We start from the raw sequence: 57,671 nt of genomic DNA on the forward strand, positions 1-57,671 counted from the left end.
TCTAGAGCAATATGGTGTAATGGTAGACCAAGGCGCCACTTCCGTATGGGAAGTGTATGCGACCGGTAATATTACGATTAACTCCAAGATGCTTACGCGCAGCCATTGTCACGCTTGGTCCGCAGGTCCGGTCTACTTCCTCGGCGCCGAAGTGCTTGGAGTACGCGGGCTGACACCGGGTTGGACGAAGGTTGAAGTCGCACCGAAGCCGGTTGGCTTGACTTGGGCACGCGGCTCGGTTCCGCTCCCGGGCAGCGGCAGCATCGCCGTATCTTGGAAGCTCGATGAGCAAACGAAAGTGATGCAGCTTCGCGTTGTTGCACCGTCTCATATCGAGCTTCAACTAGTGAAGCCGGAAGGGTATGAGCTTGAAGTGGAACAAGTCATTATTGGGTAGAATCGAAAGAGCCTGGCGGATAATCGCCAGGCTCTTCTTTATTTGCGACCGCTTTAGCAACGTTCGCTTCAAGGAATCAACGGTTCCTGTAGGAGCGGTGAGGATAACACGATCAGTGTCGTTGAATCGCCGAACGCGCCGAGTTTGTTTAATGCTTCCTCCAATGTTTGAAGCGATTCGGTGACCAGTTTAACGAGAAAGTTATACTGGTGTCCGCTGATGCGGTGCAGCTCAACAACATCGCTCATTTCCCGGCAGTATTCCACGAATCGGTCACATCCTTTGGTATAGAACAGAACGAACGCAGAAATTGGCTTGTTGATTTTCTCCGGGAGAACTACAGCGCGATAATGGTCGATGATCCCCTTCTCTTCCATGCGACGCACCCGCTCCGTGACGGCAGGCTGCGATAGGGAGACGGTTTTACCCAGATCCGTCATCGAAATGCGCCCTTGCTCCTGCAAGATAAGCAAAATTTGTTTGTCTAAGTCGTCCATGGGAAACGCCTCCTTTAATTTTAAGGTGAAGTCTATAGAATAAATGGATTTTATAAGCAAATGCTTGATAAGGTCTTGAAACTGCCATGTGATCAATCGGGATTATTATATAGAATTCATACATAGAAAACAATGAAGCTAAGGGAGTGCAACATACATGGAGAATCAAGAATTATTGCAAGGTGCGGACATCGGTCCTTGGAAACTTCGGACACGGATCACGATGGCGCCGATGACGCGCGGATTCGCGAACGACCTCACGGGGACGGTCGGAGAGGATGTCATCACTTATTATCGGCGCCGAGCGCAGGACGGGGTCGGTCTCATTATTACGGAAGGCATTACACCGTCGCCGCGAGGAAAGGGTACCTTTGGCGTGCCTGGATTATATACGAAGGAGCAGGCAAACGCTTGGCGTGAAGTAACGGAGGCCGTACATGAGGAGGGCGGTACGATTATCGCGCAGCTATGGCATGTCGGCAGGCTAACCCATCCCGACTTGACCGGCGGTCTAGCGCCTCAAGCACCGTCAGCCGTGCAGGCGGAAGGGCTCGTGCATAAGCTTCGCAAGCCTTTCGCGATGCCGGAGGCCATGACGATCGACGAGATCCGGGAGCTTGTCCGCCAGTACGAGCAGGCAGCGAAGCACGCGATGGAAGCAGGGTTCGACGGCGTTGAAATCCATGGCGCGCATGGCTATATCATCGACCAGTTCGCATCGCCGGTTACGAATATCCGAAGTGACAGTTATGGCAATGATAGAGAGGGCCGCCTTCGGTTAATGAAAGAGGTACTCGCGGCCGTAGGAGAGGTTGTCGGTATGGATCGCGTAATCGTCCGTTTCTCCGAGCTGAAGGACGATCAATCCGGCTACCGGTGGCAGGAACCCGAAGCTGAACTAGATGCCTATCTCAACATTTTTCGTGAGGCAGGCTTAGGCGCGATCCATCCGTCGACGAATTCGTTCTCCTTGCCTGTGGCAGGCGGTTTAACGCTGCACGAGCTCGTCCGTAATCGTTGGAACGGCGCTTTAATCGGTGTAGGAGGTCTGACTCCGAGTTCTGCTGAAGATGCGATTAGAGCAGGCATCATCGACCTAGCTGCGTTTGGCAAACCGTTGCTGGCCAATCCCGATTTCGTGCAGCGGCTTCGGAGCGGCCAACCGTTGACCCCTTACGAGCCGGCACTTCATTTGAAACAACTGTTGTGACGGAAGGAAATGACTGATTCCATAAAAACGGCAGCCAAGGACGCTATTTCTCGTCCAAGGCTGCCGCTTTTTATTTGTTTAATTCACCGAACATGTAAAGCTGCTTTAAGATCGACCTCGCGCTATTCCCCGCTTCGTCCTTCCACGTATTCAGCATCCGGAAATCCGTATTGTCCGTGATGAGATCCAAATTACCGATCAACCGATTACGGGACAACCACCGTAGCTTGGCATCTTCAATCCGGTTCTCAAGGAGTCCGCCAATTTCTCCGCCGTTCATGATGAGGAAAGGACGTGTAAAGAAGCTGCTCACCTCATCCGTTACTGCACCTGTGATGCCAAGCTCGTTATGCATGAGAGCCAGATGCTTGTAAATGCGGTTCAGTCCTTGCTCCCGCTCTTTCCAAACTGTCGCCGTTTGAACCTTCCATAGGTCGCTCAGCATCTTTTCTGCGCATTGCAGCTTCTGAAAGGCTGTACCGAACCACTTGGGATAAGGGGCATACTGGCGTTCCATAAGGAAGCATAGATTCATCACATCTCGAACAAGCCTTGATGCTATAAGGGCCGATCCCAGTTCGTCACCGGCATAACCTGCTCGAAGCATCAGATGCTCTTCTTGACCAATACGCTGCCACACGGAAGCCATCAGAAAGAACCAAACATCATCCGGGTAGAACTCCAATTGTTCGCGAAGTGCGGCCAACTGCCCGTGATCATCATGGAACACTTCGCCCTTCGTCAGTTCAAGCAGCGATTGCGAAGAGAAGGTAAGCCAGTCAATCGGATCCAGCGGCTCACTAAAGTCACAAGACAGACATTGCCAAGTATAGTGCTCGATTGTCGTCACTACGGTCTTCTCCGCTTCAACCGGAAAACCGTAGAACGTCTCCGGCAATTTATCGACGATAAAGGTGCGAAGACGCTCAGTCAATTCCACGTCTGCATCGTGAAGAAAGATGATCGTTCGCGGACCCCAATCATGATCCTGCGACATCTCCGTATCGAAACCAAGAACTTCACTGCCGGGACCGATGAGGGCCGCCGAATAGTCTATGGATGAGAATGCAGCTAGCTGTGGTTGGACGATTTCCTCATAGAAACGTCGGCATAATTCAATCCCTTGCATCCGAAGCCCACCATTTCTTTATTTCTTCTGAATGAGACCAATTCCCAAACCGACTGGATCAACCAGATAAGCGAGATAGAAATCGTCGAATTCCATTTTATCACGAACAATGACTGCACCGTTATCTCTCGCTTTCGCAATGGATTCGTCAATTGCATCTACTTCAATCTGAATACGCGTACCGTGCGGGTGATCAGCCGGGCCCTTGCCAATACCGCCATCAATTCCCGGTTTCTCTGAGGCGCCGGTAGTAACGTTCCAATAATCCCATTGAGGTTCAGCTACCTGCCACCCAAAAACATTTGCATAAAATGCTGCTGCTTTCTCCGGCTCTTGGCTGCTTAGTTCGAATCCAATGACTCTTCCCATCTCAATCCCTCACTTTTTCTTGGAAATTATACCCACATTCACATAATAGCAAACATACGTTCGCTTGTGAAGAGTGAGAATAAATTATTAGTGAGGCGTCAGGAGAATGACTGCTCCATCATTGGCAGCGAGATTTACGGTCATGTGCTCACCTGCATCTTCTACCTGGCCGCGCCAGCAATCTGCGAGCTGCCACCCCTCTGCAACTCTCACTCGGATCGACTTTTCCTCAGGTGTGTGGTTCACGAAGACAGCGACGAGGTTGCCGTCATCAGCGGGATGCTCCGTCATGCCAACTAGCGGATCCTCCTTGCTTAGTACTCGGCTTCCCACAGCCTCTCGGGAAATCGTATGGTACACCTTCCAATAAGGGTTCTCTTCCGGCTTGCTGCATGTTTCCTTCCCTTGCGTCATGGCCAGCTCTATTGGCAGAGACATAAAGTAGACGATTCCTTTGCCATACGCTGCTCGCGTGAGTACCGGGTTGCCATCCTCCTCCGTCGCCAACACTTCCGCCCGATCGCTGCGGAAGGTCCAACGAAACGAAGAAGGAAGCGAAATCCGATCCTCTTTCGAACCTAGGATCTTCACTTGCGCTGCCTGTGCCCGCCGCTGCCGGTTCTGGACGGTTAGTCCGGTCACTTCTGAGAACTGGAGCATATAGCCGTCATCGACAGACACATACAGAATTGCCCCCTCTTGAACACGCCGAAGCAGCTGCTCCCATCTTCGCTTCGGCATTCCCCGAACGCCGGTTACGGAAGGCAGCAAATAAAGCTTAGCATCTGGCAGAGGCTGATCCTCGAATCGGAATGTCAAATCGAAACCGGCCTGCTTGGACAGCATGAAGCTTCCGTAAGCTACCGGCCAATGGTCTTGATCCGAATTCAAGATGCATACCGCTTCGATTCGCCTCAGAGGAAGATCCTTAATCGGAAAATCCGCGATATCCCGTTTCAATGCAGCCATTTCCGTCAGTACAGGTTTTACCCGACCATCCTCCGTTAACAGACCTAATTCACCCTCGCAGGCGACTTCGTCATAAGGCGCATGCATCAATTTCGTCTGATCGTTCGCGCACCACCACTGCAAGCCATGCAAGCCATGTGCCCACTGGGTCAGCATGCTCGTCCGAGCAAATGCGACTGCCACTTCATCCGAGCAAACCATAGGTCCCATCGTTCCCATCTCTTCCGCAAAACAAGGCTTGCCCCCGATACCCGCATAAAACAAGCTTTCGGCCGTTGCATGAAGAGTCGGTCGCATCGTGTCCATCGGGTCATAGTCCATATAAGGCGTCCAGTATGGATACGGGTGCGTCGTCAAAATATCGGTCAGTTCCCCTTGGTCCTGCATCGTCCAATTCCCCTTAGGGAACAGACAATGCATGCCGGAGATGAGCGGACGACTGGCATCGGCACGTTTGATGGCGCCTGACAACGAAGCCGTCCACACATAAGCCTGCTCCCGGCTTTCAACTTTCCCCATACTATTGCACTCATTGCCAAGGTCCCAAGCGATAATGGCAGCATCCGACTTCATTCGCGAGACAAAATAAGATACGAATTTGACCTGCCAGCGAATGGAATCCGCATCGGTTATTATCGACTTGCCGTGAAGCGCAGGCGGAACGAACAGCCTTCCACTCATCCAACCCGTAATCAGTCCGACAATCAGCTTGATGCCGTACTTTTCCGAAAGCGCCGCGAACGCTTCAAATCGCTGCATCATCACTTCGGATACGCCTGCTTGGCCTGCATCGGTATCAGGGAAATGTTCCTCGCCGAAACGATAGGAAGAATGGCCCCCAAACTCACGATAGGTGCTCGCAATCGGTTGAAAGTCAGGCCACAGCGGAAAAACGCGCAGCACTTCAATGCCTTCGCTTGCAAGCTTCTTCAAATCCGATTCGACGATGTCCGCTCTCCAGTCCGACCACATAGCCGTCCCCGCATGCGATGCCCAATAATTACATCCAATAAAAAAAGGACTATCCAATTGATTCAATAAACGATTCGCGCTCATTATGCAGCTCCATTTCGGGTTTTCTACTACCATAACGGATTTAAAGGGCTCAATTAATGGACGAATCAACGAAAAATGGACCGATTTCGATCATGCAAAACAAACCACTTCAATGAGAAGTGGTTTGTGGCCATGCGCTATTAGAGAGAAGCCGCTAATACACGTCCCGCCGTGTAAACGAAACGAAAGACACGATCAGAGCGCCGATGCCCCAGATGAGCAGCACGAGCATCGAGAAACCAAGCGACATGCCCGCTATAGGAGGGTCCGCGTCCTCCAAATAATCGATCAGCTCGAGGTTGACCATGAATAAATATTTGGCCGTTTCCCACGAGGCAACCATCGACCGTAAAATCGTACCTGCTATAAGACAAGCCAGCATGATTCCCATAACCGCCGCAGTCGTTCGAACAAGGACGGACAACATGAACGTAATCGTTGCCACAACCAATGAAACGAACCATGCGAGTCCCAGCTCCATTAAGATGAACTGCCACTGAGGCACGATGCGGACAGCGGAAGTATCCAGTTCACCACCGCCGGTCACCGCGAAGCCAGTCAGCACCGGAGCATCCCAGCCTTGGAAGCTAAACACCATCCCCGAGATGAGCGCCGACAGCAGTCCGAACAACGTAATAATGATCGAAACGGATAATACTAATGCTATATATTTGCTGAGTAGAATGCGCCATCGCCTCACCGACCGCGTGAGCAGCACCTTAATCGTGCCCGAGCTGTATTCGGATGAGACCAGGTCCGCCGCGACAATCATTATCATAAGCGGCAGCAACAGCGAAATACCGTTATCGACAACACCGCGAACGAAGGTCGGCGCGCCTGGCTCGGATGGGTTAACGTTCTGCTCCAAGTAGTATCGCTGCTGCTCAATGCGCAGCGCCAGCTCGCCTTCGTCACCGCGACCGCTGCCGCTTGCAAGCCGAGCCTCCCACCCGGAAATCCGCTGCTCCATCGCAGTGCGCCAGTCAACGTCTCCGAAGCGCTTGAGATTCTCCAACGCCTGCTGGTACTGGGCATAAGTGAACAGCGAGATCAGAATCGCAATGATGAGCGCTACGACGAGCAGCCTGCGTTTGCCGGTAAGCTTCACCAGTTCGTTGTAAATGAGGTTAACCAATGCTCTCGCCTCCCGTCAGCTCTAGGAATAGATCCTCAAGAGAAGGCAGTCTGCGGCTCATCTCTGTCACGTTCACGCCGGACGCAACAAGCGCTTGGTTCCAGTTTCCGATCTCTCGCTCGTTGTAAGGCGTTATCACAAGCTCTCCTTTTACTTCAGCTGAACCGGCTAATTTTCGGAGTATCTCTTCGCCTTTCGCCATCGGTGTCAGCCGCCAACTGATCCTTTCCTGCTGAGCCAGTAGGTTGTCTACCGTATCAATTCGGATGACACTCCCCTTCGAGATTATCGCAACCCGGTCGCACATCAGCTGAATCTCGCTCAATAGATGGCTGGACACGAGCACCGTGAGCCCTTCTTGTTCAGCCAGATAGCGAATGAACTCGCGCATCTCGCGAATGCCCGACGGATCCAGACCGTTAGTTGGCTCGTCAAGAATCAGCAGCTTCGGCCGGCCGAGCAGCGCTTGAGCGATCCCGAGCCGCTGCCGCATGCCGAGCGAATAGGTTTTTACTTTGTCATGAATACGCGCCGACAGGCCGACTAATTGGACTACCTCATCCAATCTCGCCTCATCGATACCTTGCATCATCCGAGCAAAATATTGCAAATTCCCCCATCCGCTCAAGAAGCTGTACAGCTCCGGGTTCTCCACAATACAGCCCATGTTTCCCGCTGCCTCCGGGAACTGCCGATGCAGGTCATAGCCGCATATCCGGATGGTTCCGGCTGTCGGTTTTATCAGACCGACGAGCATTCGGATCGTCGTCGTCTTGCCTGCACCATTCGGCCCGAGGAAACCGAAAACTTCGCCTCGCTTCAGGTCGAAGTCGAGCCCTTTAATGATCTCCCGCTTGCCGATCACCTTCCGGAGCCCTTGTACCGACAACGTAATCTCTTCTTGAGCTGCCGTTTCCGCCGCCTTGCCGGTCATTTGCGCTCCTCCTCCCATGTGATCAGCGAAGCGACCCTCTCTCCTATGAGTCGGTAACCTTTCGCGTTCGGATGAAATTGGTCCCGCGCCAGATAATCCTGAACCTTCAACTGGAACAAGTCCGAAGTTGGCACGAGCACCGTGTCTGAATACGTATCCGCTGTTTCCGCCGCTTTATAGTTCCAGTCCCGCACGATCTTAGTTGTAGTCTGCGTATCCTTCATCGCGATGAATGGATTGTAAAGACCGATCAGGAACAGCTTGGCGGCAGGATTGAGCGTTCGAACTTCTTTTAGAACACCGTCCAATTGAGATAAATAGTCTTCTTGTATCGTAAGGATGTTCGCCTGATCCAAGTTTCCAAGTGTTTCACCGCCCCTGAACAGATCGTTGCCGCCGATACTGATGACGATGACATCTGCCGCCTTCAACTCACTGCGCGTTGCTGACTTCGCAAGAGATGCAGCCAATTCAGGAGTTCGCATACCGTCCACACCGTAGTTTTTCACGAGAATCTCCTGATCCGTCGCCTTCTGCTTCAGCTCGTCCACCATATATCCAACATAACCTTTTCCATCCGGATCGCCAGTTCCGCGTGTCAGCGAGTCACCTAAAGCTACGACACGGAACTTTCCATCATCGGGAATAGGCGGCGGCGCTTCCTCTACGGTTGGAACCGGGGCAGGTGCTGTACCTGAAGTCCCTGTAAAATAATGCTGCAGCGTCCATCCCAGTCCGCCTAACCAAACCAATCCGGATAGCGCCGAAACAACCATAAGCCCTTGAATCCATTTCCTGCTCATTGCGTTCTCCTTCCAACTGAAGATGACAACTTCTTCCGATGTGATTAGGCATAGGATTCACTCTAACGAACCGTAGAGGCCTTATTCCAGCAAAATAAACGGATTTAAAATTCTAACGAACCCTGTAGGCGCTATTTCGTATCAAATTGCCCATTATCGCCCCATTGCCACACAATAATCCCCTCACGGTTCGTTAGAACAAATTAGTTTCAACAACGCTATCTCGAGGCGTTTTAACCCTCCATAGATTCCTTGATGAGCTTATAGTATATAAGACGATCTCGCAGTTCCTCTTCTCTCACAAACTGGCAAGCCTCCAGCAACCGCTGGCATCTCACATTCGCTTCCTCAACAGTGGCCTCCATGTAATCGAGCTTCATCACGTCAAATCCAAATCGGAGCATCGGTTGAAGCACTTCCTTCATATAGCCTTGACCCCAATAAGCTCTAGCTAAATCAAAGCCAATCTCTGCTCGAGATTGAACTCCCTCATCCCTTACCCAGCAATGGTAACCGCAGGTGCCGATCATCAAACCTGTATCCTTGCTGAACAATCCATATCTGCAACCGCTGTCCTCCATATGAAACTGAATTATTTCCTCAGCTTCTTCAATTGACTGACATGGCTCGATATCCATAAAAGCAGTGACTTCCGGGTCTGAGAAGTGTCTGAACACCTCTTCCGCATCGCCTAGCGTCAACTCTCTCAAATTCAATCTATCTGTCGTTATCGGTGGAAAGTGAATCAACATAAACACCTCGATTAATCTCCTCTATTACTTATATCTCTGAATGACATAGAGCGAGATAGAATTCGTTGAATTCCATCATATCACGAACGAGGACATCTCCGTTATCATGCTTTCTAATAGGGCTGAAGATCTGAGATGGGGAGTGCGACCGTGAATCATCCTGAATAATGCTACCTATCTCTTATATCTCCCAATAACGTGCTCGTCCCAGATTTGAACCTCAATATATCGTTCCGGTCCACACGCACCATCTGCGTTCCACTGCTGTGGGAACCCATATTCTTCAATGATAGGCGCTATCTCTTTTCTCGTATAGACCTGTTTTCTATAAGCTCTGTCGTCGTTATATCTCATCGTAGGGAACAAATCACCATAGGTGAAGCTGATCGAATCCGCCTCAAACTCATCTAATGGGATCTGGAGCGAGCATCCTTCTTCAAACCATTCCTTTATCCAGCTGCATTCGCCTAGTGTCATATAATGCGGATAAGGCTGCTGCGGCTTGCCGCCTTTGGCTATGAACATCGTCCTTGCTGTTGCTTCCAACTCTCTGCGAATCACCAAATAATCCGCTGAACGCCGGCTTGCAAAACCTTTGCCTTCTCGCACGAGCTGCCTCTGAAGCGCTTCCGCTTGTTCGATCGGCAGACTGGATAAGTTGCGAAATGGCCCTTGCCGCTTATCGAAGTAATGAAATAAACTCATTGCCACGGTGACACCACAATCTCGCCAAGCGGCGAAGGAGGCGGATCGAGCTCGGTTTGGACATGAACAGTTCCTGCCGCGTACCAGCCATCCGGTTGTCTTCCTTCGGATGCTAGACGAACCGCCGGCTCGCCGGTAAGCCTGTCGACAAGCGCGACTTCCAGTCGGTAATGACCTAAGGGCATATCCGGCGGAATGTCGAGTGATCGCTCACAGGTAATGTCGCCGGGCAGCCATTTCCGAATGTCGGCGTCTGTCAGATAAACCTTGCGACTGCGCTCATTTACAAGTCGCACCGCCAGAGAAAACTTTCGATAGATCGGCGCAACGCCAAGATTTTCCCACCAGGAGGTGAAATCGAGCCTGCCACCGGGCTTGACGACATCAGGATACGTCCACTTGCGCAGTGCGAAGCGGTAGCCCATCGACCGCAGCCAGCGATTCACCTGACTCTCCCATTCTCGTGGAATCGGGGATGATTTGGGATTGAAGGAGGACATATGCCATTTCAGCGATTGATCGATCACGTAGTCGATATCGACACCGCGGTGGAACCAGGAATACATAACCCCGCATGATTCGAAGGAAATATGGCCTTTCATCCAAGCATGCTGCATCCCGCATTGAATGATCTGCTGCGGATAACAATCCAGCATATGAGCCGCGCCAACCGTCATATCGCCAAGGCAATCCATTCGATAGCCCACATTCGCCTTCGTCAGGCCATATTGATTCGTATAGGGATCTGTTAACAGCATCACTAAAGGCGTGTCTAGGAACGTGTCCGTATACGAGTTTACTAGAGCCGCACGCGTTTGCTCGGACAGTAGGTGAGAGGATTCGCCTTCCCCCCATGCACTGACAATGGACAGATCCACCGTCTCCAAATCCGGATGACCATTATACCGTTCACCCATTAGTCGTATAAAACCGCCAAAATGTTTCACATACAGTGGATTCTCAGGGTCCACCTGCCACTTAGCATCCGGCAGCGGTCTGCTGCTATTGCCAACTTTGGCGCGAAACCATGCCGGCACGTCCTCTGTTTCCCCTACCCCATAAGGAGCAATACGCAGTTGAAGTGTCTGTTTACGTTCGCGCGCCACTGACAGCGCAGTGTCGATCAGATCCCAGCGATATTCGCCCTCTTCGGGCTCAAGGTACTTCCAATACACGCGATAATAGGCCAGCGATGTCATCGGATAATCTGCATTTTCCAAGCTCCCGCTATAGTTCTGATATTCAATCGGCTGTCCTTCTGTCCAATGCCTAGTCCCCGGATTAAGCTGATCTCCGTTAAAGCGCTGAAACGTTACAAATCCGATTCCCGGATTAACAAGCACGTCACGAATCACCCTCGGATACATTGCGATACGGCTTCCAATGGCCATGCGAACACCAACCTTCAGTTTAATAGAGGCATCGCTTCTAGAATAACATAATCTGTAAATTTAGTGTGTTGCTGGTTCTTAACAAGAAAATAATAAGCGCACGCGTTCAAAATCCCCCGTTGACAGCTCCGAGGGCACGATGATAAAGTACACACATATACTTTGAAGAACGGAAAGGAGGGTTACGGATATGTTGAACCGACATATGGCTGCATCATTTCTGCCTGCAGGCGGAGCTTACAATCAAAATGGACGTAACCCTCGCGCAAACCGGCGTTAAGAAGCGGAGAATGGCAGATTCTCGCTAAATGACGTTAGAAGGTGCATGGTTGCGGTGACGTAATCGTGCGCCTTTTTTATTTGCACTCGGTCCAGGTGGAAGCAGTTCTCAAACTGTCTCTGCCCAAACGAGTTCAGGCGTATCGCTTACGGCGGTATGCCTTTTTTTGTTCCTCAGAAGTTTAGAAAGGTTGTTGATCTACGTGTTTGCTGTACTTAAGAAGCTTAGCTGGTTTTTCAAAATGCACTGGAAACGCTACACGGTTGCAGGCGTTCTGCTGACAATCGTTGGCATTATGGAGGTTACGCCTCCGAAATTAATAGGTTATGCCGTCGACAGCATCGGGCAAGGTACGATGACGACGGGGAAGCTAACAGAACTTCTGCTGTTCTGGGCCGGTCTCACGGTCGCGATCTATCTCATCACTTGTGTATGGTGGTCCCTGCTGTTCGGGTCTTCCTTCATGCTGGAACGCACGCTCCGTTCCAAACTGATGCGGCATCTGCTCAAGATGACGCCTACGTTCTACGAGCGTAACCGTACCGGGGACTTGATGGCCCGGGCAACGAATGATCTCGGCGCCGTATCGACTACGGCAGGTTTTGGTATTCTGACGCTGATTGATTCCACCGTGTTCATGACGACGATTCTCTTCGTTATGGCCGTCATGATTAGCTGGAAGCTGACCCTTGCGGCGATGCTGCCGCTTCCGCTTCTGGCACTGGTGATGCAGCATTTCGGCAAAAAAATTCATGAGCGGTTCATGGTGCAGCAAGATGCCTTCGGTAACTTGAACGATCAGGTGCTGGAGTCCGTTTCAGGCGTTCGGGTCATTCGCGCTTTCGTTCAAGAAGAAGCAGACCGGAAACGGTTTAGCGATATGACGGATGAAGTGTTCAGTAAGAACATTGCGGTTGCGCGAATCGACGCTTTATTCGAGCCGGCACTCAAGATCCTAGTCGGAATCAGTTACTTAATCGGTCTCTGCTATGGCGGCGTGCTCGTCTTCCGCGGTGAAATATCGCTTGGGGAAATGGTATCGTTCAACATGTTCCTCGGGATGCTCATCTGGCCGATGTTTGCCATTGGGGAACTGATTAACATTATGCAGCGCGGTAATGCCTCGCTCGATCGTATCAATGAGACGCTCGGTATCAAACCAAACGTGAAGGATGCGCTGTCGCCGGTAGCAATGACGGTGCCGGAGTCGATTGAATATGATCAATTGACGTTCCGTTATCCCTCCTCGACGATCGACAATCTGGTCGATATTTCCTTTAAGCTGCGCAGAGGCGAGACGCTCGGGATCGTCGGCAGAACGGGAAGCGGTAAGACGACGCTTCTCAAGCAATTGCTTCGCGAATATCCGATGGGCCAAGGCAGCTTGAAAGCAGGCGACGTCTCCATTACGGAGATTGAGCTCGATCAAATCCGCAGCTGGATCGGTTATGTACCGCAGCAGCCGATCCTGTTCAGTAAGACCATTCGCGAGAACATCGCTTACGGCACCTCCGGCGTCACGATGGACGACGAGCTGCTTGGCAAAGCGCTGGAGCTGGCTGCTTTTCGCAAAGACGTCACTTTCTTACCGGATGGCCTCGAAACACTGGTCGGCGAGAAAGGCGTTGCGCTCTCAGGCGGACAGAAGCAGCGGGTCAGCATTGCGAGAGCCGTCATTGCCAATCCGGAAATTCTCATGCTGGATGATGCTCTATCGGCTGTAGATGCCAAGACAGAGACGGAAATCCTAGAAGGCATTCGAAGAGAACGCGCTGGCAAAACAACGCTCATTACGACGCACCGGCTGTCGGCCGTGCAGCACGCGGATTGGATACTTGTGCTGGATGAGGGCCGCATCACAGAAGAAGGTACACATGATCAGCTAATTCAGAACAATGGCTGGTATAAAGAGCAGTATGATCGGCAGCAGCTCGCTTCCCTCGTGGAAGAATAATCGACTGCCGGCGCGATTGTACGCATACTAGGATAAATGAAATGAAGGTGACAACTAACATGGGTAACAACGGAAAACGATTGTTTCAATATGCCTGGCATTATAAAAGGCCCATCCTGCTTGCACTACTGTTGCTGGCTCTGGCCATCTCCGTCGAGCTAGTGGGGCCATTCCTTGCCAAACGAATGATCGATACGAACATTATGGGTATCGAGAAACCGTGGTATGAAAGCAAGCAAGACGGGCGTTATGCCGTCCCTTATAAGGACAGCTGGTACAAGAGAGCTGACCACTGGGCGGAAGGCGAAGTGAAAGGCCGCGAGGTGCATGTGCTACAGTCCGGTCTTACGTATTATTTTGTAGATGCAGCCGATGTTCCGCACACTGGAGTGCACTCATTTAAGGACGGTCAGCTGACCGTCACGGCGAAGGATGGCAGCACGCTGCAATTCCCTTCGGTGCAGATGAGCAGAAATGAAACCTATGGCTTCTACAAGCCGGAAATAAAGAGTATGATCACGCTTGCGGGGGGTTATGTCGGCTTGCTGCTGGTCGGGGCGCTGCTAGCTTACGGACAGAAGTATTTGCTCCAAGTATCCGCAAACCGGATTGTGCGCAAGATGCGTAACGATGTGTTCCGGCATATTCAGGAGCTGCCGGTTCAGTATTTTGACAATCTACCGGCAGGTAAGGTCGTCGCACGGGTAACGAATGACACGGAAGCGATTCGCGAGCTGTATGTATCGGTACTGGCGAACTTCTTCTCCGGCATTATTTATATGACCGCGATTATGGGAGCGCTGTTCGTGCTCGATGCGAAGCTCGCACTGATCGCGCTGCCTTTGCTGCCAATTCTCTACGTGTGGATTGTCATCTATCGCAAGTATGCATCCAGCTACAATCATGTCATTCGCTCGCGCTTGAGCGATATTAACGGCATGATCAACGAGTCCATTCAAGGGATGCCGATTATCCAGGTGTTCCGCCGGGAGAAACAAACGATGGCGGAGTTCCATGAAATGAACGACGAATATTTTAAATACCAGAACAAGCTGCTTTATTTGAACTCGTTTACGAGCCACAATTTGCTTACGATCTTCCGTAATATCATTTTCATCTCCGTGGTATGGATGTTTGCAGGCGGCTGGTTGGGAGCAGCGGTATCGGTCGGCGTCCTCTACGCGTTCATCGATTATATGAACCGGATGATGACCCCGATCGTCGGTATGGTCAATCAATTGTCCAACCTGGAGGTTGCGCGCGTATCGGCTGAGCGGGTATTCTCCCTTCTCGATGAGCCCGGCATTCCCGTGTCGGAGCAGCGTTTGGAGCGCTATAAGGGCCATGTTGCATTCAATAACGTTTCGTTCGGCTACAAAGAAGGCGAAGACGTGCTGAAGAACATCAACTTCTCGGCCAAACAAGGTGAAACCGTTGCGCTTGTTGGTCATACAGGATCGGGCAAGAGCTCGATTCTGAACCTGCTCTTCCGCTTCTATGATATTGACCGCGGCACAATCACGGTGGACGGTACCGATGTGCGCGAGATGGCGAAACAGCAGCTTCGTCAGCATATGGGCATCGTACTGCAGGAGCCTTTCCTCTTCACCGGTACAATCGCCTCGAACGTCAGCTTGGACGATTCGACGATTACGCGTGAGAAAGTGGAACAATCGCTTCGCGATGTTGGCGCGTATGACATGTTCATGCAGCTGCCAGGCGGACTCGATGAGCCGGTGATTGAGAAAGGCAGCACGCTCTCAGCGGGCCAGCGCCAACTCATCTCCTTCGCAAGAGCGCTGGCATTCGATCCGGCGATCCTTATTCTCGATGAAGCAACGGCGAGCATCGACACCGAAACGGAAGCGATTATTCAGCAGGCGCTAGACGTACTCAAACGGGGACGTACAACCTTCGTCATCGCTCACCGTCTGTCGACGATCCGTGCTGCGGACCAGATCCTCGTGCTCGATCGCGGCCGCATCGTGGAACGCGGCAACCACGACGAGCTGATGGAGCATGGCGGCAAATATTATGCCATGTACCAGCTGCAGCAAGGTGCAGCCGTCAGCGAGATCGTAGCCTAACAAGGTGAAACAGCTATCGCCGTCCACTTGGTGGCGCAGCGCGTTTCATTCCGGTGAAATATAAGAATGGGGCTGTCCCAAAATGATGGATTCTTCAATAAGATATTAAAGCCTTATATGTCCTTGAAACCGATAAAATGGCGTCACAGCTCTCATAGCTGTGACGCCATTTCTCGTTTGCGGTCAACCGCTGCTTTCGGTATTGATGATGACGGATCTTATTGCCACTCTCGGTCTGTTCTTTACTTTCTCGTCGGAAGCTCAGTCGCTTACCCGCCGGACAAACCCAACTGTCCTCCTCAGCAAGGTACGCCCAGTTGACAATTTTACTGTTGTCCATTATCCAAATATTGCACAGAAAGCATAATAGTAGTCATGCCAAATCAAGAAGCTCAGCAAATGTTGCTCAAAAGTCAATATCTGCTGAGCTTACGATCATCTCAGGGCCGTTTCGAGCTAAAATGTTGCACTTTGCGCAGAATTTCCGACTTTCCAGCCACAAAATTCAGCGAATGTTGCATTATAAACAACAATCACGGTAATGAACAACCCTGGGGCGCTACCAGCATTTAACAAGGAATGGCCCTATACATTCAGGGGAATCCAGGAACAACAGCGATAGGAAGAACATTCGACTGCGCAGTGAATGCGGTAAAACCAATTACTTTTAAGAGAAAAGAGGCCATCCCTTCGTCATCATCGATGACTTTTGGGACAGCCCCTTTTCATGTTGCGCCGCTATTGATTGTTCAATCGGACGGAAGTTTCGAACTCGTGCGAACCTTCTATTAATGTAATAACTCGCGCGCCGCGTTCAAGCTTGCCATAGGTGTTGTACCCCGTGACGCGTCCGTAACATAACTGAATGCCATATAATTGACCGACATAATCGTTATCGTGATCATGTCCGGCGAAGGTTCCCATCACATCGCCCATCTCCAGCATAGCCGTGAATAAGCCGCTGTTCAGTTTCGGGCAGCAGACTCCCTCGCCCTTGATTCCTTGTATCGTGCCATGATGGCATACTTGCTCATATTCCGGAATCGGAATATGGAAGAATGCGAGCGCTGGCAGTATGCGATTGTCGTTCTTCGCCTTCAGCTCCATCGATTCATGCCGATACCACTCCACTTGATCCGGCTGAATCCATGCGTAACCGCCAATGGTTTCCGGTGCGTAGTCGCCTGAATCGAAGAAATACAGGACGGCCGCATCCGCTTCGTCGTTAGCAGAACCTCCGACGGTAAGCACATAATTGCCAATGCCATGAATGTCCTCAGGTCCATCGACGGACAGGTTATTGTCGTACTCCTGCAGGATCTGGTTCAATCGCTGACGCGTAATCCCTTTCTCCGAATCATGATTGCCATAAATGACGGCAAACGGAACGCCGGAATTCACGATACCGGAAATGGCACGGCGGAACGCTCCTTCTTGATCGTCGACATCATAGCTTGCAATCACATCACCGGTAATGACGATTAAATCCGGCTTCTGATCCGTAATCATTTGCTCTACAAGCGCAAGCGTTCGGGCATCCTTCTCGCCCCCATCTTGAATATGCATATCGGTAAATTGCAGGATTGAAAATGTACCGTTTGATCGGAAGCGAAGTCGATTTCGTGCCATGGAAGATCTCCTCTCTGGGCTATAAAGTCATTACGTATGCTGCCAATAAACGAGCTCCCCAGCCTGTCGCACCAACAGCGAGCTGACCTTTGGCTGAAGAGCAGTCCTTCGGTCCGTTCATATCAATATGAGCCCACGTGAGCGTCGGATGCACAAATTTCCGCAAAAATAACGCCGCCATAATGGCTCCTCCGCCATTCCCGCTGCTAATATTAGACGTGTCCGCATAGTCACTGGACAAGTAGCCTTCATACTCGTCAATAATCGGCAACTGCCAGATGTTCTCGTCAAAGGGCTCACCTGCAGTCTTCAACGCTTGTACAAGCTCGTTTTCTCCAAAAGCACCTGCGACCGCAGTACCAAGCGCGCCAACGACCGAATACGTCAGCGTCGCCATATCGATGACCTTCTCCACGCCGAGCTGATGTGCATAAACCAAGGCATCCGCCAGAATAAGTCTGCCTTCCGAATCGGTATTGCCGACTTGCACGGTGATCCCATTCGCATACCGAATGACTTCGCCTGGCAGCATCGAACGATCGGATGGACTGTTCTCCGCCGATGGTACAAGCACAACAAGATTGGCAGCATGCTCCGCGCGCACGATCATATCGAGAGCACCGAGCACACCAGCTGCCCCTGCCATATCCATGCGCATGTCGCTGATGTCATTGTCTCGTTTCAGGCTGATGCCGCCGGTATCGAATGTAATGCCTTTACCGATTAAAGCAACAAGCGGCTTCGTCTCGTCAGTGCAATAGCGAAGCTCGATAAACACAGGCGGATGAATGCTTCCTTTCCCCACTGCCGCTAATCCGGCAAATCCGCGGCGCTCGAGCTCATCGCCTTCATAAACCGAAACCGTCGCCTTGGTGCCGGCAAACCGCTCTACCGTTCGATCTGCCAGATTGCGGGGACGCAGGTAGTTTGGAGGCTCGTTCGTCAAATCCCGCGCCCACATCGTACTCTCCGCCCTGAGCTGTCCCAGACGAATCGCTTCCGTCCGCTCCGCCGATAAGTCGCCTAACAGATGTACCTTGATATCCGCATGTTGCTCAGCCCGCTTCAATTTATACTTATCGAATACATAAGTACCCAGCAGCGAACCCTCTACCCAAGCCTCCATATAGGCAGACAGGCTGTCTTCGGAGGAGATACCGGCACGATCCAGCGCATCAAAGGAAACAGCCGCGCAATCCCGCTTTTCTTTCATTAACGCGCGTCCCGCATTCCCTGCAGCCTCGCGTAAGAAAGCCAGCTTAAACTTGTCCACATCGCCCAGACCAACTAACAAGAGATCAGCCTGACCGTGGTTACCGCCATAAAACCATGTTATCGCGTGTCTGGCACTCATATACGGCAATAGGGAAGCCGTTCGCAGCACTTCCCGGCTTTGAGCTAACTCCGCCAAGCTCTCCGAAAATACAGGTACAATCACGGTCTGAGCGCCAGTTTCATTGCTAATTTCGAACTTCAATGCTTGTAACCTCCATTCGCTTGGACGAATTATGCGCTCTCCCAAATGTCCGTTGTACAGTTGGCCTTCTCGAATAGAAATCGTTCCATTGCGGTTCGATCCGGCGTTCCCGTGCTCCCGCCGGATTGCGTCACCGACAAGGCTCCGCATGCGTTGCCGTACAATAAACATTGCTCCGGCTGCTTCCCGCTAAGAAACCCGTAGATGTAACCGGCGTTAAAGGAATCCCCGGCACCTGTCGTATCGACTACGGGTACATGGAAGCCGGAACGAAACTGAGCATGTCCGTTAACAGACGTAACCGCGCCGGCCGAACCAAGCTTGACTACGAAATGATTGCTGTAAGCAGACAACTTAGCAATGATATCCTTGACGCTTGAGCAGCCGGTGTAATGCTGGGCCTCGACCTCGTTCATGAAGAAAACATTCACTTCGCTCATCAGTTCATAAATGCCCGTGAACCATTCCCCGGTATCGTCCCAACCTACATCGATTGAGGTCGTCACGCCTTGCGCCTTAATGCTTCGAACCACTTTCATATATTCCGCATGATTCTCTCTTCCTCTATAACCGGTCAAATGCACATGTTTTGCCAAGGCAACGCTTTCAATATCGAGCAGCCCCATGTTCAGCTCCGCATTTGATCCCATATAAGTAATGAAGGAACGATCCTTCTCCGGATTGATGGCTATGGAAATACCGGTGTTGCTGCTGCTGCTGCGTATGTAACTGGTATCTATTCCATGCTGGGTCAAATGATCCCGTACAAATTGACCGAAACCATCCTCGCCGAGTATGCCGTTAAAGGCAATCTGCAAGCCAAGCTTCGCCAAAGCCATGCTGAACAATGCGGCACCGCCGCCTACATGAATCGTCATGTTTTGAACAAGCACCTCTTGCCCAGGCTTCGGCAGCTCGTCGCAGCCGGCAACGACCAAATCGATGTTCGCGTCCCCAATTACAATTGCGTCGTATTTCTTCAAGGTTGCTTCATCTCCGCCCTAATCCTGATATGGTTGCCTCTGCTCATCTATTTCTTTCGCGATATACAGCTCTCACGCGCCACCAGTCGATGTTCGAGAACGAGATCACCGCTAGGTACCTCACCGGTCTCCACTTGGTTAAGCAGGATCCGCATCGTTTCTTTGCCCATTTCATGGATTGGTTGTTCCATTGAGGTTAACGTTGGCCTAGTAAGCTCGGTTAACTGGCTGCCATCAAAGCCGATGACAGAGATATCCTCGGGTACGCGAAGATGATGGTCACGGATACAGTTCATCGCTCCGACAGCCATATCGTCACTCACCGCAAATACCGCCGTAGGCCGCTGGCTCACGCGCAGCAGCTCTTTCATCTGCGCATAGCCGCTCTTCACTTTGTAATCACCGAAACGGATATGCTCGTGAATGATACGAATTCCTTTGTTCGTCAGTGCATTCCGATAACCGCTGTACCGGTTCTGCCCTGACGTGATATCTCGCATGTCGCCGCCGATAAAACCGATTTCCTCATGCCCAAGCTCGATCAAATAAGTCGTTGCATCAAAGGCTGCCTTGTAATCGTCGACAATGACAGATACGAATTGTTGATCCATCGGTTTAACACTGGAGAAAATAACCGGAATCTTCATCTTATGAATGAGATTGCGAATGTCCTCATTGATCTTCTCATGCATAATAATGATGCCTTCAACCCGCATCTCTTGGAAGACGTTCAAATATTTATATTCCTTATCAATATCCTCGCTGATGTTGCACACCAGCAAATTGTAGTCGTTTGCGCTTGCTGCTTCTTCGATGCTGCTCAGAATAGTCGCATAGAAGCTGGAGGTAATATCAGGTACGATTACACCGATCAGGTTCGTTTTGTTACGCACCAAACTACGGGCAATATGGCTAGGGGCATATCCCAATTCCTCGATAGCAAGATTCACTTTGTGCTTGAGATCGTCTTTGACATATTTCTCGCCGTTCAACACACGGGAAACGGTCGTTACCGAAACGCCCGCCAGGCGCGCCACGTCTTTAATTTTTGGCTGCACATTACTCACCCTCTTACTATAGATTCAATTTGAAAACAGTTCGCCGTTCAAGAAACAAATTCCTTTTCGTTTCTGAGCATTATTTACTAGTTTCGACAAATAAAGGCTGGGAGAATGCGCCATAACCGCCTTCCAAATAGGCCGCAATGCGTACATACCCTTCATCGCCTTTACATTCGTACTTGGCATGGCTGATTCTTCCGGTCGTTTCCTGCAGCACTCGTCCGTCTTTACCGAAGAACGTGACGTACTTATACATTTTATCCAGCAGCTCGTTCGAACGGAGATCGATCTCAATCGTATGGCCTTCCGTGCGAATAGCATCGAATCCATATCCCGTAGATACGTAGAAATTGCCGTTCTTGATCGCTTGCGTAATCGCTTCATTCGTATTTTCTTCTGCCTGAACCATATTCCAAGCTCGCTTCTCTTGCCCGTATACATGCGAATCATCGTTACCAAAGCCCCACACCTTGCGTCCGCTGGACAATAAGGCATCCCATTTATCAAATGCGATATCGTATTCCGGATTGCCATCGCCGTTGTACACTTCAATGCCGATATAGCGCTCGAGCTTCATCATATCTTCCAAGGTCCAATAATTGGAGAAAAAACGGTTCGGATGGACAAGAACGGCAAACCCGCCGTTATCGACCGCCATATCGGTCAACCGCTGATAATTCTCGATCGTGAATTCGTTGCTGTACTGATCAAGCATCGAAAGCGGAGGATTAACGAGCAGCATATGCGTCTGGCGGCTGCTCACTTCAATGGCATCAAACACAGTGGGGATACTGCGCGCACCTTCGTGCTTCGTAATTTTGTCATGATCGGAAATGCCAAGAAAATCGTAGCCGCCATACATCTTATAGACCGTTTCCAGCGGGAACCAGCCATCGCTGTTCGTCGTATGGTTGTGAAAGCTGCCTCTCCACCACTTGCCCGTTTGCGTGTAGCTATTCAAGATCTTCATTTGCGATTTCTCCCTCTCTCCCGCTATTCTTTCATTGAACCGATCATAATGCCTTTGGCAAAATAACGCTGCACGAAAGGATAGATGATTATAATCGGAGCCACGACTACGATAATTGTCGCCATCTTCAGTGAATTGCCCGTAATTTGAATTTTGTCGAGCAGCTCGTATTTGGTCGTTCCCGCGGCCTGATTCAGCGTATCGCGCATCGCTTCGGCGCTTGTCAGCATTTCCTGAAGTAATGTCGATAAGGGGCGCAGGCTGGCTTTGCGAACGAAGAATGCACCGGTAAACCAATCATTCCAATGCCCTACGGCGTTGAACAAACCAATAACGGCAATAACAGGCCGGCTGAGCGGCATAATAATGCGCATAAAGATTGCAAAGTCGTTGTATCCGTCAATTCGCGCCGATTCCTCTAAGCTCGGGTGAATTTGCTGGAAGAAGGTTCGAATAATGATCAAATTCCATGCGCTGTATAAGCTTGGAATGACATAAACCCAGATGTTGTTCGTTAAATGAATCGATTTGAGCAGCATGTAGTAAGGGATGATGCCTCCGCCAAACAGCATCGTAAAGAAAATGAGCATCATGAAAAACTTCCCGCCGGGCAGTGTTTTGCTCTTTAACGCATAGGCGGCCATAGCCGTCATAAACACGCTGGAGACGGTGCCGACCACGGTACGGAAGATCGAAATTCCGAAAGCGGAAGCGATATTGGAGGCTTCAAATACTTTCAGGAAGTTCTCGAAGGACCAGATGCGAGGCCAGAAGAAAATACCGCCTCTTTCCGCGTCTTTGCCCGGGTTAAATGCTAGCGCAAATATGTTCAGGAAAGGAAGAATGATAGACAAACACAAGAGGACAATCAGAATATAATTGATGACTCGGAACACTCGTTCACCTAGGCTGATCTTATAAAATTCGTTCACTGTCTTCCCTCCTTCTACACCTCGAAGAAACCGCACTCCGAAACGATAATAGAAAGGCGGTTTTATCCGGGCTGCGGATAAAACCGCCTAACCATCTGGTCATCATTTGCTGCTGGCAAATGCTATAGCTTTACCTTTGTTTTTGGATCCGCATTCTTCTCAGCAAGAAGCTTCAAGTAGTCGTCCAAGCCGGAAGCTTCCATTTGCTTCAGGGCATTGTCCAGAATCTTCTTCGCTTCATCATGACTTTTGCTGTAATACGCTTGGATTAAGCTGTCGTTGTAGTTATCGAGAGCGGTTTTCAATTCCGTGCCATTACTGAACTCCCCGATGAACGAATTCGGCTGGTACGCATCCGATACAACGCCGTTCTTCACCTTCTCATCGAAGTTCCAGTACGTTGCGATTTGCTCTACAGCCGGGAACAGGCCTGAGCTTGCGTTATCGCCATAGTTGGCTTCGCCGAAATCCACCAGATTATCATTGTCCGTGCTGCCGAGGATATCTCCCCAGTTGTTGCCTACGCCGCCAAAGCCAAGCTTTTTCGCTTCGTTCGGATCTTTCGCTTTCAAATCTACGACTTCTTGTTTCACGAGCGGGTTGCCTTTGTCGTCCAGTGTGTAGTCACGGCCTTCAATTCCGTATTTCCACAGCAGCTTGCCTTCGCGGCTAGCAAGGAAATCAGCGAATTTTACAACGTCTTCAGGCTTCTCGGTCGTAGTCGGAATCGCCCAAGCGGAGTAACCGGACTTATAGGAAATTTGCATTTGATAAGGACCGTCTACTTGGTTAATTGGACCAAGCGGAACATAATGCATATCTTGGTTATATTCTTGGTAGCTGTGCGTATCGGCGATAATCGCCCATGAACCGTTTAATGCGCCTTCCGTTGCACGGCTCTCGTCAATCGTGAAGAACTCCGGATGAATTAATTTCTCTTTGATCAGCTTCTGAACATAATCTACTTTCTTCAGAGCAAATTCGGTTTGCGCTTCGTGCAAAATTTTACCGTCTTTCGTTTGCTTGATACGCTGGTCATCTGCGCCCCATTCCAGATCGTTAAACAAGGCTCCGACTTCTTTACCGCCCCAGTAGGATGGGCCGATTGGCGTAACCGGACCGCCATTCTTATCTTTAAAGTCACCTGCTTTGATCTTCTTGGCCAAATCATAGAGCTGATCTGTCGATGTGATTGTACGTGGATCAATTCCAAGCGCATCTACGATGTCTTTACGGATGTATGGACCTCCAACGCCTTTCCACGAAACTTGACCGCCTTCGCGTTGAATGTTCATGTGCGTGAAATATGTAGAACCGTTAAACTCCGGACGGAACATAACACCGAATTGCGTATCCATGGGCAGGTAATCATCCTGCAAATACTTGCTGTACACCTTCGAATCCTTGAAGAAAGGAGTCAGATCGGTGAACATGCCTTCGCGAGCTGCTTTGAGAACGACAGGCATTTCCGGACGACCGCTGTTATTGAGGTAGAAAGCAACGAAATCCGGCAGATCGTTCGCCGCAAGCCCCGCAATCAATCCGTCAATGGAGTGCTCGGCTTTCATGATTTCGATTTCGAAATCAATACCGGTTTTCTCTTTAATTTGCGCTTTGATTTCAGGGTTCATATCTTCGGTATAATCGTCGGTTCCCATGAATACGAGGCCTTTAATCGTACGGTCCGCAATCCAGGTCGCCGGCTTTCCTTCAGGTGCATTTGTAGCAGTGGCATTGCTGTCTGAAGCGGTATTGCTGTTTGCAGCAGGTTCATTGCTAGTGTTGTTGCCGTTATTGTTGGAACAACCTGCGAGTAGCATGGAAACCATAACAGGAATCGCTAAAAACTTCGTCCATTTTCTGCTCATGCGTTTTTCCCCTTTAATTCAATTTTTTTATGAATACGTCGGTTGACGGTTTCACCATCAGAGCGTAACGCTTGCCATGGTAGCGCTACCATAGTGAGGTATCTGATACTTTGCGGGACAGCCGATTAGCCAGTACGACCAGAATTAAGCCTATAACGCCTTGCAGTAAGCCAACTGCGGTTGCATATCCATATTGACCGCCTTGTAAGCCGACACGAATGATATAGGTATCTAATATATCGGAAAGCTGCATGTTTCCCGGCGTTCGAAGCAAGTAAAGCTGATCGAATCCGGCGGATAATATGTTTCCAAGCGATAAGATGAACAGAATAACGACAGTCGGCATGATAGACGGCAGTGTAATGTTCCAGATCTCCCGAAGCTTACCGGCACCATCGATCTTCGCCGCTTCATACATATCGGGGTTTACTCCTGATATCGCTGCCATATAAATGATTGAATCCCAGCCGATCGACTTCCACAGGTGGCTGCCGAACATGATTTGATAGAAGTACTTAGGGTCCATCATATAGAAGATACTTCCGTCGCCGCCCACATTGGCAATGAATTGATTGAGTAAGCCGGTGTCCGGCGCGAGAATCCGCTGAATCAAGCCGACAACTACGACCCATGACAGGAAGTGAGGCAGATAGAGCACGCTTTGCGACACGTTCTTGAACCATTTGTTGCGAACTTCATTGAACATAAGGGCCAGCACGATCGGGAAAGGCAAGTACAGAAACAGCTTCATACTGCTGATAATAAGAGTGTTTTGGATTAAACTCTTGCTTTGGTAAGAGTTGAAGAAGGTGACAAAGTAGTCAAAACCGATCCAAGGGCTTCCGAGTATGCCTTTGTTGAACTTATATTCCTTAAAGGCTAACAACAGGCCGCCCATCGGAATATACGAAAAAACGATGAAGAACGCGAGACAAGGCAGCAGCATGAAATACAAGTACCGATGCAGCATAATGTTTTTCCACAAAGCAGCTTTGGGTTTTCTCAGCTTCACTTGCGAAGTCGACGAGACATTGGCCATGAGTCGGGAATCACCTTCTTTTCGGAGAAATGAAATTCTGGTATCGATACCAGAAACGGCTAAAAAATTTACTTTCCTATAAAACGGAAAGTAAGCGTTGCCACTGGTTTCATTATAGCAACTAATTTCATCTCTGGCTATACGTTTTTCTACTCTTCATGAATACTTAACAGTCGGCTTGGCTGTCTCGTGGTGATGGCATCTACCCCAATTCCAATCAGCCGTCTCATCTCTTGGGGATCGTTCACCGTGTATACCCAAACGAGAAGTCCTGCGGCATGGGCACGATCTACCACTTCTTGGCGGCAAGTCGAGCGCTCCATGTTCAGGCCGGCATAGCCGCCTATTTGCGCTTTCCGGCATACGGAATCCGCAAACTCGACATAGCGCTCGCCGTTCCCTTCGGTCCAACGATCAGGTGTGTTGTACATCACTCTAATATCCGGGTACTTCGCGGCCATCGAATCTGACGCCCCCGTAATAAAGACGCGTTTCTGTGCAGCGAACTGATAAATCAGCTTAGCTGTCGGATCAATGGCGTCGGTTGATTTCAAATCTAAATTGAGCAGCAAAGCGCGGGACTCTGATAGTCGTAGAATCTGCTCCAGTGTCGCTATTTCATGCTCGATATAAGCAGGCGAGAGTAATTTCCTCACTTCAGGAGCATTCAATTCCTCATAGGAATATTTCTGCAGAGCCGGCGAATGATCATGCAGCAGTACTGCCGTACCTCCAAGCGTTACATGTACGTCTACTTCTGCGATTTGGGCACCGCTCTCCATCGCCTCGAAGAACGAAGCTAACGTGTTATCCGGATGAATGCCGCAGCCCGTATGGGCTGCGGTTAATGGTTTGCGCATCTTGAATCGGCTCCTTCTCATGGATGGTCACTCTTAGCTCGACTACGATTGTTTGTTCATGGCCCGTTTGATTTCCGGCTCCATTCGAAGCAAATTCTCCAAGCTTAATGCCAGGCTGTCCATCGGGCTGCCCGGACAGTAATCCTGCTCAACGGCATACCACTCTACGCCACTGGCTTCTCCCCACCGAATAATAGGGACAAAGTCTATAATTCCGCTGCCAACTTCAGCAAAATAACAACGCTCGTCTGCAGTCATGTCTTTCAAGTGGAGAATAGGCATGCGGCCAGCAAATTGTTGGATGTACGTGAGAGGATCCACATTCGCTTTCTTCACCCAATACGTATCGATTTCCGCGTATACCGGACTCTCCGGATCAAGCTCCAGCACGTAGTCCAGCGCGTACTGACCATTCATGGATGTATGGAATTCAAAGTCATGGTTATGGTAGCCGGCCCTGAAGCCCATCGCAGTTACTTGATTTGCAACTTGCCGCAGCGCTTCCCGTACGCTTCGATAACCATCTGGATTCATAAGTTCGTCCGGCAGCGAGTGACAGATGAAATCTCTTGTCTTAAACAATCTCGCTTCTTCCAATACGGCCGGCAAATCATGCTTCATACGTTCAAGGCCGACATGCATCCCGGCGGTTTGCAGACCAAGCTCATTCATGACCGACGCAATTTCGCGTGGATCATTTCCATGTAAGCCGTCGATTTGCACGGCATGCCAACCCATCTTCTTCAGCTCGCGAAGCGTGCCGGGGAAGTCCTTCTTCAACTCATTCCGGAGCGTGTACAGCTGAGCTGCCAGCTTCTCTCTCATACCGCGAGCTCCTCTCGTTTCAGATCCAGCCATTCCTGCTCTGCCTCTGTGAGTTCAATTTCCATCGCTTTCACGGAATCCATCAGCTCCGCATCGCTGCGCGGGCCGATAATGGCGCCGGTTGGAAATGGTCGATTCAGCACAAATGAAAGGGCAATATGCAGCGCAGTGACACCTTTGCTTGCGGCCAGCTTCTTCGCTCTCTCATAGCGCTTCCAGTTGTCCTCGTTATAATAAACGCGAACCATTTCCGCATTCGACCGATCTTCCGGCGAAAAGAGTCCTGTAAAGAAACCGCCTGCTTGAGCAGACCATGCAAGCAGAGGCAATTGATGACGTTCATGCCACTGGCAGGCCTGTTCATCCGCCGACACGCAGCCTTCCCATCTCGGCTCGTTCGAAACTGCCAGCGCGAGATTCGTACTGCTGAACATGAAACCGGACAAACCATGCGCTTTCGCATAGTCATTAGCTTCCTGTATGCGATGATGGGTCCAATTAGAAGCGCCGATTGCCCGTACCCTGCCTTCGCTCAGATGCAGATTAAGCTCCTCCATAATCGGCCCGACTGGCGTTCCCGGTTCGTCTCGATGAAGTGCATACAAATCGATATAATTCGTTTCCAATCGATCAAGGCTTTCGAACAAATCCTTGCGTATTGCTTCCGCATTCACGCGAGGCCCGGGGCTGCCGTCGTTGTGGTGAGCACCTTTGGTCATAATGACCATTTGGCTGCGGTTTCCCTTCTCCGTCATCCATTGCCCGATGATCGACTCGGCACGTCTATATTGATGAGCCGTATCGATTGTCGTTCCGCCTGCGGCAACATAGGTGTCCAACATGTCCGTTCCATTCAGCTTGCTTAAGTCGCCGCTTCCCATGATGAGCCGGGATAGACGAACACCATTGATTTCCATGAACTTCATTTTTGATCATGCCCTCCTTGTGCAACTATGCGGTTAGGCCTGGTAGCGATACCAGAAAGCCGAGTCTAAAGCCCCTTGTATGGGGCTGCGACTAAATATTTAACACTATACATAAGTCCGGACGACCTAATCGCTTAGAACGAGATCGGCCTCCCCGTCGATTGCCGAATAACAAGCTCCGGCTTCAGCATGATACGCTTCGTTTCTCCCGGTTTCCCTGCATGGTTCTTACTCAGAACCAGGTCTACCGCAAGCTGTCCCATCTGCTCCGTCGGCTGCGAAATCGTCGTCAATGACGGATCGGTAACCGATGCCAATATCGTATTGTCGAAGCCGACAATCGACAGTTCCTCCGGTACGTGAACGCCTATCTCCTTCGCTGCTTGCAGTGCGCCGATGGCAAGCAGATCGTTGCAGCAGAACACGGCAGTAGGGCGATCCGCATAACGAAGCAGCTCTGATGCGCTGCGCCTGCCATCGTTAACCAGATCGCGGTCGCTCATTTTCACCATATACTCCGGGATCGACAAGCCCGCTTCGACGACTTCGTCTTGGAAGCCGCGAATCCGCTCCCGCGAGCTGATTACTTTCGGGTGCTCAGCAAGAACGGCCATTCGAGTATGCCCTAAACCGAGCAAATGGCGAGCCGCCATTCGGCCGCCTTCGTAATCGTCTACGACGACAGTAGCGAGATCATGACCCGGCATTTCCCTCGCAATCAGCGCGAACGGGATGGATTTCTTGAGCAGCTTATCCAGCAGCTCCCCGCTATCGATCCCTGTGCCGATAATGATGCCGTCAACACTCTTCTGTTGAAGCAAATTCAAGTAACGCTCGACCCGCTCGTCTTTATTATCCGTGCTGCAGATCACCAGGCTATAGCCATGAACATCTCCCTGGTCTTCCACAGCCCGGGCGATTTCGGCGAAGAAGGGGTTGGAGATATCCGGAATGAGCAGCCCCAGCGTATACGTTTTCTTACCGGTCAATGCGGAAGCGATGAGGCTCGGCTTATAATTCAGCTGTTCCATAACGCTGATAATGGAAGCGCGGCGCTCTTCGCTGATTTTCCCTTTCCCGTTGATGACTTGGGAGACGGCCGCAATGGAAACGCCGGCTTCTCGTGCTACGTCGTAAATCGTTGCTTTCACTCTTGTAACTCCTCCTGCTTCTATGCCGCTTACCGTTAATTAGCGATTCGGGTTCGGGTTGACCATGATCCATTCATGGTCCGGATCGTTATGGAACTTCCACGTGCGAACCGGACCGGCCATTACATTCAAATAATAACAATCATAGCCCGGCGGCGCAGATACCGGATGATAGCCTTTCGGTACAAGAACCGCTTGCCCATCCTTGACGACCAGCGTCTCATCCAAGGAACGATCGTCCGTGTAAACACGCTGGATCGCAAACCCTCTCTCCTGCTGAATCCGGAAATAATAGGTTTCCTCCAGCAGCGACTCCGCCGGCAGCGCATCTTGGTCATGCTTATGCGGCGGATAGCTGGACCAATGTCCGTTAGGCGTGAACACCTCAACAACAAGCAGGCTGTCAGCCGTCTGCTGCTCAGGCAAAATATTGTGAATTTGGCGCTCCAAATTGCCATAACCGCGTGTTTCCACACCGACTTGCTCCGGCTTGATCAGCCGCGCTTCATAATTGCCGTGGCCGGGAGCGGAGCAAATGGCCACTTCGAGCTCCGTTACTGCGCGAATCTCGTATTCATCGTCATTCGGTATATAGACGGAGTAGGGAGTCGTTCGTTCGAAAACGCTCATCCGGCTTCCGATCTCAAGCCATTCTTGCGACCTTGTTTTCACATCCGCTTTCCCGCTGAGCAGGACTAGGCAAACTTCCCGATCACCGGTATCACAGCGATAAACTTGACCTGCTTCCAGCCTTATCACTTGAAATCCGACGTACTTCCAGCCTGCCGACTCCGGCGTAATGCTCATTAAACGGCCTTCGTGATTCGGATGATCAGCCGGCGTAATAATTAAGTTCGACATCGTCGCCTTTCTCCCCTCCTAGATAAAGACAGCATGCTGCTCCGCGAGCTCCATCGCTTCCGCTACTTTAACGGGACGCTGCAGCAAGAGCGATAACTTGGCAGCCAGCGCCGTCAGCTCCGCTTGCAGCCCGTCGGAACCGCTGACCGGAACAGGCTGATCCTCGCGGATGCAATCGATAAAGATCCGCGTCTCTGCTCGATAAGCCTCTTGGTACCGCTCCAGGAAGAAATGCAGCGGCTTATCGCGGAACACGCCTTCAGCCGTACTGATTTCCGCGGAATTCGGATAATCATTCGTCACGGCTACCGCTCCTTTGGAGCCAAATACCTCTACCCGTTGATCGTAGCCGTATACCGCTTGACGGCTGTTATCGATGACGCCTAGCGCTCCGCAAGCGAATCTCAGCGTTACGATCGCCGTATCGACATCGCCATATTCCGCGAATACCGGGTCAATCAACACGCCGCCATGTGCGGACACCTCTTCGATTTCGCTGCCGGTCACGAAACGTGCCATATCGAAATCATGGATCATCATATCCATGAAAATACCGCCGGATACCCGAATATAGTCTTTATGCGGCGGGTTTGGGTCACGCGAAGTGATTTTGACAATGTGCGGGGTTCCGATCGTGCCGCTCTGCACATGCTCGCTAATCCGCTTGAAGTTATGGTCGAAACGCCGGTTAAACCCGATTTGCAGCTTTACGCCTGCCTGCTTCGCGGTCTCTACAGCTTCAAGGGTCTGTCTGATGTCCATACTGACCGGTTTCTCGCAGAAGATATGTTTGCCTGCCAGTGCAGCTTGCTTAATAAGAGGCACATGCGTGTCCGTCGAGGAGCAGATGAATACGGCATCGATGTCCGGATGGGCAATAATTGCGCCGCTGTCCTTCATTACGAGCGGGATATCTCGCAGCGCCGCCCATTCCTCAAGCTCAGGACCTGCGAATAAATCGCTCACTGCGATGACTTCCACTTGGGGCATTCGCAGCAGATTATCGGCATGTATTTTGCCGATTCGGCCTGCTCCGATGATGCCGATCTTGATTTTCCCCTTCGCCATATCGAAATGCCTCCTCTTACCAGCGTGTAGTGATCATTTTCTTGCGCGTATAGAACTCTACACCGTCGCTGCCGTTCGCGTGCAAGTCGCCGTAAAACGACTTCTTCCAACCGGAGAACGGGAAGAACGCCATCGGAGCAGGGACGCCGAGATTCACGCCCAGCATGCCGGCATCGATTGTTTCACGGAACTGGCGAACGTTGGCACCACTCTTCGTAAACAAACATGCGCCATTGGCGAAATCCGAACGATTGGCCACCTCGATGGCTTCCTCCAGCGTTTCCGCACGCACAATAGACAGAACCGGCGCGAAAATCTCATCTTCCCAAATTTTCATCCCGCACTTCACCTCATCGAATAGCGTCGGTCCGACAAAATAACCTCCACCCGTTGAAGCCGCATCCTTGCGTCCGTCCCGAACTAAGAGCGCGCCTTCTGATTCGCCAAGCTCAATGTACTTCAATGTGCGTTCTTTATGCGGTCCGCGAATAACAGGTCCGAGGAAAGTCCCTTCTTCCATGCCATTCCCGATCGTAATGCGATCCGCTGCTTCTACCAGTTTATTCACTAGCGTGTCCGCTACTTCTCCAACGGCTACTACGACGGAGCAAGCCATGCAGCGCTCGCCGGCGGAGCCGAATGCCGCATTGACAATCTCTTTGACGGTCAGCTCCAGATCGGCGTCCGGCATCACGATCGAATGGTTCTTCGCTCCGGCAAGCGCTTGAACCCGCTTCCCGTTTGCGGATGCCGTTTTGTACACATATTCAGCTACCGGCTGGGAGCCGACGAACGACACAGCCGTTACATCCGGATGCTCGAGTATTCCATTCACGACCTCATGCGCGCCATGAACAATATTGAGTACGCCATCCGGTAATCCCGCTTCCTGGAACAGCTCCGCGAGACGGTTCGCCAGAAGCGGCGTACGCTCCGAAGGTTTCATGACAAATGTATTTCCACAGGCAATAGCAAGCGGGAACATCCAGCAAGGCACCATCATCGGAAAGTTAAAAGGCGTAATGCCGGCAACCACGCCGACCGGATAGCGGTACATGCCGGATTCGAGGTTGGATGCGATGTCAGGCAGCTGTTTGCCCATCATCAGCGTCGGTGCTCCTGCGGCGAATTCAACGCATTCGATGCCGCGCTGTACCTCGCCGTAAGCTTCGCTGTAGCTTTTGCCGTTCTCAAGTGTGACAAGCCTGGCGAGTGCTTCCCAGTTGTCGACCAAGAGCTGCTGATATTTAAATAAAATCCGTGCTCGGCGCGGTACCGGCGTCTTGCTCCATGCCACGAAAGCTTCTTTAGCCGTTCTAACAGCAAGGTCAACATCTTCTTTCGTCGATAGCGGAACGAGCGCCAACACTTCTTCCGTTGCCGGGTTATAGACGTTCTCGTGCGCGGCAGAGGTAGAAGCAGGGACCCAATTGCCGCCAATCCAGTTGTTCAACACTTGACTCATATTCGAATTCCCCTTTCGTGATCAACAGTCTATCAGCGGCGACTATGAGGCCGTTATTTTGCCGTTATTGCAATCCTCGATATAATGGAGCACTTGACTCTCCGTTGGCATGGCATCGGAGCAGCTATGGCTCGAAATGACGATACAGGCAGCCGCGCTGCCGAATTCCATGCACTGCTCCAGCGTCCAGCCTTGCATGATCCCATGCAAGAAACCGGCGGCATAAGAATCACCTGCGCCGAAGGTTTTGATGACCTTTGCCGGAAAGCTCTTCGCTCTATGACTCTTGTTGTCCGCAGTATAAGCGATGGAGCCCTCTTTGCCATGTTTGATAATAACGATCTTCGCGTTGTAGTCGAACCACTTGGATGCGGTTACGCTGTCGCTGTGCTCCGGATTTTGCTCGAACACTTCCATCATGTCGAACTCCTCGCGCGTACCTAAGATGATATCGCAATACGCTGCGGCCAGATTATAGTAAGCGGCTGTTTCCTGTTTGGAAGTCCATGTATAAGGGCGGTAATCCAGATCGAATGCAATAACGGTTCCGTGTTTCTTCGCGTACTCCAGCGCTTGGAACACCGCTTCCCGCGAAGGACTCTTCGCTAAGGCCGTGCCTGAGATCAATAGCATCTTCGACTGCGCGATCAATTCCTCACTGATTTCCCCTGCCTCTAGCAGCAGATCAGCCACGTTGTCACGATACATGAGAATGCTGCAATCGGCAGGACTCTTAATCTCTGTAAAAGCAAGTCCGGTCACCGCACCGGATCGATCGGTCACGACGTTCTCCGTCCCTATGCCGGTTCGCTGCAAATAATCGAGGATAAATCGCCCCATTTGATCATTTGCGATCTTACCGATAAATGCCGTTTGGCGTCCGAGTCTTGCCATCCCGATTGCAATGTTGGCCGGAGAGCCGCCGACATATTTGGTGAATGTCATCGTCTCTTCCATCGGGCGATTGATCTCATTGGCGTTCAAATCGATGCAGAGACGTCCAATCGCCGTGAAATCATAGGCTCTATCTGCCTTGAAGGAAACATAGGTCATAGCGTAGATTACCTTCTTTCTTCCGAAATCAGAGCATCGATGTACTGAAGCGCATTCCTTGCATATTCATAGGCCGGATGCAGCGCGGGATCTTGTTCCCCCTCAAGCAAAGCCCATCCCTTATAATTACGTCTTACCAGTTCAGATAGAATCGGGCCAAAATCAATGCAGCCATCACCGGGTACCGTGAACACACCTTTACGAATGCAAGTGATGAAGTCCGCCTGCTCAGCTCTTGCTTCCTCCAATACTTGAGGCCGGATATCCTTCAGATGAACATAAGCTATCCGGTCGTAATGCTTCTGCAGAACAGACAGCGGATCTGCTCCCCCATAATAGGCATGACCAGTGTCAAAGAGCAGGTAAACGAGCTCCGGATCGGTCAGCTCCATGAGGCGATCGATCTCTTCCGGCCACTCCACAACCGTTCCACCGTGATGATGATAGGTCAATTTCAGTCCATGCTCCTTGGCGATGGCGCCTGCAGCATTAAGTCCCTCGGCCAAAGATGTCCACTGCTCATCGCTTAAACGCTGCACCTCCTTCTCATTCGGAGAACGCCTCGGATCGAAGTGCAATGAACCTCCCGCCTCGCAGGTGCTGATCACTGTGCTTCCCATGTCTTTCAAGAACGCCACATGCAAACGATAGGCGTTCAGTTCTTCTTCGCGATACGCCGGGTCGGAGAACAACACCGACTTCCACTGCGACGTCAAGCTGATGCCTCTTCGTGACAGCTCATTCTTCAGTACCTCTGGATCGCTAGGAAACTTGCGCCCCATCTCCGTCCCTGTTAAACCAAGCGCGACGATGTCATCCACGATCCGTTCGAACGAAGTATCGTCACCGTGTTCCTTTACATCCTCTCCCACCCAATTGATTGGATGGATACCTAATCGGAATGGCAAGCTTGTCATAGGCTTATGGCCCCTCTCTTATAGGAGTTGGATTGACCTGATTTTGGCATTCATCTCTTTGCCTGCTTTGACAACGTTATCGCTTCCTGAAACTTCGGGAACGGCGACGTTCCACCAGGACTCGTAGCCTCCTGTGTTCGTGCCCGGTACGACAGGAATCTCGATAAGCGTCGTAACCGTTTCTTGCTTCGCGAGCTGCAGCGCTTCCTTCAATTCTTGCTCGTTGCTCGCCTTGTAGGCTTTCGCGCCAAGACTGCGCGCGTGAGCCGTGAAATCAATGGGCATATAAGCACCGGTCAGCTTGCCTGTCTCCGCAGAGCGGTAACGGAACTCATTCCCGAAGCCGCCGCTGCCCTGGCTTTTCTGCAAATTGTGGATACACTGAAACCCATGATTGTCGAACAGCAATATTGTGATTTTGCGACCTTCCTGCAGACTGGTTACCAGCTCGGAGTGAAGCATCAGGTAGCCGCCATCTCCCACAATCGCATAGACCTCGCGGTGCGGTTCTGCCAGCGCGACGCCAAATGCTCCGGCGATCTCATAGCCCATGCAGGAGAAACCATATTCCATATGATAGGTTTTGGGCTCTACCGGACGCCAAACCCGGTGTAGATCACCAGGCAGACTTCCCGCCGCGCATACGATAACCGAATTGGATGCGATTGTCTCTTGGATGATGCCTAGTGCCCGAGTCTGCGCCAAACCAAGTTCATGCTCTATGGCAAAGAGCCGATCGACTTCGTCATCCCACGTTTGCTTCATCGCCTTGATATCCTGCAGATCATATTCACTCTGATAACGAATATCTCCGAGTGCAGCTTGCAGCGCGATTAGGCCTTCTTTGGCATCCGCCGTAATCGCTACCCCGTTCAGCTTCGAGGAATCGAATCCGCTGACGTTCACATTGATAAACTGCACATCCGGATTGCCGAATGCCGATTTGGACGCCGTTGTGAAATCGGAATATCTCGTGCCTACGCCAATGATGAGATCGGCTTCCTGTGCAAGTTTGTTTGCGGCTAGCGCACCCGTAACCCCAATGGCACCTACATTCAGGGGATGGTTCCAAGGCAAGGAGCTTTTCCCTGCTTGCGTTTCGGCAACCGGGATATGGAAAGCCTCGGCGAATGCAGCAAGCTCGCTCGATGCAGAGGCATACAGTATCCCGCCGCCGGCGATGAGCAGTGGTTTCTTCTTGCCTGCCATGAGCTTCACCGCGCGCTTGATCGCATCCGGCACCGGAGGACGACGATCCAAATAATGCACCTTACGGTCAAAGAAATGTACCGGATAATCGTATGCCTCTGCCTGCACATCCTGCGGCAGTGCCAGCGTGACTGCACCGGTCTCTGCCGGATCCGTCAATACGCGCATCGCCTGCACCGCAGCCGTCATCAATTGCTCCGGTCTTACGATCCGGTCCCAAAATTTGCTAACCGACTTAAAAGGTTCATTCGCGGAGATGGTGTAATCGCTTACAACTTCAAGCTGCTGCAGCACCGGATCCGGCTGTCTGCTGGCAAAATTGTCGCCTGGCAGCAGCAGCACAGGGATGCGATTTACCGTTGCCGTTGCAGCCGCCGTAATCATATTCAAAGCACCCGGTCCGATTGAGGACGTACAGGCATAAATCTGTTTACGATTGCTTTGCTTCGCGAATGCAGCTGCGGCATGAACCATGCCCTGCTCGTTCTTTCCTTGTATGTAGACCAGCTCGCCGGCGCTATGCTCCAACGCTTCCCCGATCCCAGTTACGTTACCGTGACCGAAGATGCCCATAATGCCCTTTACGAACTTGGTTTCCTCGCCGTCCACCGACAGGTATTGCTGATCCAGAAATCGCAGAAGCGCTTGTGCCATCGTAAGCCGAACCGTTTTCATTATGCTTTATTCCTCCTTAGATTAAGTAGGTTAAGCGCTATACCTCATGGTATAAAATTAACGCTTTTCTTACTATTCCACAGTAGATTAAGCGCTTAACTTATTGTACGAAATTAGGCTGTATCTCACAACCGCTATTTTTGTCGAAATCTGTTCATTTTGTATTGCTCTATAAGCCTTCGATGATCGTAGTGGTCAGATTGCGATTCATGAAATCAAAGACAAATTCAACAACCGTGTTATCCCGCTCAATATCCAGCGTCGCTTTCGTCGACGATCCGCTGCGCGGGTAATTGTCGATGGAATAGGTCTGAGACAACGTTCCATACGGTGCCACTGCATATTGGTACGAGCCTCGGAAAGGTAACACAAAGGTACGACGATAGATACCATTCCCGATGTAATACATCCGTGTCGTCTCGCTGTTGGAATCATGATTGATCGCGCCTACATGATGCTGAAAGCTTCCATACAAGATGACTCTAGCTGGGAGCTTGATGCCTGTCTCCGGGTCATAATCGTTATCTGCACCATAAGGGGTATTAGGCAGCGGGTTGCCTGCTCTGTGCCGAAGATCAAGTTCCGATTGCCACAACCATTTAATCGTCTCTTCTTGTCCAAATCCAAGCGGACAGCCTTCGCCTGCACGATTGGCCTGATAACAATTGGAGGTCGCTGCTCCCGCTCCCCTGTCCGTCATCGGAACATGGCAGCTGCCCAGTCCTCTTCGAATCGGCATCTGGAAATAGGCATTTACATTGTTGACGGCCGTCCATTTGAAGGCGTATTCAAGAAACCGATTGCGGCTCTCTTCATCCTGTGAAGCAAACCAGGCAATCTGATCGTAGCCCCACCATTCCATCCATGCCCTGCGTTCAGTCGGAATGTTATCGCTTTCATGAAAGAATTGACCGCCCCAATTATCGAGCTCCATAAGCATCGGCAATGCATCGCAGCTCCAGCCGCTTGGCGTCAAGCCGCCTTCGCTGAATCCCTCCAGCACCAGTGCAAGCTTCTCTCCGGACCTATCAAGGATTGGCATCCGAGTATAAGGCATGGAATGGAAATCAAATAGAAGCTTGCCGTTGATATTCACTCCGTGTGTATGCGCATCTAGCAAAACAATACCGCGTCTCGCATGTTCTCTTGCATAGTTCCGTATCATTTGGAACAAAGCGATTGTTTTCTTTAGCCCCGTATCATCCGCAGTATAGAGGTGAATCTGTCCCATATGGATCGCTTCATATCCGGCATCGATATATCTCGCCGCCCTGTAATAGAACCAAAGCTGCGTCTCCAGCTTATCGATGTTCGGAATGCCTCCGTCGTCTTCCCAGACGTATCCCTTCGGATTCCCGTCAAACAACATGTCCGTAAATCGGAATGTCCGATCTTGGGCTGGTAATTGAAAGGCATGGAACACCCAATCCGGTACTTCAATCTTCTCTACATCCCTAAAAACCGCTTCGAAAATGCATGTCTGCAGCATAATATCCGGGTCGACTTCGTGTACACGCTCAGCAAGCGTTCCAGACTTCCGGAAATGCTCATCGTCATCAGCTTCCAGCAGCCATACGCCTGAAGCCCGTCCTAGAAACTTAGCCCCGATGTTCTTGATCATCCTCAAGTCATCGTCTAATGTAGCACTGTTGACCAAATCTGCGGCCGTAACCGCCCTGGATAGATAGCCCTCCAGAGCATCCCGGCTGATACTTCCGCTAAACATTGAATGCTTCATATCTACCTCCGCGTTTCATCGTTAGTCATCGTGTAACGTTGTATGCTCCATTTCTGGTATCGATACCAGAAATCCATATACCTAATTTACCATCATTTCTGAATAATGGAATACCCTTTTTGCATCTTTACATTTTTTTATTGTTTGGAGTATGCTTCACAACACCATCGTTCAAATCGTCATAATAGATCGTTTGGATATCGCTCGACAGCTTGATGATCGATTCCTCCGCGGATTTGGGTGAGTTGCAATACCAGCACAGTCCTCCGGTGAGAATGAGAATTGGAAATACTAGATAACGCGGCCGCAGTATGTTGTTCAGCCCCTCTTCGTGGTTGAATTTATTCCTTCAATGCTTCTTGCAGCAGTCCAATGATTTCTTCTTGTTCCTTGCCAACCATTTCATGAATACGAACGGCTAATGTCGGAAGCTTCCACGCCTCCAACTCCGCTGTCTTGGCTCCACTTAAAGCTATGTATACATCCCGATATACATCGTGAAAAAGCTTCCTCCCGTCATGCAGCCAACTAGGCGCATCCGGCGGTAAGGCATGCGATGCTAACATCATCAAAGTTCGGCTCACATCCGCGATTGGATCGCCGATTAAGACATTCATCCAGTCGATAATGACGGGTCCGTCCGCTGCCATGAGAATGTTACCCGGGTGAAAATCATAGTGACATACTGCCCGTCTATCGGGCAATTGCCGAAGCACCGCCATAATTTGATCCTTCTGTTGTTCCGTAATCTCAGATGCTGCCATCGTATGGTTCATCATCTCATGCTTCAGATTTGGGGTAAAATCAACCTTCAATTCATGAAGCTGATAGTGAAGCTCCGCCATCAATCTCGCATAATGGGTAATGCTCTCACGATTGGGCTCAATTCTGCTCAGCATGGAAGGAGCGTTGATTCGCTCATATAAGATACCGGAGCGGCCTTCATACTCTATAAGTCCACCGAACCGTGGTGTCCGTATAGCCAGCCGGGAAATAATCGCTGCATTCTTTGCTTCATTCGGGGCTTCATGGGCATGATGAAAGAGTTTAATGACCTCATGCTCGCCCCACTCATATACATCCGCTGTGTTGCCCCTACCGACCAGTTTGCCTGCTTTCACCTGCAGCACCTCACAAAGGCTAGACTTTGCTCACTTTCACTTCGTATGCTCTAAGCTCACAATTGCCTGTGTGGAAATTATAGTACTCCTCGTTTGATTGTTCATGGAAATATGCATGGATTACTCTGCAGATACCGCCATGAGTGACTAGCAGTACGTGCAGGCCCTTGTGCTTCTCTACGATTTCATCAATTAGATTATAGACGCGCTGTCCCACCTGTAATAGGGATTCTCCGCCTGAAAGCTTACTTGGGAAATGTTTCTTGGCTTCAAGGAAATCGGCATTATCTCGCAAAACACCTTCGTATCTTCCATAGTTTTGCTCCGTAAGCCTATTATCCACGACATAAGCTTTCCCCATTGCGCCGGAAAGGATCTCAGCGGTTTGTCTTGCTCTAATGAGCGGAGACGCAATAATGAGATCAATCTTTGCATCTGCTACGCTCGCGGCCAACGTTCTCGCTTGTTCTAGGCCTTGATTCGTTAAGGGAATGTCCGTGATCCCGCATATGCGCCGCTCTACATTCCATTCGGTTTGACCGTGCCTCACAGCGAATATTTTCATAGGCATCTCCATTTTCGATTGAATATTACTAGAAGTTATGCGATCGATCAATATTACCAAATAGCCGCTTATTAAACATTGCTGTATGTTTAGTTCATAGAAGTGACGACAATTTCGGAGGTGTCTCTATGCAACTCAAAGAATCCGGCATCATTGTATTTATGGAAAATTACGAAACGGCACTAGCGTTCTACGTCGACAAATTAGGCTTGCGCATTCGGGAGCAGAAGGAGAATCTGGCCAAATTAGATTTTGGAAGCAGCTACCTCATGATTGAGGATAATGGCTTCTCTTCGGCTACCCCCAAAATGCGAGATCAAAATCCGACCGTCTTGCGCCTGGATGTCTATGATTTCGATCAATCTGTACAAGAGCTCCGGGATCGCGACGTACGTGTTGATGTTTATAAATTCCACTGGGGAACCATTGCTGCCATTCATGATCCAGAGGGAAATAAGATAGAGCTCATGCAAGCCACTTAGCCTCGTTATTTAGTGGGGGCTTAACCTTGTGGATACACGTACTTGCTCGCAGTCACGGTCGGATTGACTGTGATTGAACCTTCCGCCGGGACGGTTATCGTTCCTTTAGCCGCATAGGTACTGCCTGTAAAGTCAAAATATTGGCCGAAACTGTACGTTCCCGGCGGCAGGAAAAGCTCGAATTTTCCATTGTTCAGATTGACGTCGCAGATGTAGCTGCCACGGTCATTATAAATGTTCAGCTGGCCCGACCGATTAACGGCTGCATCCTCGAATTTAGCGGTTCCGGTCACATTGGCTTTCTGCAGCTGCAGTGTAGCGCTCTCGAATTGGCCATTCCGCACTCGAATCGGCTTATTCAGCACACTGGTCGTGCGGTAACTCCTAGCACTTACAATCGTATAGAGTCCGTCAGGTACCTCCACATATGCTGCGAGTCCTTCCCAGTTAACCCAGCGGTCTAGATCGTATTTGCCTTCAGCGGACTGAATGAAAAGTGTACCGCTCTCTACCGTCACACCTTGTGCATCTACGATGCGCAGCTCTGGAATAACTGGCTGTTTATCTTGAATGGTTAACCACTTAGTCGTGCCGCGAGAGACAGCCATACGATAGGGGGTATCGTGATGCAGATTTTCTTTGTACGGATCGGCGCCTGCCTTAAGTAACAGCTGAACAATCGGGTAGCTGGACCACTGAATGGCTGCATACAGGGAGTTATCGAGGCCTGGATCAGCACCATGCGCAAGCAGCGTCTGCACAATCTCTACTTTCGGATATTGATTCACATACACGCTCTCATTGCTTGACCTGCCGATTACGCCTGATGCCGAATCCAAGTAGGAATATCCATCTCGGTTCGTTTTATTCACGTCATAACCTTGCGCTAATAACAAGTCTAGCAGCTCGGCATTTTGGTTTAAAATCGCCTCCGAAACCAAATCCCTCGAAGACAGTTTGACATCTGCGCCATGCGCAAGCAGCGCTCGCGTCCCCTCTGTACTGCTTTTCATCACCGTATATTCAAGTGGTACATTATCTCCGAACATGCTGACCAGCTTCAGATTCGGGTCGACGCCTCGATCCAGCATCCGCTCGATCGTCTCGGCATCTCCGCTCATTGCAGCTTCAAACAGCGTCCGCTGGTAGATTTTCAAATCGGCTTCGCTATACCCGATAACAAATTTCTGCTGCTTCGTGTCGTAGTTCACGTTCTTTCCACTTACAATCGAAACCAGCCTTGCCGAGACGTATATGCGTCCATTCATTATAATCGGCGCCTGACTTAGTCGAATGTTCTGACTGGCTGTTTGAAGCATCGTGTCGTTCACGCGCGCACTCCATTTTGTCGATCCGCGAGTCATATCGATTCTTCCCAGCTGCACTACAACCTTTACACCAAGCGCATCAAGTATCGATTTCATCGGCAGCATCAAGTTGCCCTTGTACATCAGCGGGACTGCTGCAGATAAATGGAGCGGCTTGCCATCGATGACCACCCCGATTGGCGGTGAACTCTTCTGCGATGTCTGGGCAGTTGCAGCTGCTGCTGCGCTAACCGGTGTTTGTATTACGGCTGCCAGAAGGACCATCGCTGCCCCAACGAGTATCGATATGCTCCAGGCTTGATTTGGACTTCTCATTATTCATTCATCCCCTCAAAATGATGTCACCATATATCCCATAATTCGACAGTAACCGTGCAATCCCTTCCATAAACAACCCAATCATTCCCATTAATACGCACCGTTTCTGGGCCTCTGCATAGCATGTGAACATACTTATTTTTTCTGCACGGCAGGCTGCCCCCGGCGTGTATTGCAGAAAGTCTATGGAGGGGTTTACTTGAAGAAAAACATGATGAGACTTTCCTTCATCGTAATCAGCTTAGCGCTTCTGCTGGCAGGCTGCGGTGGGAAGAAGTCGGAACCGACTAAGGTTCGAATTGGCGAAGTAACACGTTCTATTTTCTATGCACCGCAGTATGTCGCGATTACGAATGGATTTTTCAAAGACGAAGGTCTGGACGTAGAATTGACCACAACGCCGGGCGGAGATAAAACGATGACGGCACTGTTAAGCAACAACATTGATGTGGCGCTGGTTGGGTCAGAAACATCCATTTATGTATCCCTCCAGGGCTCAGAAGATCCGGTCATTAATTTCGCCCAATTAACGCAAACCGACGGGACCTTCCTCATCTCCCGTTCCAAGGTCGACAATTTCGATTGGAACATGCTGAAGGGGTCGAAATTCCTTGGTCAGCGCAAAGGCGGCATGCCGCAAATGGCTGGCGAATTTACGCTCAAGAAACACGGAATCGATCCACAGAAGGATCTGGAGCTCATTCAAAATGTTGAATTTGCCAACATCGTTCCGGCATTCACATCAGGTACGGGCGACTACGTCCAGCTCTTCGAACCATCGGCTACGATGATCGAGCAGCAAGGTAAAGGTTATGTCGTGGCATCGTTCGGTACGGAGAGCGGCCATCTGCCTTATACCGTGTTTATGACCAAACAAAGCTATATCGACGACAATCCGGGCACGGTTCAGAAATTTACGAATGCGGTCCATAAAGGGCAAAAGTGGGTGCAAGAGCATAGTGTAAATGAAATTGCTGATGCCGTCGCGCCATTCTTCCCGGACACGGACATTGAGCTGATCCGCGGCGTTGTGAAACGGTACAAAGATCAAGGTTCCTATGCTACTGACCCCATCATTGACGAAACCGAGTGGGCCAATCTTCAGGATGTTATGAAATCAGCCGGCGAGCTGGATGGTCCGGCAGAATACGGCAAACTGGTTAACAATACGTTCGCAGAAGACGCGATCAAGAATGTGAAGTAACGAGCGCTTGAAGGATAGGCCGCCTGCGTGCGGCCTCTTCAGGCGTATGGAAGGAGTGACTGCTGTGATTCCTGTCGTGGAAGTAAAGGATGTTACGCATGTGTATGTCAATGAGAAAGGAGCAACGCTTGCTCTGGATCAGATTGCATTAACGATTAACAGCGGCGAATTTGTCTCCCTCGTCGGTCCTAGCGGCTGCGGCAAAACAACGCTGCTATCCATCATCGCAGGCTTAATTCCGCCAACCGAAGGAGCGGTTTCCATACTCGGGCAATCCGTCAGAGGCCCGTCGTCGAAGATCGGTTATATGCTCCAGCAGGACTTTCTGTTTCCGTGGCGGACGATTCGCGAGAACGTGACGATCGGCCTGGAAATCATGGGCAAGCTGACACGCGAGAAGAAAGAATTCGCGCTTCATCTGCTCGAAGAGCTGGGACTCGGCCAGTCTGCGGGCAAATATCCCGGTGAGCTGTCAGGCGGAATGCGGCAGCGGGCAGCGCTTGCGCGTACGCTGGCTACAGAACCGGATATTTTGTTCTTGGATGAACCGTTCTCTTCGCTCGACTTCCAGACGAAGCTGCAGCTCGAGAACTTGATCTCCCAAACGCTTAAGGCTAGGCGCAAAACCTCGCTGCTCGTTACCCACGATATCGCCGAGGCGATCGCCATGAGTGACAGAGTGATTGTGCTTGCACCTAATCCGGGACGAATCAAGAGCGAAATTATCATCCCTGCTTATTTGGCAGAAATCACACCTACTGAAGCGCGTGAGCAAGACGGCTTTCAGGAGTGGTTTCGGATCGTCCGGAAGGAGTTCGAATCGTTGGAGAAAAGGAGATGACACCCATGGGGAACGATCCGTCGGAGACCGAACAGTCGAAGATAGACCAATCGAAGACAGAACAATCGAAGACAGAACAATCTGGTACAGAACAAAACAAAGAACCGCGGAGCAATGTCGATCCGCAGCTCATTTATAAGGCATTCAAACGAGCAAGAAACAAAGAAAAGCTCATTGTTCATATCACTCAGGTATTGCTGCTTGCCCTCTTCCTCGGCTCATGGGAGTATGCGGGAAGAGCTCGGTTGATCGACGTCTTCCTGTTCAGTTATCCCAGCAAAATCATCAACCTGCTATATACGAAAGCAATGGATGGCTCGCTGCTGCCTCATATCGGTGTTACAGTAGCGGAAACAGCGGCTGGTTTTGCACTAGGCACGTTATGCGGCCTACTGATTGCAACGATCATCTGGTGGAGTCCTTTTCTGGCCCGCGTACTCGATCCATATCTTGTCGTGCTGAACTCCTTACCTAAGGTAGCACTTGGACCTCTATTCATCGTGGCGCTTGGCTCTGGTATTCTCTCCATCATCGCAACCATTCTTTCGATTACCGTTATCATCACGACTCTCGTCATCTATAACGCCTTCCATGAGGTTGACGCCAACTATGTGAAAGTAGTGAAGGTATTCGGCGCGACAAAAACGCAATCATACAGCAAAGTCATTCTTCCCGCTTCCTTCCCAGCTATCGTGTCAACGCTCAAAGTGAACGTCGGCTTGGCTTGGGTCGGGGTTATTGTAGGCGAATTTCTAGTAGCCAAGGAAGGGCTCGGCTATTTAATCATTTATGGCTTTCAGGTGTTTAATTTCACACTTGTCCTCGCGAGCTTATTTATTATCGCAGCCTTCGCTACGCTCATGTACCAACTCGTAGCAGCCATTGAATCCAGAATTACCAAGAGAAGGCGGTAATGGTTTGGGCTACACCAGGCGGCGGGCTACCGTTCCGACGCAGCCGCGATATGTTTGAGTTTATCGGGGTTGACGACAACATAGACCGATGAGATTTGATCATCTATGATCTCAAAGGTATGCACGTTATTCGGCTGTCCATGACCATCGTATCCGACAATGCCGGTTTCTCCGTTCACCTCGGACAAGGTATAGGTATAATCTTGCGGCAGCTTAGCAAGCAGTCCGAAGAAGAATGCCGCGATGCGCTCGGCGCCCAGAATCGGACGAACCGCCGCTTTCACCTTGCCTCCGCCATCCGAGTAGAGAACCGCATCCGTTCGGACAACGCTGAGCAATTGCCCCATATTGCCGGTCATGAGTGCTTGCACGAACTGCTCTACGATCGTTGAAGATTTCTCTAAGACGGGCTGCTTTGCTGGCATCTGTGCGATTGGAGTTACTTGAAGGGATAACTTCAGCTCGTCATCTTGCTCCTCCGGCATTCTGGCAATCGCAACTTTGGCCCTGCGGAAAATTTGGCGGCAATTCGTGCTGCTCTTGCCCACGATCTCTGCAATCTCGTCATACTCGTACTGCAGTACCTCTCGCAGCAGAAATACAGCACGCTCCACCCAAGATAGCTGCTGCAGCAGAAGCAAGTATGCCGTAGATATCGATTCCTTCTGCAGATACCGGTCATCCGGCTCTGCGGACGATTGCGATGCATCTCGGACAAGCGGTTCCGGCAGCCACGGCCCCACGTAGACTTCTCGCTGCTTGCGAGTCGAACGCAGCAGATCGATGCAGCGGTTCGTGACGATTTTGCATAAATAGGCCTTCATGCTGCTAACATGCTCCGGATTCTTCATACTCATGTACAGAAATGCCTCCTGCACCACGTCCTCCGCATCCATCATGCTGCCCAGCATCCGGTAGGCTAATGAAAACAGGAGCGGCCGGTAGGTGGTATAATCCGCCTCTGTTGAAGCTTCGTTGTTAGAATCGCTTGATTCCACATTCATGTTCGCACACCTCCATGTTGTTACCTCACAGCAGCACGTGCCGATCCGCTTGCTGCCAAACCAGGTGAATGCGCGATTGCCTCCGCGGCTCTGACGGCGCTTGCGGCCGATGCGTCAGCAAGCAATTCGCCATGACTGGCCCAGTCTCCTGCGACATATAGCCCTTGAATTTCGGGAACGGCCGGCCCAATGCTGCCAGACTTCTGACCGATACGCGGATAACCTTGCGTAACCGTAATATTAGGGAGGAATTGCTTCGCTACAACTTCATCCTCCCAGCCCGGCTGCAGCCAGTTCATCGTATGGATAAGCTGCTGCTCATCCGCCTTCGGATCGCTCTCACCAGGGCCGTTATATTTGATCAAATGGACAACAACCGCACCGTTATCGCTCATCGTGGCATGTGCCGAATGATTCGAGAAGAAGATCGGCTGATCCAGACCGAGCGCAAATTCATGTTCTTTGACCGGCAGCTTCTTCAGTCCGATGTCCAGGCAGGCAGCCATGGAAGCGACAGCCTCTGATTTCCATTGCTTTAATACAGTAGCTTCTGCGCCGGGCACAAGCTTATACGTTTCCGAAGGGGAGGCTGTGCTGATCACGTTTGAGGTGGAAAATGACTGCCCATCTGATAGCACAAGTCCTGTAACCTTGCCTTCCTTATGCGTGATTGCCTTGACCGACTTGCCTGATTCGATGCGCACCTCTAGCTGCTGCGCCTTCGCCCGCAGTTGCTCCACGATCGTCTGCCAGCCTTTATGCAAATAGATGACGCCTTTGAGCGACCGCTGAATTTGTCCCAGAGCCGGCGATGCCAATTGATGATCCGGGTCAAACGCATACGTCGCTGTCCTGCACAGCGCATAGAAAACATGCCTTACCATCGGATCTTGTACTTCACGTTCGGCCCACTCCCGAATGCTGGATGCTGGAATGTTGTCCGTATGCAGACGAGTTAATTTGATCATCAGCCGCATCAGCTGCATTTTGCTGGACCATGTGAGCAGCTTCGTCTTCAGCATGCCAATCGGATCCGCCCCCATTGGGACGAGCTGATTGTTCCAGATCGCATTCATTTTGGTGGATGGCTTCCCGCCCTCCGCACGAATACCGAGCTCTTGCAAAACACTATTTGCACGGCCAGCCTTATAAAGTGCATGCCCGCCTAGGTTGAGATATACGCCATTGTGATGGTTCGTTATGGCGCGGCCTCCAAGACGATTCTGTTTCTCCACTAGTAGAACTGATTTGCCGCTCTGCGCCACTTTTATCGCTGCAATTAACCCGGCCAATCCGCCGCCGATCACGGCTGTATTATAGGTATTATTCATTATTGTCGCCCTCCCTGATTGCTTTCATTAGTTAAGGCGGGGTTGGAGGGAGTTTTGTGACAGGAGTTGTGACGATTTTTTTGTTGCGCATGTGCGTGCCCTTCTATTGCCATGACATTCCAACCTGATGTAAAATTCCAGCATTGAAGGATTGGAGGGCATCCGATGATTATCGATATAGAACACGTCACATGGCGCCAAAAGGGATTGACGCTGCTGAACGATGTAAGTTGGCAGGTTTCACCCGGCGAGCACTGGGCGCTGCTAGGCTTGAATGGCTCTGGCAAAACTACGCTGTTGAACATCATAAATGGCTACATCTGGCCGACCCAAGGGGCAGTCAGCGTACTTGGGCATCGTTTCGGCGAATTTGATCTGAGGGAACTCCGCAAGGAGATCGGCTGGGTCAGCACGTCGTTGCAGGAGAAGCTTTACCCCTCGGACCTTACACAAAACATCGTCATCAGCGGCAAGCATGCAACGATCGGACTATACGATCACATTTCCGACGAAGATCTGGCATTCGCAAGATCGCTGATGGACATGCTGGGCTGCGCTCATCTGTGGAATCGAGAATTCCGCACCTGCTCGCAAGGCGAGAAGCAGAAGCTGCTCATCGCCCGCGCGCTGATGGCGAAGCCTCGCGTATTAATTCTGGACGAGCCGTGCAACGGCCTTGACCTGTTCTCCCGGGAGCGGCTGCTTGATAGCATCAAGGATCTCGCCGCCAGTGACTCCGCTCCGACGCTCATCTACGTCACCCATCATACAGAGGAAATATTGCCAGTATTTACGCACGCACTACTCATCCGAGGTGGCGAAGTGGTCCGCAGCGGAAGAACAGCAGATGTGCTGACAACAGACGGACTAAGCAGCTTCTTCGAATCGCCCGTAGTCGTGGAGCAGCATGGAGAACGGGTATATGTCCGTATAAGTACTCCATAAAAGTCAGCTATATGTGAAAGAATAATTACTAATGATTACCACTCAAGGTTCACGATCATGCGAATAGTTTCACGCAACGAGATCCCGCCGCCGCCACAGCAATGTAGATCCCTGGGGGATCTTCTTTGGCTTTTTCCGCCAAAGTTCTGCTCATGTGGATCACTGCGGGATCTTCTTTGGCGGTTTCCACCGGATTTCCGCTCATGTAGATCACTGCGGGATCCTCTTTGGCGTTTGCGCTCTCTCTTATTCTCGTTTCCCCGGAATTCTGCAAATGTGCGGTATCTGCTTGGTTACTTTCAATACGATGTGTTGCTCGTAGAGCCACTCTCGCTTTCGCTACTTTTCCGGGAATGTGTTGCTCCTAGAGCTACTCTCTCTCGCATTTCGCCGCTTTACAGGCACTGTGTTGCTCCTTGAGCCACTCTCGCTTTCGCTACTTTTCCTGCGAAGTGTTCTACCTCCAGCAGAACAAACCAAAAAAGCTGCACAAGGCCCATGGCCCGTGCAGCTCTACATCATTTCAAACCTTTTACTCGCCCCAGCGCCAGCCAAACGGATACTGCGCGGACAATGTCAGCGGCAGTCGGCCTGTCGGCGTGAATTCGCCGAGCAGTGCACCTGCCGCGGATTCCAGCGCGAGTGGACGGCATTCGTATACGGCAAGGAATGCCGGTACGTCCGGGTACACGAGCAGATCGAGCGGATTGCGGACAGACACCGCAACCGTGCGATCTCCCGCTTCCGCGAGCAACCGCGCAGCGAGCTCGCGCTCATCTGCGTGCTTCGCCGCGTCGTAGCTCACGAACACGATCTGCTCGAACGCCGCAAGATCATGCAGCGCGTCGGCAGCGCCAACGCGTCGCTCCGTCACATGCGGCATGCGCGCCGCGAGTCGGCCCCCGAGTGTACCGTCATCGGTCAGCAGCTCATCGGCTTCCGACACGGTCACGATCTCGGGCCAGAGCACGAGCGTCTTCGCATCGCGGCGAAGCGGCAGCAGTCCGCGCTCGTTCTTCACGAGCGTCGCCGATGCTTCGCTCCAGTGGCGGGCTGCGGCCTGTTGGTCCGGCGTATCCAGCGTCGGCTGAACCTCCGCCCATGGCGCAAGCGCCTCGCCAACAGCACGCTTCTCCTTCAAGCTCATGATGCGAGCCAATGAAGCATCGATGCGCGCCTCGGTCAGTTCGCCGCTCTCAACCGCGGCAACGACCGCTTCAATGGCCGCACGCTGCTTCGTCGCCGTATGGCAGATCAGCACCATATCCGCGCCTGCCTGCAGCGCCATAACAGCACCGCGCGCCGGGCCATAGAATTTGTCGATGGCATTCATCTCCAAGCAGTCCGTCACGATGACGCCTTCATAACCCAGCTCCTCGCGCAGCAAGCCTGTCAGCACAGGCTGCGACAGCGTCGAAGGTACGCCCGACGGGTCAAGCGCGGGCAAACACACATGCGCCGTCATAATCATATCCGTCTCGCCGGCTGACATCTTGAACGGCACCAGTTCAAGCGAATCAAGCCGCTCCCGATCATGTGTCAAAACAGGCAAATCCCGGTGTGAATCGACGCTCGTATCGCCATGTCCCGGAAAATGCTTCACTGTAGCCGAAACGCGCGAGCGCTGATAACCGCGAACTGCCGCCAAACCAAGCTCGCCGACAACCTCCGGTCGATCACTGTACGAACGAACGTTAATAACCGGGTTGTCCGGGTTATTGTTCACGTCGATGCAAGGCGCATAGTTCAAATTAATGCCGAGTGCGCGCAGCTGTTCGCCGCACATAGCCGCCGATTCAAATACGCCTCCTGCAGAACCTGCTGCGCCAAGTGCCATATTGCCCGGCATCAGCGTAACGCCTTTCACAAGACGCGACACCATGCCGCCCTCTTGATCCACCGCAATAAACATCGGCGATCTGCCTGCTCGCTCAGCCGATGCCATCAAACCTGCCGACAGCGCATGCACTTGCTTCGCGTCCACGATATTACGTGTGAAATAGATAATACCGCCGACGCCGTAGTCCCCAATTAGCGCTTCAATCTCTGCGGACGGTTCGTGTCCGTGAAACCCAAACACAAACAGCTGTCCGATTTTCTCCCGCAAACTAAATTGTTTCCACTCCACCTGAACTTGCTCTCCCATGGTTCGACAGCACCTCTCCCGTTAATGCTCTTCCTCAGCTTCCTCGTTAACAGCCTGAAGCGATCCGCCCCCCTGAACCACCAGTCGGTAGTCCGTCGGATTCTGCCCCGCATACTTCATAAACACTTTCGTAAAATACCGCCGTTCCGCATAACCGACTTCCTTGGCAATTTGCGCGACGCTCTTCGGCGTTTCGATTAGCAGCGACTTGGCTGTTTCCATCCGCTGACGCGTAATGTATTCGATGAACGTTTCGCCATACGTTTGCTTAAACAGCAAGCTGAAATGCGAGGTCGACAAGCCCACATACGTAGCCGCCTCCTCTACGCTGAGATCATGGAACAGATGACGGTCCATGAACTGCTTCGCATCGGTCATCTGCCGTTCGGAATGCTTGCGTTTATCCGTCGAACGAGCGACGCCTTCACTGGAAGCCTGACGAATGGCGGCGAACAAATCCTTCACGCCAAAATGCAAATCCATCTTCCGCCACATCGCTTCTTCCTGTTCGCGCGGCAGCAGATCCGCTTCCTTCAGCTCCCGCATCAAATGCAAAGCCAGAAAATGCAGCATCGGCTTCAGCCGGCCTTCCGCACTGCCGCCTGCCTTATGCAGCTGCTCCGCTAGCCGCTTCTGCTCATCATCTACGCCGGCTGCATCGCCGCGTTTCATCGCGCCGATCAACCGCTCCGCAATATCCCACAGCGTGCGTCCCGGATCGAAGCCGCCTGCCAGCTCGCTGCCGTATACGGCAATCGGCATCGATTCCGTAGACAGCTGCATGCCTCGCTGCACGGTTTTATAAGCCTTGGACAGCTCATTCATCGCCGTTACTTTATCGTAGATGCCAGCATGAAGCTGCAGCTTGGCATTCTTACGAACAGATGCAAGCAGCATGTCAGCCCACTGCTTCACCTGCAGTTCACGCGACTCCGGCGAACTGTTCCCGCCATCCACAGCCTTCTCGCCATGGATCAAGACACACCATTCCCCATCACGCATTTGGATGACGGCATGCTGCAGTCCTGCCAGCTGCAGCGTCTCGCGCAGCACATTACACACGGCAAAGTTCCATATCTTCCGCTCTTTGTCCGGCCATTCGCGCCAGTCACGTGCGTCTGCCGAACCTGCATCGATATCTAGCACGAGTAAGGTATACTGCGGCTCTCCTAATTGCTGCTCTTGTCCGGCCATCAGCCAATTGTCCGGGGTAATATCCGTATAATCCATCAGGACATCATACAGGATTTTCTCATTCGCCAAATCGATCATCCGATCAAGCTTTCGCTGCTCTTCCTTCACCTGCTGCCGCTTGTTACGCTGCTCGGACATGACGCGGGCGATAACCCCGGTCAGCTCATCGTAAGGAATCGGTTTGAGAATATAATCCTTCACGCCATACTGAATCGCAGACCTCGTATAGGAGAAGTCCTGGTACCCCGAAAGCATAATAATATCACAAGCCATCCCCTGCTCGCGAATCCGACGAACAAGCTCAAGTCCGTCCATGACCGGCATCCGGATGTCGCATAGAATCAAGTCCGCAGGCTCCTCCTGCAGAAGCTGAAGGGCCTCCACGCCATTTTTCGCGGTGCCTATTATTTCAAGCCCAAGCATACTCCATGGAATAACCTTCTCTAGGTTGCGAGTAATATGTTGTTCGTCATCGACAAGCAGCACTTTTCCGTTCATATCCGTTCACCTCTGTTCCGTGGGATCTTAATCCGGATAATGGTGCCGTAATCTTCCCCGCTGCATAGGAGCAAGCCATATGGCGATCCATAATGAATGCGCAGCCGATCTGCGACGCTTCGCAGTCCAAGTCCGCGTCTCTCACCTTGCTCAGCAACATTCAAATCGAGGTCCCTCTCTTCAGCGCGGCTAAGTCCGTTAATCCGTTTCAACGCAGCTTCATTCATGCCAATTCCATTGTCGGAAACGGTAAAGATGACAGCACCTTCTTCCAGATGGACCGAGATCGTAATTAAGCCGATATGGCCAAGTCCTTCGAATCCGTGTTGGATACTGTTCTCGACAAGCGGCTGAAGCGACAGCTTCAATATCGTATAATCAAGCGTCTCATCCGGGATCAACAGCTCGTAGCTGAATACATCCTCGAAGCGGTATTTCTGAATTTCCAAATAACTGCGAACATGCTCGACTTCTTGGCGCACCGTAATAATCTCAGAATGATGCATGCTCGTTCGCAGAAGGATGCTCAATCTGCGCACCATCTGCATGATTTTTCCGCCCTCATTCTGTGCTGCGAGCGCATTAATCGATTCCAGCGTATTAAACAGAAAATGCGGCTTGATCTGCGCCTGCATCAACATCATCTCGGCGCGCTGCTTCCGTTCCTGCTCCGTGCGCACCTCGCTCAGAAGGCGACCGATCGTCTCAACCATACTGTTGAAGCTTCGGGCGAGGAGCACCGTTTCATCCTTGCCTTTTGCCTGAACGCGGGTATCCATCATGCCCTGCTCCACGAGACGCATTTTGCGAACAACCCGAATGATGGATTTCGCGACCCGACTAACGAAGAAAATATTGAATAGAATCGCGAAAATCAAACAAAGCAGCGTAATGCCGCCAATCCACTGCACGAAACGTATATTCTCGCTCGTGAGCGACTCCCATGACTTGACGGAAATAAGGATCCACCCGCTGCGGTCGAGGTTATACGCCGAGACAAGAGAATCCTCATGATTGAACATGGTGCGGGAGCTTATATATCGCTGCGTATGCTCCAACTCGAGCTGTGTTTGATGCCTTGCGTATCTTCCCTCTAATTGATGCTTGCTATCCAGCATCACCAGTCCGCCGCTGTTGATGATTAAGTATCGTGTCTGTGTCTCTTGTTCCCCTGACAGCGTAAAATCCTGCAGCATATTATCCACTTCATCCGTCTTGACCTGCGTTACCATAATACCGGATTCGTTGAACGTTTCCATGTCTCGTACAATTCGCAGCTGCGTAAATAAGGCAGCACCTGTGCCTGTCAATCCTGGCTGCTCGTATGGACCAATCCACATCGGCTTACCGTTATAGCGCTTGATTTCTGGGAAGATGGCATGGTTCTTCAGCATATCATACGTGATGTTCTTAAACGTAGTCGGATCATTACGATAAGAACGGAACATCGTCCCGTCCTCGCCGTAAAGCATCACCATACTGAGCGCCGGATTTTGCCACAGCAGCTTTCCGAGCGACTTCTCGTATTGGCTGATTGCTATTAGTCTGCTGGCATCATTAATCGAATTCCGGGAGCTGCGCAGCGCATCTTGAACGGTTGCGTTCGTAACGCTGATATCGCTGAGCTGATCCAGCTCCCGGAAGAAATAACGAATATTGCCGCCAACTGCCTTGAGCGTAATTTCTGTCTGCTCACTGTACTTCTTCTCAAGCAGCTGCTCCGAATTAAGAAAGGACACGATGCCTAGAAAAATAAGCGGAGCGACAATCAAACCTATGAAAGCAAGCAGCAGCTTCGGACGCAGATTCATGGAACGGCTCCTTTATGGTTACATTTCTCGCCACGAGCGAGCGAGTCCGCCCCAGTCTGTGTGCGAAGTCTAGCCCTTTACGCTGCCCGCTGTCATACCGTCAATAATTTGTCGCTGCAGGAACATGTAGACGAGCAGCACCGGAATGATGCTGATAATGACCGCCGCAGAGAGTGATGCAAAATTCGTCCGGTAGCCGTCATTGAAGGTCGCCATACCGGTCGGCAGCGTACGCAGCGATTCTGTCGTGACGAGAAGCTGTGAAAGTATATATTCGTTCCAGTTCCCGATGAACGCAAGGATAAAGACCGTAACGAGCGCAGGCATCGAAACCGGGATGATCACTCTGGCGAACAATCCCGCAGCACTAAGCCCGTCCATAATGCCGGCTTCTTCAAGTTCCGACGGAACAGATTGCATGAACGCATACAGAATGAAGATTGTAATTGGCAAAGCATAAGTGCAGTATACCAAAATGAGCGCCTGATGCGTATCGTAGAGATTCAGATCGTTCACTAAACGGTAGAGCGGAATAAACAGCGCACCGGGAGGCACAAGCAAACCCATAAGTATAAACGCGTAGATCTTCTTGCTCATCGCCTTATATTTCATCCGGGACAAGGCGAAAGCCGTTGCAGAGGAAAGCACAATGGTGAGCAGACAAGCAGCCACCGTTACAATGAGACTGTTAAAAGCATACTGGCCGATATGGGCGCTTTCCCAAGCAGCCTTATAGTTGTCGAAGTTAAACGTGGATGGCAATGCCCATGTGTTGACCGTAATCTCCCGATTGGTCTTGAAGGAAGACAGGAGCAACCACAATAGCGGGAAAAGGATAACGATCACATAAACCCAAAGCGAGAGATGAAGCGGCCACTGGCTGTTTCGTACTCGGTTCGAACGGTGCAGTTTGCTGGCCGTATCACGCGTTGGTGTAATTTTGCCGTTTGTCATGACGCGTTCCATTAGTACTGCACCTCCTCGGATTTCGATACGCGCTGCAAGATCGCCGTCATCGCTAAGATAAGAATAAACATCGCGACACCGATTGCGCTTCCATAGCCAAGCTCCAAGGAGCGGAAGCCGATTTTGAGCGCATAGGTCGACATCACCTCAGTAGACTGGAACGGTCCGCCATTGGTCATAATTTGCACAATATCAAGCACTTTTAATGTACCGGAAACGGTGAGCAGCAGCATCACGAACAGAATCGGACGCACGAGCGGCAATGTGATTTTCCACGTTTCACTCCAAGCATTAACCCCATCGATCTTCGCAGCTTCGCCGATTTCCTTCGGAATATTCAGAATCGCTGCAAGACAAAGCACAATGAAGAAACCAATGTTCTGCCAAGCGTTTGCAATCAGAATCGACAGCATCGCCAGATGCGGATCGGAGAGCCATTCCTTCGCCCAGCTTTCGCCGCCGATTGCGCGCAGCACCTGGTTGATCATACCGGACTCATAGTTGTACAGCACGCCGAACAAGATTGCAACCGTTGCCGTGGAGATAACAACCGGTACGAATACAGCTGATTTATAGAAGCCGCGCATGCGTCTCGCTTTACTTACCATAATGGCAATAAGGAACACGAGCGGAATGTTGACGATAAGGGAAAAAGCCATGAAATAAAAGTTGTTGCGGAGCGATTTCAAGAACACTTCGTCGTGAATTAATCTTGTGAAGTTATCGATACCGATAAATACTTTCTCGGAAATGCCATCCCATTGATAAAATCCATAAATGAAAGACACAATGACCGGATAAATGAAGAACAAACCGTATAACAGAAGTGTTGGGACGACAAAAGCCAAATAGGTCCATGGGTTTCTCAGCGCTTGATTCATCGGAATCCTCCTAGCAGGTTAGGCGTATAAAAAGAGGGTGCCTGTTACGGCAGGACACCCTCCATTCATCATACAAGTTGTAGCTTCTGTGCAGCGTTCACCACTGCATCAGCGTTTATTTTTGCGCGTTTGCTTTCTCTTGGGACGCTTGGATTTTCGCTGCTACTTCATCCGGCTTCTTCACTTTGCCGATAAGCTCTTGCAGACCTACACCTACATCAGCGCCAACGCTTGGTTGCACGATTGCGTCAAATGCTTTCCAAGAAGTCGATGCGCCGCCCATTACGTTCAGAACATCCGAGATTAACGGATCTACGCCGGACAGATCGGACAGCTTCATGGAAGGAAGTACTTTGTCTTCAAGAAGCGTGCGTTTTTGGATTTCTTCGTTGAAGAAGTTCGCGATGAATTTCGTTACTGCTGCTTTTTGATCTTCGTCCAGGTCAGCCGAGAAACCGAAACCATTCGAATAGCTCGCATTGATTGACGTTTGATCGCCTTTACCGCCATCGATGGACGGGAAGGAGAAGTAACCGATGTTGCCTTTCAGGTCGCCTGCTTCGTCACCGGTAAAGCGGTTTGCATCCCAGCTTCCTGTGAAGACCATAGCTGCGTCGCCTTTCAGGAATTGCGCGCCTTGCTCCGCATATGGCAAGCCAAGAGCACCTTTAGTGAAGTAATCGTTATTAACTAGTGTTGCGTAATCCGAGAAGCCAGCTACGAAATCAGGATCTGTCCATTTTGCTTCGCCAGTCACCAACTTGCTGAATGCGTCGATGCCAACGTGACGCTCCATCACTGTGTTCCACAACATGCCGTTAACCCAGCCGTCTTTGGCCGCAAGCGCGAATGGCGTTTTGCCTTTTGCTTTTACAGCGTCAGATACTTTAATCAGGTCTGCGAATGTTTTTGGAACTTCAAGGCCGTACTCTGTGAACATTTTTTTGTTATAGAAAACGCCTTCGCTGTAACCGCCGAATGGAAGGCCGTACACTTTGCCGTCTACAGTGAACTCATCCAAGCTTGCAAACTTGTCTTTGATGCCAAGCTCTTCAATGATTGGCGTCAGGTCGAGCATGCGGCCTGCTTTTACGTATAGGTTCAAGTCCGCGCCGCCGAATACTTCGAAGATGTCAGGCGGGTTGCCTGCTGCCATTTCCGCTTTCAGCTTCTGGTCGCGGTTAACGACTTCGTCGATTCCTTCGAGTTCGAATTTCAGGCCTGCGTTATCTTGTTCTGTTTTGGCAACTACATCTTGCAAAATTTTAAGACGCACTTTGCTTGTTTCTTTAATTTGCGTGTGACGCAGGGAAAGCGTAACGTCTTTTGCCACAGGTGTTTCGTTCTTTGAATTATTAGTTGTTCCAGCGTTAGTCGCTGCGTTGTTTGTGTTGTTGTCGTCTTTGGAACCACAAGCGGAAAGTACTAGAGATGCCGACATTAGAGTAACTGCCGCGACTGTAAAACCTTTCTTCATAAAAAAGACCTCCCAATGTGTAATCGTATATTTGTTTACCGCTCTTCCTTACACTTTGAATTATAGAGGGAGCGGCAAGAACGCAGGAGGTCGAAATTACAACGAGTTTGGGATACTTTTAGGCGGGGATGTGAGGGAAGGGATAATAATAAACGACCCACAGGAGGTCAAAATCCTGTGGGCAGCGTTTTCAATCAGAGAATAATATCCTTAATGTAAGGTTTCATGACATTTGTATCCTACCAAGCGTATGCGCGCGGCGCTTCTCCG

General features: G+C 51.0%; 51 protein-coding genes (2 of these 51 only partly in view). 9 read left to right on the forward strand and 42 right to left on the reverse strand.

Going from position 1 to position 57,671, the window contains the following annotated elements; genetic code table 11:
* Window positions 1–397, forward strand: partial view of a family 78 glycoside hydrolase catalytic domain gene (locus tag AC506A_RS19640; protein ID WP_495462696.1) — the 3' portion only. The gene continues 2,480 nt to the left of window position 1, outside the view; 397 of the gene's 2,877 nt are visible here — the last part of the coding sequence; its start codon lies off the left edge, out of view; the stop codon is at window positions 395–397.
* Window positions 398–465: 68 nt separating this feature from the next.
* On the opposite strand, the gene AC506A_RS19645 is transcribed toward AC506A_RS19640, so the two are convergent.
* The gene (locus AC506A_RS19645; RefSeq protein WP_495462697.1) at window positions 466–894 is read right to left on the reverse strand and encodes an Lrp/AsnC family transcriptional regulator; all 429 of its coding nucleotides are present in this window, start codon (window positions 892–894) and stop codon (window positions 466–468) included.
* Between the two features lie 157 nt (window positions 895–1,051).
* Here AC506A_RS19645 and AC506A_RS19650 point away from each other — a divergent pair, with 157 nt between their 5' ends.
* Complete coding sequence (locus tag AC506A_RS19650) at window positions 1,052–2,104, forward strand: oxidoreductase (protein WP_495462698.1); 1,053 nt, start codon at window positions 1,052–1,054, stop codon at window positions 2,102–2,104.
* A gap of 70 nt (window positions 2,105–2,174) precedes the next feature.
* Here AC506A_RS19650 and AC506A_RS19655 read toward each other — a convergent pair whose 3' ends face one another.
* From AC506A_RS19655 to AC506A_RS19695, 9 genes are all read right to left on the reverse strand, one after another.
* Window positions 2,175–3,233 carry a DUF4037 domain-containing protein gene (locus AC506A_RS19655; protein WP_495462699.1) on the reverse strand — a complete coding sequence of 353 codons (1,059 nt, stop codon included), beginning with the start codon at window positions 3,231–3,233 and terminating at the stop codon, window positions 2,175–2,177.
* A gap of 18 nt (window positions 3,234–3,251) precedes the next feature.
* The gene (locus AC506A_RS19660; protein WP_495462700.1) at window positions 3,252–3,602 is read right to left on the reverse strand and encodes a VOC family protein; all 351 of its coding nucleotides are present in this window, start codon (window positions 3,600–3,602) and stop codon (window positions 3,252–3,254) included.
* A gap of 87 nt (window positions 3,603–3,689) precedes the next feature.
* Complete coding sequence (locus tag AC506A_RS19665; RefSeq protein ID WP_495462701.1) at window positions 3,690–5,627, reverse strand: glycoside hydrolase 5 family protein; 1,938 nt, start codon at window positions 5,625–5,627, stop codon at window positions 3,690–3,692.
* Window positions 5,628–5,781: 154 nt separating this feature from the next.
* Window positions 5,782–6,762, reverse strand: coding sequence for an ABC transporter permease (locus AC506A_RS19670; RefSeq protein ID WP_495462702.1), 981 nt, complete (start codon window positions 6,760–6,762; stop codon window positions 5,782–5,784).
* Window positions 6,755–7,696 (reverse strand): ABC transporter ATP-binding protein, encoded by a 942-nt coding sequence (locus AC506A_RS19675; protein ID WP_495462703.1) that lies wholly within the window; start codon window positions 7,694–7,696, stop codon window positions 6,755–6,757. The genes AC506A_RS19670 and AC506A_RS19675 overlap by 8 nt, the downstream gene beginning before the upstream one ends.
* Window positions 7,693–8,499 carry a GDSL-type esterase/lipase family protein gene (locus AC506A_RS19680; RefSeq protein WP_495462704.1) on the reverse strand — a complete coding sequence of 269 codons (807 nt, stop codon included), beginning with the start codon at window positions 8,497–8,499 and terminating at the stop codon, window positions 7,693–7,695. Before AC506A_RS19680 ends, AC506A_RS19675 begins: the two co-directional genes overlap by 4 nt.
* Before the next feature lie 233 nt (window positions 8,500–8,732).
* Window positions 8,733–9,251, reverse strand: coding sequence for a GNAT family N-acetyltransferase (locus AC506A_RS19685; RefSeq protein ID WP_495462837.1), 519 nt, complete (start codon window positions 9,249–9,251; stop codon window positions 8,733–8,735).
* A gap of 174 nt (window positions 9,252–9,425) precedes the next feature.
* Window positions 9,426–9,956: a hypothetical protein gene (locus AC506A_RS19690; protein WP_495462705.1), complete on the reverse strand. Its 531-nt coding sequence runs from the start codon at window positions 9,954–9,956 to the stop codon at window positions 9,426–9,428.
* Window positions 9,953–11,347: a DUF4832 domain-containing protein gene (locus AC506A_RS19695; RefSeq protein WP_495462706.1), complete on the reverse strand. Its 1,395-nt coding sequence runs from the start codon at window positions 11,345–11,347 to the stop codon at window positions 9,953–9,955. The genes AC506A_RS19690 and AC506A_RS19695 overlap by 4 nt, the downstream gene beginning before the upstream one ends.
* 482 nt (window positions 11,348–11,829) lie before the next feature.
* Here AC506A_RS19695 and AC506A_RS19700 point away from each other — a divergent pair, with 482 nt between their 5' ends.
* Together AC506A_RS19700 and AC506A_RS19705 are read left to right on the forward strand one after the other, a co-directional pair.
* Window positions 11,830–13,581, forward strand: coding sequence for an ABC transporter ATP-binding protein (locus AC506A_RS19700; RefSeq protein WP_495462838.1), 1,752 nt, complete (start codon window positions 11,830–11,832; stop codon window positions 13,579–13,581).
* A 59-nt stretch (window positions 13,582–13,640) separates the two neighbouring features.
* A complete protein-coding gene (locus AC506A_RS19705) occupies window positions 13,641–15,668 on the forward strand; it encodes an ABC transporter ATP-binding protein (RefSeq protein WP_495462707.1) in 2,028 nt (675 codons plus the stop codon).
* 738 nt (window positions 15,669–16,406) lie between these two features.
* On the opposite strand, the gene AC506A_RS19710 is transcribed toward AC506A_RS19705, so the two are convergent.
* The 21 genes from AC506A_RS19710 to AC506A_RS19810 all read right to left on the reverse strand — a co-directional run bounded on the left by AC506A_RS19710 (window position 16,407) and on the right by AC506A_RS19810 (window position 40,061).
* Entirely contained in the window at window positions 16,407–17,297 is an 891-nt protein-coding gene (locus tag AC506A_RS19710) for a metallophosphoesterase family protein (RefSeq protein ID WP_495462708.1), read from the reverse strand.
* A 19-nt stretch (window positions 17,298–17,316) separates the two neighbouring features.
* On the reverse strand, window positions 17,317–18,774 hold the full coding sequence (locus AC506A_RS19715; protein WP_495462709.1) for a leucyl aminopeptidase family protein: 1,458 nt from the start codon (window positions 18,772–18,774) through the stop codon (window positions 17,317–17,319).
* Between the two features lie 29 nt (window positions 18,775–18,803).
* A complete protein-coding gene (locus AC506A_RS19720; protein ID WP_495462710.1) occupies window positions 18,804–19,757 on the reverse strand; it encodes a carbohydrate kinase family protein in 954 nt (317 codons plus the stop codon).
* Between the two features lie 47 nt (window positions 19,758–19,804).
* A complete protein-coding gene (locus AC506A_RS19725) occupies window positions 19,805–20,815 on the reverse strand; it encodes a LacI family DNA-binding transcriptional regulator (protein ID WP_495462711.1) in 1,011 nt (336 codons plus the stop codon).
* A 79-nt stretch (window positions 20,816–20,894) separates the two neighbouring features.
* Window positions 20,895–21,788, reverse strand: a complete 894-nt coding sequence (locus tag AC506A_RS19730) for a CehA/McbA family metallohydrolase (RefSeq protein WP_495462712.1) — start codon at window positions 21,786–21,788, stop codon at window positions 20,895–20,897.
* A gap of 23 nt (window positions 21,789–21,811) precedes the next feature.
* The gene (locus AC506A_RS19735) at window positions 21,812–22,720 is read right to left on the reverse strand and encodes a carbohydrate ABC transporter permease (protein WP_495462713.1); all 909 of its coding nucleotides are present in this window, start codon (window positions 22,718–22,720) and stop codon (window positions 21,812–21,814) included.
* A gap of 122 nt (window positions 22,721–22,842) precedes the next feature.
* Window positions 22,843–24,588, reverse strand: a complete 1,746-nt coding sequence (locus AC506A_RS19740) for an extracellular solute-binding protein (RefSeq protein ID WP_495462714.1) — start codon at window positions 24,586–24,588, stop codon at window positions 22,843–22,845.
* A gap of 85 nt (window positions 24,589–24,673) precedes the next feature.
* On the reverse strand, window positions 24,674–25,627 hold the full coding sequence (locus AC506A_RS19745) for an ABC transporter permease (RefSeq protein WP_495462715.1): 954 nt from the start codon (window positions 25,625–25,627) through the stop codon (window positions 24,674–24,676).
* A 149-nt stretch (window positions 25,628–25,776) separates the two neighbouring features.
* A complete protein-coding gene (locus tag AC506A_RS19750) occupies window positions 25,777–26,487 on the reverse strand; it encodes a glycerophosphodiester phosphodiesterase (RefSeq protein ID WP_495462716.1) in 711 nt (236 codons plus the stop codon).
* 42 nt (window positions 26,488–26,529) lie between these two features.
* Complete coding sequence (locus AC506A_RS19755; protein ID WP_495462717.1) at window positions 26,530–27,312, reverse strand: sugar phosphate isomerase/epimerase family protein; 783 nt, start codon at window positions 27,310–27,312, stop codon at window positions 26,530–26,532.
* Window positions 27,309–28,238: an aldo/keto reductase gene (locus tag AC506A_RS19760; RefSeq protein ID WP_495462718.1), complete on the reverse strand. Its 930-nt coding sequence runs from the start codon at window positions 28,236–28,238 to the stop codon at window positions 27,309–27,311. The genes AC506A_RS19755 and AC506A_RS19760 overlap by 4 nt, the downstream gene beginning before the upstream one ends.
* A gap of 134 nt (window positions 28,239–28,372) precedes the next feature.
* Window positions 28,373–29,389, reverse strand: coding sequence for a LacI family DNA-binding transcriptional regulator (locus AC506A_RS19765; protein WP_495462719.1), 1,017 nt, complete (start codon window positions 29,387–29,389; stop codon window positions 28,373–28,375).
* A gap of 39 nt (window positions 29,390–29,428) precedes the next feature.
* The gene (gene iolB / locus AC506A_RS19770) at window positions 29,429–30,250 is read right to left on the reverse strand and encodes a 5-deoxy-glucuronate isomerase (protein ID WP_495462720.1); all 822 of its coding nucleotides are present in this window, start codon (window positions 30,248–30,250) and stop codon (window positions 29,429–29,431) included.
* Window positions 30,251–30,268: 18 nt separating this feature from the next.
* A complete protein-coding gene (gene iolG / locus AC506A_RS19775; RefSeq protein ID WP_495462721.1) occupies window positions 30,269–31,318 on the reverse strand; it encodes an inositol 2-dehydrogenase in 1,050 nt (349 codons plus the stop codon).
* A gap of 16 nt (window positions 31,319–31,334) precedes the next feature.
* The gene (locus tag AC506A_RS19780; RefSeq protein WP_495462722.1) at window positions 31,335–32,783 is read right to left on the reverse strand and encodes a CoA-acylating methylmalonate-semialdehyde dehydrogenase; all 1,449 of its coding nucleotides are present in this window, start codon (window positions 32,781–32,783) and stop codon (window positions 31,335–31,337) included.
* A gap of 42 nt (window positions 32,784–32,825) precedes the next feature.
* Complete coding sequence (iolC, locus tag AC506A_RS19785; RefSeq protein ID WP_495462723.1) at window positions 32,826–33,836, reverse strand: 5-dehydro-2-deoxygluconokinase; 1,011 nt, start codon at window positions 33,834–33,836, stop codon at window positions 32,826–32,828.
* Between the two features lie 8 nt (window positions 33,837–33,844).
* On the reverse strand, window positions 33,845–34,753 hold the full coding sequence (iolE, locus tag AC506A_RS19790) for a myo-inosose-2 dehydratase (RefSeq protein WP_495462724.1): 909 nt from the start codon (window positions 34,751–34,753) through the stop codon (window positions 33,845–33,847).
* A gap of 18 nt (window positions 34,754–34,771) precedes the next feature.
* Window positions 34,772–36,637 carry a 3D-(3,5/4)-trihydroxycyclohexane-1,2-dione acylhydrolase (decyclizing) gene (gene iolD / locus AC506A_RS19795; protein WP_495462725.1) on the reverse strand — a complete coding sequence of 622 codons (1,866 nt, stop codon included), beginning with the start codon at window positions 36,635–36,637 and terminating at the stop codon, window positions 34,772–34,774.
* A 169-nt stretch (window positions 36,638–36,806) separates the two neighbouring features.
* Window positions 36,807–38,375: a pullulanase X25 domain-containing protein gene (locus tag AC506A_RS19800; protein WP_495462726.1), complete on the reverse strand. Its 1,569-nt coding sequence runs from the start codon at window positions 38,373–38,375 to the stop codon at window positions 36,807–36,809.
* Window positions 38,376–38,716: 341 nt separating this feature from the next.
* A complete protein-coding gene (locus AC506A_RS19805) occupies window positions 38,717–39,496 on the reverse strand; it encodes a phosphotransferase family protein (protein WP_495462727.1) in 780 nt (259 codons plus the stop codon).
* A 19-nt stretch (window positions 39,497–39,515) separates the two neighbouring features.
* The gene (locus tag AC506A_RS19810) at window positions 39,516–40,061 is read right to left on the reverse strand and encodes a histidine phosphatase family protein (protein ID WP_495462728.1); all 546 of its coding nucleotides are present in this window, start codon (window positions 40,059–40,061) and stop codon (window positions 39,516–39,518) included.
* A gap of 128 nt (window positions 40,062–40,189) precedes the next feature.
* Here AC506A_RS19810 and AC506A_RS19815 point away from each other — a divergent pair, with 128 nt between their 5' ends.
* Window positions 40,190–40,543 carry a VOC family protein gene (locus AC506A_RS19815; RefSeq protein ID WP_495462729.1) on the forward strand — a complete coding sequence of 118 codons (354 nt, stop codon included), beginning with the start codon at window positions 40,190–40,192 and terminating at the stop codon, window positions 40,541–40,543.
* 20 nt (window positions 40,544–40,563) lie between these two features.
* Here AC506A_RS19815 and AC506A_RS19820 read toward each other — a convergent pair whose 3' ends face one another.
* A complete protein-coding gene (locus AC506A_RS19820; protein ID WP_495462730.1) occupies window positions 40,564–42,186 on the reverse strand; it encodes a stalk domain-containing protein in 1,623 nt (540 codons plus the stop codon).
* 214 nt (window positions 42,187–42,400) lie between these two features.
* Between AC506A_RS19820 and AC506A_RS19825 the strand changes: the two genes are divergently transcribed.
* From AC506A_RS19825 to AC506A_RS19835, 3 genes are all read left to right on the forward strand, one after another.
* Window positions 42,401–43,393: an ABC transporter substrate-binding protein gene (locus AC506A_RS19825; RefSeq protein ID WP_495462839.1), complete on the forward strand. Its 993-nt coding sequence runs from the start codon at window positions 42,401–42,403 to the stop codon at window positions 43,391–43,393.
* A 64-nt stretch (window positions 43,394–43,457) separates the two neighbouring features.
* Window positions 43,458–44,234: an ABC transporter ATP-binding protein gene (locus AC506A_RS19830; protein ID WP_495462731.1), complete on the forward strand. Its 777-nt coding sequence runs from the start codon at window positions 43,458–43,460 to the stop codon at window positions 44,232–44,234.
* A 5-nt stretch (window positions 44,235–44,239) separates the two neighbouring features.
* Window positions 44,240–45,148, forward strand: coding sequence for an ABC transporter permease (locus AC506A_RS19835; RefSeq protein ID WP_495462732.1), 909 nt, complete (start codon window positions 44,240–44,242; stop codon window positions 45,146–45,148).
* 26 nt (window positions 45,149–45,174) lie between these two features.
* Here AC506A_RS19835 and AC506A_RS19840 read toward each other — a convergent pair whose 3' ends face one another.
* Complete coding sequence (locus tag AC506A_RS19840) at window positions 45,175–46,152, reverse strand: RNA polymerase sigma-70 factor (protein WP_495462733.1); 978 nt, start codon at window positions 46,150–46,152, stop codon at window positions 45,175–45,177.
* A 20-nt stretch (window positions 46,153–46,172) separates the two neighbouring features.
* Window positions 46,173–47,483 carry a phytoene desaturase family protein gene (locus AC506A_RS19845; RefSeq protein ID WP_495462734.1) on the reverse strand — a complete coding sequence of 437 codons (1,311 nt, stop codon included), beginning with the start codon at window positions 47,481–47,483 and terminating at the stop codon, window positions 46,173–46,175.
* Between the two features lie 165 nt (window positions 47,484–47,648).
* Here AC506A_RS19845 and AC506A_RS19850 point away from each other — a divergent pair, with 165 nt between their 5' ends.
* Window positions 47,649–48,428, forward strand: a complete 780-nt coding sequence (locus AC506A_RS19850) for an ABC transporter ATP-binding protein (RefSeq protein WP_495462735.1) — start codon at window positions 47,649–47,651, stop codon at window positions 48,426–48,428.
* A 55-nt stretch (window positions 48,429–48,483) separates the two neighbouring features.
* Here AC506A_RS19850 and AC506A_RS19855 read toward each other — a convergent pair whose 3' ends face one another.
* The 8 genes from AC506A_RS19855 to AC506A_RS19890 all read right to left on the reverse strand — a co-directional run.
* Complete coding sequence (locus AC506A_RS19855) at window positions 48,484–48,642, reverse strand: hypothetical protein (protein WP_495462736.1); 159 nt, start codon at window positions 48,640–48,642, stop codon at window positions 48,484–48,486.
* A gap of 318 nt (window positions 48,643–48,960) precedes the next feature.
* Window positions 48,961–50,574 (reverse strand): glycoside hydrolase family 3 protein, encoded by a 1,614-nt coding sequence (locus AC506A_RS19860; protein WP_495462737.1) that lies wholly within the window; start codon window positions 50,572–50,574, stop codon window positions 48,961–48,963.
* 21 nt (window positions 50,575–50,595) lie between these two features.
* Window positions 50,596–52,266 (reverse strand): response regulator transcription factor, encoded by a 1,671-nt coding sequence (locus tag AC506A_RS19865; RefSeq protein WP_495462738.1) that lies wholly within the window; start codon window positions 52,264–52,266, stop codon window positions 50,596–50,598.
* Window positions 52,263–54,077 (reverse strand): sensor histidine kinase, encoded by a 1,815-nt coding sequence (locus AC506A_RS19870; RefSeq protein WP_495462739.1) that lies wholly within the window; start codon window positions 54,075–54,077, stop codon window positions 52,263–52,265. Before AC506A_RS19870 ends, AC506A_RS19865 begins: the two co-directional genes overlap by 4 nt.
* Window positions 54,078–54,146: 69 nt before the next feature.
* Window positions 54,147–55,043: a carbohydrate ABC transporter permease gene (locus tag AC506A_RS19875; RefSeq protein ID WP_495462740.1), complete on the reverse strand. Its 897-nt coding sequence runs from the start codon at window positions 55,041–55,043 to the stop codon at window positions 54,147–54,149.
* Window positions 55,043–55,924, reverse strand: a complete 882-nt coding sequence (locus AC506A_RS19880) for a carbohydrate ABC transporter permease (protein WP_495462741.1) — start codon at window positions 55,922–55,924, stop codon at window positions 55,043–55,045. Before AC506A_RS19880 ends, AC506A_RS19875 begins: the two co-directional genes overlap by 1 nt.
* 115 nt (window positions 55,925–56,039) lie before the next feature.
* Window positions 56,040–57,401, reverse strand: a complete 1,362-nt coding sequence (locus AC506A_RS19885) for an ABC transporter substrate-binding protein (protein WP_495462742.1) — start codon at window positions 57,399–57,401, stop codon at window positions 56,040–56,042.
* A 239-nt stretch (window positions 57,402–57,640) separates the two neighbouring features.
* Window positions 57,641–57,671, reverse strand: partial view of an aldo/keto reductase gene (locus AC506A_RS19890; RefSeq protein ID WP_495462743.1) — the final stretch only. The gene runs 947 nt beyond the window's last position; 31 of the gene's 978 nt are visible here — the last part of the coding sequence; its start codon lies beyond the right edge, outside the window; its stop codon occupies window positions 57,641–57,643.

The organism is Paenibacillus sp. N22P23, assembly GCF_059383735.1.

Excerpts from the sequence above, each read along its gene's own strand:
- AC506A_RS19645 (WP_495462697.1), bottom strand. The coding sequence starts at position 894 with ATGGACGACTTAGACAAACAAATTTTGCTTATCTTGCAGGAGCAAGGG.
- AC506A_RS19650 (WP_495462698.1), top strand. The coding sequence starts at position 1,052 with ATGGAGAATCAAGAATTATTGCAAGGTGCGGACATCGGTCCTTGGAAA.
- AC506A_RS19655 (WP_495462699.1), bottom strand. The coding sequence starts at position 3,233 with ATGCAAGGGATTGAATTATGCCGACGTTTCTATGAGGAAATCGTCCAA.
- AC506A_RS19660 (WP_495462700.1), bottom strand. The coding sequence starts at position 3,602 with ATGGGAAGAGTCATTGGATTCGAACTAAGCAGCCAAGAGCCGGAGAAA.
- AC506A_RS19665 (WP_495462701.1), bottom strand. The coding sequence starts at position 5,627 with ATGAGCGCGAATCGTTTATTGAATCAATTGGATAGTCCTTTTTTTATT.
- AC506A_RS19675 (WP_495462703.1), bottom strand. The coding sequence starts at position 7,696 with ATGACCGGCAAGGCGGCGGAAACGGCAGCTCAAGAAGAGATTACGTTG.
- AC506A_RS19680 (WP_495462704.1), bottom strand. The coding sequence starts at position 8,499 with ATGAGCAGGAAATGGATTCAAGGGCTTATGGTTGTTTCGGCGCTATCC.
- AC506A_RS19685 (WP_495462837.1), bottom strand. The coding sequence starts at position 9,251 with ATGTTGATTCACTTTCCACCGATAACGACAGATAGATTGAATTTGAGA.
- AC506A_RS19690 (WP_495462705.1), bottom strand. The coding sequence starts at position 9,956 with ATGAGTTTATTTCATTACTTCGATAAGCGGCAAGGGCCATTTCGCAAC.
- AC506A_RS19695 (WP_495462706.1), bottom strand. The coding sequence starts at position 11,347 with ATGGCCATTGGAAGCCGTATCGCAATGTATCCGAGGGTGATTCGTGAC.
- AC506A_RS19705 (WP_495462707.1), top strand. The coding sequence starts at position 13,641 with ATGGGTAACAACGGAAAACGATTGTTTCAATATGCCTGGCATTATAAA.
- AC506A_RS19710 (WP_495462708.1), bottom strand. The coding sequence starts at position 17,297 with ATGGCACGAAATCGACTTCGCTTCCGATCAAACGGTACATTTTCAATC.
- AC506A_RS19730 (WP_495462712.1), bottom strand. The coding sequence starts at position 21,788 with ATGAAGATCTTGAATAGCTACACGCAAACGGGCAAGTGGTGGAGAGGC.
- AC506A_RS19740 (WP_495462714.1), bottom strand. The coding sequence starts at position 24,588 with ATGAGCAGAAAATGGACGAAGTTTTTAGCGATTCCTGTTATGGTTTCC.
- AC506A_RS19745 (WP_495462715.1), bottom strand. The coding sequence starts at position 25,627 with ATGGCCAATGTCTCGTCGACTTCGCAAGTGAAGCTGAGAAAACCCAAA.
- AC506A_RS19750 (WP_495462716.1), bottom strand. The coding sequence starts at position 26,487 with ATGCGCAAACCATTAACCGCAGCCCATACGGGCTGCGGCATTCATCCG.
- AC506A_RS19755 (WP_495462717.1), bottom strand. The coding sequence starts at position 27,312 with ATGAGAGAGAAGCTGGCAGCTCAGCTGTACACGCTCCGGAATGAGTTG.
- AC506A_RS19760 (WP_495462718.1), bottom strand. The coding sequence starts at position 28,238 with ATGAAGTTCATGGAAATCAATGGTGTTCGTCTATCCCGGCTCATCATG.
- iolB (WP_495462720.1), bottom strand. The coding sequence starts at position 30,250 with ATGTCGAACTTAATTATTACGCCGGCTGATCATCCGAATCACGAAGGC.
- iolG (WP_495462721.1), bottom strand. The coding sequence starts at position 31,318 with ATGGCGAAGGGGAAAATCAAGATCGGCATCATCGGAGCAGGCCGAATC.
- AC506A_RS19780 (WP_495462722.1), bottom strand. The coding sequence starts at position 32,783 with ATGAGTCAAGTGTTGAACAACTGGATTGGCGGCAATTGGGTCCCTGCT.
- iolC (WP_495462723.1), bottom strand. The coding sequence starts at position 33,836 with ATGACCTATGTTTCCTTCAAGGCAGATAGAGCCTATGATTTCACGGCG.
- iolE (WP_495462724.1), bottom strand. The coding sequence starts at position 34,753 with ATGACAAGCTTGCCATTCCGATTAGGTATCCATCCAATCAATTGGGTG.
- iolD (WP_495462725.1), bottom strand. The coding sequence starts at position 36,637 with ATGAAAACGGTTCGGCTTACGATGGCACAAGCGCTTCTGCGATTTCTG.
- AC506A_RS19800 (WP_495462726.1), bottom strand. The coding sequence starts at position 38,375 with ATGAAGCATTCAATGTTTAGCGGAAGTATCAGCCGGGATGCTCTGGAG.
- AC506A_RS19810 (WP_495462728.1), bottom strand. The coding sequence starts at position 40,061 with ATGAAAATATTCGCTGTGAGGCACGGTCAAACCGAATGGAATGTAGAG.
- AC506A_RS19815 (WP_495462729.1), top strand. The coding sequence starts at position 40,190 with ATGCAACTCAAAGAATCCGGCATCATTGTATTTATGGAAAATTACGAA.
- AC506A_RS19820 (WP_495462730.1), bottom strand. The coding sequence starts at position 42,186 with ATGAGAAGTCCAAATCAAGCCTGGAGCATATCGATACTCGTTGGGGCA.
- AC506A_RS19825 (WP_495462839.1), top strand. The coding sequence starts at position 42,401 with ATGATGAGACTTTCCTTCATCGTAATCAGCTTAGCGCTTCTGCTGGCA.
- AC506A_RS19835 (WP_495462732.1), top strand. The coding sequence starts at position 44,240 with ATGGGGAACGATCCGTCGGAGACCGAACAGTCGAAGATAGACCAATCG.
- AC506A_RS19840 (WP_495462733.1), bottom strand. The coding sequence starts at position 46,152 with ATGAATGTGGAATCAAGCGATTCTAACAACGAAGCTTCAACAGAGGCG.
- AC506A_RS19845 (WP_495462734.1), bottom strand. The coding sequence starts at position 47,483 with ATGAATAATACCTATAATACAGCCGTGATCGGCGGCGGATTGGCCGGG.
- AC506A_RS19850 (WP_495462735.1), top strand. The coding sequence starts at position 47,649 with ATGATTATCGATATAGAACACGTCACATGGCGCCAAAAGGGATTGACG.
- AC506A_RS19860 (WP_495462737.1), bottom strand. The coding sequence starts at position 50,574 with ATGGGAGAGCAAGTTCAGGTGGAGTGGAAACAATTTAGTTTGCGGGAG.
- AC506A_RS19865 (WP_495462738.1), bottom strand. The coding sequence starts at position 52,266 with ATGAACGGAAAAGTGCTGCTTGTCGATGACGAACAACATATTACTCGC.
- AC506A_RS19870 (WP_495462739.1), bottom strand. The coding sequence starts at position 54,077 with ATGAATCTGCGTCCGAAGCTGCTGCTTGCTTTCATAGGTTTGATTGTC.
- AC506A_RS19875 (WP_495462740.1), bottom strand. The coding sequence starts at position 55,043 with ATGGAACGCGTCATGACAAACGGCAAAATTACACCAACGCGTGATACG.
- AC506A_RS19880 (WP_495462741.1), bottom strand. The coding sequence starts at position 55,924 with ATGAATCAAGCGCTGAGAAACCCATGGACCTATTTGGCTTTTGTCGTC.
- AC506A_RS19885 (WP_495462742.1), bottom strand. The coding sequence starts at position 57,401 with ATGAAGAAAGGTTTTACAGTCGCGGCAGTTACTCTAATGTCGGCATCT.